Raw genomic sequence first — 57,671 nt, forward strand, 5'->3', positions numbered from 1 at the left:
GGTCAAGCGGAAACTGTGCTGCTTGGCATCGAAACACCTGATATTAGTAATGATGAGCCATTGTTCATTTTTAACATTGACACCTTTCGTTATAATTTTACTAAGCCCGACTTTCTCAATGACTGTGCTGGATATTTGGAAGTGTTTCGCGGTGAAGGCGAGCATTGGTCATTTATCGAAGTTGATGCTCAGGATAACGTGATTCGTACCACTGAAAAGCAGCGTATCTCAGACTTATGTAGTGACGGTCTGTATTATTTTGCCAGTAAAGGTCTCTATATCTCCTTACTCACAGATGCTAAAACCCAAAATCTAAAGGTGAATAATGAGCTATACATTGCCCCTATTTATAATCTACTTATCCAACAAGGAAAATCAGTACGTTATCACTGTATCACAGATGATGAGATTGACTTTTGTGGTACACCCGACGAATATAGTGCTTTACTTAAAAAAGGTATTAAACCGCATTATTTAAAATAATCTAGCCTAAAAAATCGAATAATGAATACCAAAAACCATTAGAAATTATAAGAATTAATTTAAAAAAGCAGCCTATTTATAAGCTGCTTTTTTATTAAAATACTATTTACAATGCTTCAATACAGGATTTAAATCTAGGTTCTAAGGATAAATACGGCTCATTGTTAATTGATCTGCAGCAACCCTATCAGCACTCTCCCTTTTTAATGTCTGTCGTTGGTCAGCAGCATTTAATAACGCTTGATTTGGCGAGTTAATACGCCAATGATCATTAAATAAGCGATACCAATCTTCATGATTGACACAGTTAAGTGCCATAAAGTCATCATTTTTTACCCAATCATATTTCGGGAAACTCAGACCAAATTGTGCAAGGTCTAAAACGATAAAATGTTCTGCTAAAAAGCGCTGATGACCCTCTAAAATATCCTTATCGATGTCATTATATTGACTTGGCACAGGATAGCCGCGCGCTTTAGCATACTTAATGGCAATGTGTTGCTCAACAGCAAGACGCGTGCGGAACTGGTTATCTGAAAAAACAGCGTCATCATTTTGATCATGATTTTCAAAATAAGTAGCATTTTTTTTACGCATTGATTTGACAGACCAATATTCTTGCAACGTTTTTCGACGACCGAACTGTACCCAGTCGCTGATATGATATGCCATGTGCTCATAAACGCTGGGATCAATGGTAAAAAAGCTCGTCACCGCAATGGGCGCGTACTTTTTATTTCTTTTACCTGATTGATTATTGTTGACTGGTTGGTTACTAGAAGAGGTTAATAATTTTGATGTCTTTGTTGAAGATTTTGAAGGCTTCTTTAAAGATTCTGAAAGTTTATCTTTATTTTTACCACTTAAAGTTTCGCTTTCTGACTGCGGCGCACCGCGCTGAACTGCCTGAAGATACTCGTCATAAAGACGCAATAAATTTGCACTGGTCAAGAAGCTGTCTGTCCGAAGTTTTAGGGCGTATTTAGTGTTAACCAATGCCATGCCAGCAGACGTTGAAGCAATTTGTCTATTAACATTATTGGCGGTATCATAACCAAACTTGATGTTAGGCAGCCCACCTGGATCTGGATTCAAGATAAGCTTATCAACACCAAGTTTGGCAGCCGTATTATATTCAGGTGGAAATTCAAAGCTATTCCAAGTAGATAAAACGATTTTGGCTTTTGGCAACGCGGCTTTGGTTTGCGCCAGATTATAACAAAAATCTGTGCCATCGGTGGCACCTGAGCCAAGTTTATCAGGGTCAATATATCCTTGAAATACCACGGTTATTTTCTTACTCTTAATCATGATTGTCCTTAAAATTTTTGATGACCAGCCTAATATGTTATCAAAAACAATGTGAACATTTGTAGCAAATTACCGTTGATTAGTCGACAATAACAAGCTTTAAGTTACCTAGTATTTAATAGATTTTAAGGTGTTTTACTTTTAATTTAATCATGAAAAATCATAATATGTTGAGGGTTTAGAAGCATAACGAGTAGCATTGAATAGGTAATGTCTAGTCAATTATTTAGCCGATTGTATGCTACTGTCCAGCTTGTTATACTGCCTACCCTATTTAACCTTCTTCACTATCTGCCCTTATTCATTGGCTAGGCTGTTATTTAAAATCACCGTTGAATAACGTTTATTTTTTCTTTTTATCTTCTTTATCGTCATCACTATCGCCCGGAATAATGGCTTTAGTTACGGCAACGGTGCCTTTAACCACGCCTTTGGTGGTTTTATAAGCCACTTTGACGGGTACAGTAACGAGTTTGTGCACGCACGCTTGTAGTAAAAACATACTGGCAAGTATGGCGATAATAGATAGTTTTTTCATAATAATCCTAGAAGCTTTAAGAGGTGTTGATGACAGTCATCAGTTAGGTGTCATCATAAACCAATAACCGTTACCTATAAAGCCATCCTTATTATTAATCTTATATTCATCTAACCCTACGAGTTTATTTATGAGTTCTATACCGCTTTGTTTACCAAGCTCAATCACGCCTGAGCAATTTTTAAGCGAATATTGGCAAAAAAAGCCATTGCTGATTAAGCAAGGCTTACCACAGTTAATCGGTATGTTTGAACCAGAAGATATTTTAGGTTTGGCAATAGATGAAGATGCTACTGCAAGACTGCTAACTCAAGCTACGAGCAAGCAAGACGGTCAACCGCAATGGCAGCTTAAAAAAAGCCCACTTACTGAAGCAGATTTTGATAACTTACCTGAGCAATGGTCAGTATTAGTACAGAATCTTGAGCAGTGGTCGCCAGAACTTGGCGCGTTATGGCAAGCGCTTGATTTTATCCCGCAATGGCAGCGCGATGATATTATGGTCTCTTACGCGCCAAAAGGTGGCTCAGTTGGCAAGCATTATGACGATTATGATGTGTTTTTAGCGCAAGGTTTTGGCTCTAGACGCTGGCAATTGGGCAAGTTTTGTGATGAGCAAACCGAATTTGTCGCTGACGAACCGATACGTTTGTTTGATGATATGGGCGAGATTATTTTTGATGAAATCTTGGAAGCTGGTGATGTGCTGTATTTACCACCAAAGTTAGCGCATTTTGGTGTGGCGCAAGACGATTGCTTGACCTTCTCATTTGGCTGTCGCCGTCCAAATTTAATGCAAATCATCGATAGCTTAACGGATGTGGCGACCAATGACAGCGCTTTATTTATACCCATGTTATTGCCACAAGCTGTGCAAGCGTCAGGTGAATTAAAGACTGACAGCATTGAAGCAATTAAAGCGCAGTTATTGCAATTGCTGCAATCTGAGCGCGGTGACACGATTATCCGTCAAGCCGTGTCCGAGGTAGTCAGCAAACGCCAATATGATGTACTTGTGCCAGAAGATACGACAACGACTGATGAGATGATATCTGCATTGGCAACTGGCGCGACGCTACAAGCCGATTATAGCAATCGCTTGTTATACACTCAAACTCCTGATGGCATTACCCTATATGCCAATGGTCAGCGTTTAGATGATTTGCATGAAACATCGATAGCACTACTCGTACGCTTAGCTAATGGCGAGCATTTGACCCTTGATGATTTAGAAGGGATTGATCCTGATGAGGTAATGGAGTGGTTAGAGAATGGTTGGATATGGGTTAATTATCCTGAGTAAATTCTAATAACTTTAGCTTTATCTAACATTCATTAAAAAACCGATTGTTGAACATGTTCAACAATCGGTTTTTTGTACGGTATTCTTAGCCAATACAAGCTCACTGCTAATAGACTAAAGCGAATATCACTTTTAAAACACTTAAATTAAGAAGAAATAAGCCCACAGTCCCACAATAACGGTAGCGATAATATTAAGAATGACCCCAACCCGTATCATCTCTGTTTGCTTAATCAGACCTGTACCAAACACAATCGCATTAGGCGGCGTAGCAACTGGCAACATAAAGGCACATGACGCACCAATACCAATAATTAACACGAGCACCTCATGCGGTAAGCCCATTTGCTCAGCAATCGCAGCAAAAACTGGTACGAGTAGCGCGGCTGATGCCGTATTAGAAGCAAATTCCGTTAAGAAAATAATAAATGCCGATACTGCTATCATAACTAAAATAAGCGGTGCAGTAGCTAACGCATTGGCTACTGTTTGACCCAATACTAATGAGGCACCTGATACCTTTAGAATCGTTGACAGCGCAATACCACCGCCAAACAACATAAGAACACCCCAGTCAGTATTATCAGATACTTGCTTCCAAGAAACCAACCCTAAGCTCACCACTGCAGCGGCTGCCGATAACGCCACAATGGCATCGGTATCGGCAATATCCAGCGCTGTACCGATTTTTTTGGAAAATATCCAGCTTAGTGCGGTAACGATAAATACTGTAATGGTCACTACACGCGGCTTATTCCAAGGAATAGGCGCTTCTTCATTAAAGACCACGATACGATTCAGATTGGGCTTCAAAAATAGATACATAGCGCCCAATAATAATGGCAATAACACCAGCATCATCGGTACCCCAAACTTCATCCAATCAACGAAGGTAATATTCAAAGCTTTAGCCGCAATCGCATTTGGCGGTGAGCCGACAATCGTACCTAATCCGCCAAGACTTGCAGAATAAGCGATTCCCAATAAGACAAACACAAAAGTACCGCGATCATTTTTACGGTCTACCTGCGTTAAAATACCGAGCGCTAATGGCAGCATCATCGCTGCGGTTGCCGTGTTCGATATCCACATTGACAAAAATGCCGTGACCCCAAAGATTAAAAATACCGCCGTACTCAGCTTACCCCCTGATAACGACAATATTTTAATAGCAATCTTTCTATCTAGCTGCTGCACATGTAAGGCAGCAGCCAAAGCAAAACCACCAAAAAACAAATAAATAGTCGGATTGGCAAAGCTTTGCAAGCCTACTTCGGCATTAAATTCTGGTATACCAATGAGCGTACCAACCACTACCACCAGTAGCGCAGTAATGGTGACATGCACCGCTTCAGTGAGCCACAGTACCCCAATAAAAAACAGCATCGCCAACCCTTTATTGGCATTGATATCAAATGGCAATACATTGTAGATAATCATACTGATAACCGCAGCGATAGCCACCACTATCAGACCCTTGCCCGTACCCTTTGGAAAGGTATCGGTAAATAAATACTCATTACCATCTTTTGGCAGATGGCTGTCTAATTGCTCTGACATAAAACCCCCTTTGTATCCAAAAATAAAATCAAACTGCCCTAATCATTAAGAGACATCAATCATTAAAATATATCAATCATTAAGATACATCTTAATACAAGCCGGCAATTGTTACGTAATTAATAGTTACGTGATTCTACTCCATTAATAATACAAATTGAATTGTTTTACTAGGTAAAAAGTAATTAGTTATATAAAATAATAGATAGGCAGTTACACATCAATACTAAATGCACTGTATATGTCTCTGTACAAGCAAAAATATTTCTCTCATACTCTAAAGGTTAACTGATTGTTATTGAAAAAACTTTCATGAAATTCTGATAATAAGTAGGAGCACATTATGCCAAACTCTAATAAAACTGATGAAACCACTAAAATGGCACCGAAAGATATCAATCAAGATGGATTGCCCAAAAAAGACCAACAGCGTACCGATGAGTGCGCTCTTGATATGATGAAAGGCTTGCATGACCATGAAAATCATGATGAAGAAGATGAGAAGTAAGGAATTCCTACTTTTTTAATAACTTATATAAAGTTTTCTAAATAAAGAATATCTGAGATAAAAAAGCGCTTATCATTTTGGTAAGCGCTTTTTTCTGGGTTGGCGTCGTTCTGGTAGACTGCCTGATGCGTGGTTATATAAGAATGCCGCTATTAATACAATGGTAATGGGTACAAACAAAGCACCATAACCAACTCTGGCATATAAAAAAGCACCAACAACCCCGCCAGCGCAAAAACAATACCAAATAATGGCTTGAAAGCCGAGTGTGGGCTTACTAATAGGGCGTCCTGCCAGCCAATTGCCAATGGTTGCGCCCATATCTGAGGTCAATCCGGTCAAATGCGTGGTACGAATGACCGCGCCGCTATACGTTGCCACCATTGCATTTTGCAATCCACAAGCCATTGCGGCAGTTAATTGCCCAAGATAGTCATGCTCTTTATATAAAAAATAGCTGATAAGTAACAGCGCTGCTTCAATATAAAGCGCACGACCATAACGCCTACCCAGCTTGAGCGACTTTTGCCCAATAATAAAGCCACTTAAGATTGCACCCAGCAAAAATGATAATAACGATGCACCAATATAAAGTATGCTGTGTCCGTCAAAATGTGCCACAGCAGCGGCAAATAAGCTTACGTTACCCGTGACATGCGACACGGATAAATTAGTAAAGCCCATTAATGCTGCCGTATTCACACAGCCTGCGCTAAATGCCAATATTGCACCGCCCCAAAATATCCATTTGGGAAGTTTGGTAATCATAGTCGCTGCCTATGCCATTAAAACCTTTATTATTAAGAACGTTAAAAAACAGAATTTCTAAAACTGAAAACGCTATTATACGCTGATGCAGCTCATAACTGGCAGCAAAAAAAAGGCAGCCCAAAGGCTACCTTTTTATAATGAATAACGCACTGCTATCGACATGTTGCTATTAATACACAGTTTCTGTCAGTTAGCACCATATCCTAATTAAGTACTACTTCTGCTTAGGCGTTTCTACATCCATCATCATCAACTGCTCGCTAATAGCAACGGTATTAAACCCAGCATCAACAAACATAATCTCACCTGTAATACCAGATGCCCATGGTGACAATAAGAAGAGTGCCGCATTACCGACTTCCATTTGAGTAATATTACGCTGTAGTGGAGAGATTTTTTCACTGATATCCAGCATTTTGCGGAATGACTTAATACCACTTGCCGCTAATGTACGAATAGGACCGGCTGAGATAGCGTTCACACGAATTCCCTCACCGCCCATCGACGTCGCTAAATAACGGACACTTGCCTCTAAGCTGGCTTTTGCCATACCCATCACATTATAGTTTGGTAAGACCGAAATACTGCCTTCATAAGTCAAGGTCAACATAGAACCGTGACGCATGGCTAATAATTCGCGCGCTTCTTTAGCAAGGGCAACAAAGCTATAGCTTGAGATATCATGAGCAATCTGGCTGCCTTCACGGGTGATCGCTGAAGTAAAGTCGCCATCTAACTGATCCATCGGTGCAAAGCCAATAGCATGTACCACACCATCAATACCGTCGCCCCAATGCGCCGTCACTTGCTCAAAACAGGCTTTGATGGACTCATCCGATGCCACATCACACTCAAGTACCAAGTCAGCTTCAAAATGCTCTGCTGCCATATCTACCCGTTTTTTAATTTTATCATTAGGATAGGTTAATATTAATGAGGCACCTTCGCGATGCAAAGCTTCAGCAATTGCCCAAGCAATAGAGAGTTTACTGGCGATGCCGGTCACGACAAAGCGTTGTCCTTGAAGTAGCATAATATTTCCTTGTGAGAAGTTTAAAGCAGGTATTTATGGTGAATAACAGCAGTCTACTATGAATAAAATCTATCTACTACTGACATAATCTGAGCCTAAAAAGCTGTCTCATTATACACGAAACAAATTAAGTAAACACTCGTAAACTATTATCGCTTATTAATAGATAGCGACATTAGATGAGGGATAAAACCCAAGGTATTAGGGATAGCAGTGTTAAGTTGCCCCTTTTTCAAGTATAATCTTACCCCTTCCAAGCTTGCACGGTTTTATATAAATCCTTTACAACCGTTGTTTGTAAACAAGGATTTAGCGTTAAGCGATACCCACATTTTGGATGGCTGCCAAACTTATGAGTAACACCCCAATCATAGCAACAGATTATCAAGAAAGCATAGAGTCTTATCGCCAATTAATCGGCTCAACCGGTGAAGATTTAGAGCGCGCTGGTCTTATAGATACCCCAACACGTGCGGCTAAAGCTTTTGCCCATTTGACGCGCGGTTATTGCCAAGATTTAGACGAAGTGGTGAACGATGCCCTGTTTCCATCGACCAATCGTGAGTTGGTGTTGGTACAAAACATCGAATTTTACTCGTTATGTGAGCATCATTTACTACCATTTCATGGCGTTGCCCACATTGGTTATTTGCCAAACGGGCAAGTTTTAGGCTTATCTAAATTTGCGCGTATCGTAAATATGTTTGCCTGTCGTTTGCAAGTGCAAGAAAACTTAAGCGAACAAGTGGCGCAAACAATTATGGATGTAACAGGCTGCCGCGGCGTTGCGGTGGTCATGGATGCCGCGCATATGTGTATGATGATGCGCGGTATTAACAAGCAACATTCAACCACGCGTACGACCGCAATGCTTGGTGAATATGTCCATGATAACCAAGCGCGTAATGAGTTTTTGAGTGCCATTCCGAAGCGTCAACCTGCATTTTAATATTTAACACGCACTTACTAGTTATCAGTGTAGAAATTTAGATTCAAAAAAGGACGCAGCAGCGTCCTTTTTTATGTTAAGTATTTATAAATTAATAAATTTTATAGCATATGAACACTATTGTTATTTTCACTCGTGTTTAAAACAGTAAGGTAACACAAAGTCCTGAAGGCTGTTGATTGGGGGCTGCTGTTAAAGTAGACACACTCATAAAGACATCAATATTTGCCTGCTGACAAATGGTCTTAACAATAGATAGCCCTAGCCCTGTCCCTTCTATTTCACTACTTTCATCTATGCTACTTTCTTTTGCTGTCCTATTATCTGTATCTGTGACAGTAATTTTTGCCTCATCATCTTTTGCTAAGCTGGATTTTGCAACGCTGTCTGAGCGCGCGGTATCAGTCGATCTTTCCGTTATACTATCTGCATTTGATACTATTTGACTTAACCGAACAAAGGGCTCAAAGACGCTGTCATAATCAGTAGCAGCAATACCCGCCCCCGAATCCATGATTTGTAATACTAGCCTGCTAGCACCTTCACCCGTTAATTTATCAGACTTTCCTGAGTGAATAACCTGCGTACCAAAGTTCGCATAAGGGTTTAATGCAGTAGTTTCTAACGCATCGATAGGCTTAGGAAGATAAAATAATCTAATAGCCACTTGTCCGTTATTTGGGGTATACACAATGGCATTTTGAACAAGATTTTTAATAAGCATTAATAACACAGTTTCTTCTATAGCCACCTTGCCATCGCCAAATTGCGCATCAGTCTCTAACTGTACGCTCAGTGCTATGTTTTTATGATCAGCAATAGGAATCAATAATCCAATGACCTGCTCTATGACTTCATTGACGGCAACTGACGTATGCTCAGCTTGATTAATCATGGTCATATTGCCAGCACGGGCAAGCGTCAGTAGCTGCTCGACCAGTTGCTGATTACGCTTTAGGCGAATAGCAAGCTTTGTTAATCCTTCCGCCATCACCTCATCTTTATTAATGCGTTGCAAGCGTTGCAGTTGTAAGGAAACGGCAGTCAATGGCGAGCGCAACTCATGCGCGGCATCAGCAATAAAACGCTGCTGACGCTCGATACTAATTTTTACTAAGGCTAATAGACGGTTTAACGACTCTGCTAATGGTAAGAGCTCTGTCGGCAAATTGTTGATAGATAAAGGACTGAGATCACTTTCTTGACGGTTATTAATCTCGCTATGCAGCTGGCGTACAGGTTTGAGCATCCGCCACATGATAAAGGGTAGCAACAGCATCAAAAACGCCATGGCAATAAGTAATGGTAAAAAGGCTTGCATAGCATTGGCTTCAGCCAAATCTTCTTGAAACTCAGTACGCTGACGTACGATGATGACACGACTCTCATGGTCACTGCGATAAACGCGCCATTTTTTATCATCTATCGTTTGGGTACTGATACCTGCTGGTATTAACGCAAGATTTTTTAAACTAATATCATCAGAGCTGATATTGTTAACATCGATATTGGTGTTTTTAAGAGTGCCATTATCGGGCTCTTTATTGCGCTTTGTCTTATTCTTTTGCGGTGATTTATCTGTTTTTGCTGATGTCCATGCCTTGTTAAGTACATCGACGGTGATACTGCCTTCATCCTCATCGGTTTCAAAATGGATTTTCTTCTTCTTTTGAAGCGGACTAGCGTCAGAGTCTTTAATATCAATTGTTTGTTCAAGTAAGGCTGACATACTTTTAAGATTATCGTCTTGAAAGTCATTAAAATCCTCATAACTGTACCAAAACCCATAGCCACCGGCGACTATTGCTAACAATAATAGCGTTAGCACTGACCAAAAAATCAGCTGAAACTGCATGGATTTAAAGGGTTGGCGGACAGGCAGCATGGCAGGACTCTTTAAAAATAAATAATAGCAAGCAACTTCAATAAATAGGAAAAGCGTACTAAACGTTGCTATTACTAATATACCAACCCAGCCCGCGGACATTTTTAATTCTTTGTTGTCCGATTTTTTTTCTAAGACTGTGAATTAAAAACTCAACGGCATTACTTTCAACCTCGCCGCCCCAGCCATAAAGAGAGTCTTCCAGCTCGGTTTTGGACATGACCTTTTCAGGCGAGAGCATAAAAACGGTAAGCAACATATATTCTTTAGCCGTCAAATCAACAGGACTATCATCCATAAGTACGCGCTTGTGCGTGGTATCAAGTTGTACATTACCGACAATAAGCACATTGTCCGCCTGCCCCTGCGCACGGCGAATCAGCACTCGCATCCGCGCGAACACTTCCCCCAGCTCAAAAGGCTTGACCACATAATCATCTGCGCCCGAATCTAGCCCTGCTATTCTATCTTTGACCTCATCACGGGCAGTAATAATCAAGACAGGCGTTTTAATATGCGCATGGCGAATAGCATTTAATACGCCCATGCCATCAATCTCAGGCAAGCCTAAATCCAGTAAAATAATATCGTAAGGCTGTACTTTGAGGGTCAAAATAGCTTGGCGACCATCTTTGACCCAGTCGACAATATATGCCTCATCTTGTAATGCATCACTCAGACTCTCGCCAATCATCTCATCATCTTCGACCAGTAACACTCGCATCAGACAGCCTTATTGTTATCGCCTATTATTATAGATAGGATACGTCCAGCAAGTATACCGCTTCCCACGTTACGTATTAACAATTATATATATCAAAATCTAGATAAAATTTTATGCGCGTTATCATTACTATTTGAAGATTAGTTAATATTAAGCTGCCTTATCAGTGACCTTTATAGGATTAGTGATCAGCGCGCCAGTTAAACTGTCAACCACCATCTTATGTAATCGCGCGTCTTGAACCACTTTAACCTTATAAACAGATTTACCATTGTCACCATCAAACTCTGCTTCGACAACAGTCCCACTAATGGTTTGTTTTGCCTGCTCAAGCGCCTGTGTAAGACTTACGTTCGCCTGTTTCATGGCACTATATTCTGCTGAACCTTTAGTCTTTAAAGCTTTTTGCTTAATGGTTATTACATTACCGGTATTGGCGTCGATGTTAACTTCATGCGCGATACCTTGTGCAATAATACTAATTTCATATTTACCATTAGCCCGCTCATTACTGGGCTCAAACTCAGCCTCAATCACATCGCCTTTAACCCTATTGTTAGCAACTACCAAGGCTTGTTCAAGCGTAATTTTCTCTTTTGTCGTGACTATGGTGGCGGCTGGTAAGGTAGCGATGGGCGTCGTTTGCCCGATGGTACTAGCCGTATTACCAATACCGGCAGCGTGAAGGACTATAAGGAATAAGTGGCTGAGCATGGTTAGAGTGGACATAAGTAACACTATCTCTTTTTTGTTTTTTGGTCACAGCGCTCATCAATTATGAATCGCTGGGGTGATGATTCCATCATACAAAACTAGACATAGGAGAAACTTAGCGTGGCGCTAAGTTTATATGCGCGAGGAAAATTTAATATAAACACTGAACACTTGATATCAGTATTTAGTAAGTTTAGTTAAATTAAACTGACTTAAAATAATTTAGAACGAGCTAAAAAGTCAATCTATATCATGCCTGCTTGCAATAAGCGCTGTGCATAAGGATGCTGAGGCTGATTGAAAACATCCTCAGTAGCGCCCGATTCAATACAGATGCCGTCTTTAAGTATCATAATGTGCTGACATAATGCACGGACGACTTTTAAATCATGGCTGATAAATACATAGCTGATGTTTAATTTTTGTTGAATTTCACGGAGTAAATTAACCACTGTCACTTGTGTAGTGCTGTCAAGCGCCGAGGTTGGCTCATCTAAAATTAGCAAGCGCGGCTGCATGACGAGGGCGCGCGCCAGTGCTACGCGCTGACGTTGACCACCAGATAATTCATGTGGATAACGCTCTATAAAATCGGCAGGAAGGTGTACGGTCTGTAAGCTATCCAATACGGCTTGAGTGCGCGTTGCCTTATCGACCCCTTGTACCAACAAACCTTCTTCGATAATTTGCATCACGGTCATGCGCGGATTGATACTGGCAAACGGGTCTTGAAAGACCATCTGAATTTGCGCGCGGAATTGACGCAGTGCTGTTTTAGACAGTTTGGTAATGTCCTGACCATTTACCAGTACTTGCCCGCTAATACGTGCTTGATTGGTCAAAAGCTGGCTCAGTGCCAGCGCAATCGTTGTCTTACCGGAGCCTGATTCGCCAATAATGCCCAATGCTTGACCCGTGTATAGACGCATATCAATATCGGTTACCGCATCAAACCAGCGCTTGGTCGTACCAAACAGGCTTTTTTCTATAGGCAATTGTACTTGTAGATTGCTTACGGCTAATACAGGCGCTTGCTGTTTGGATGTAACATCTTCTTTACTCAGCGCCTGCCCAAAGTCTTGATTCATCAGCGTGCGGGTATATTCTGCTTGCGGACGATTAAAAACTTCTGACGTCGCGCCTTGCTCAATGGTCTGCCCTTGACGCAATACGATAATCGTATCGCTATAGCGCTTGACGAGATTTAAGTCGTGGCTGATGAGCATCATTGCCATATTGCGTTCACGCTTGAGGCTATCAAGCAGCGCCAAAATCTCATGCTGTAAAGTCACATCGAGCGCGGTAGTTGGTTCATCAGCGATTAAAATATCCGGCTGCTGCGCCAATGCCATGGCAATCATCACACGCTGACGTTGACCGCCCGACAGCTCATGTGGATAACGGGATAATTTATCTTCTGCATTACTAATATTAACGTCATTTAATAGCGCGATTGTTTGCGCGCGCCACTGTTTTTTTGGGATTCCATGTAGACGTAGAGATTCGGCAATTTGCTTTTCGACAGTGTGAAGCGGATTAAGCGCGGTCATCGGCTCTTGAAAGACCATGCCAATACGTTGCCCACGAATCATACGCAGCGAGCGATTACGAGCGCTACTATTTGTAATCGGTAAATTACCAACACCTGCAAGCGTTACTTCGCCATTAATCGTCAAATTATCCGGCAACAGTCCTAATAAGGCTAAGCTAGCAATGGATTTTCCTGAGCCGGACTCACCCACTACCGCCAGCGTCTGCCCCTGTTTTAGCTCATAGGATAAATTATCCACCAATACCGCACCTGCTTGCGTGGTAATACTCAGATTAGCTACCGTCAATATCGGGTCTGTATTCAATGTTTTATCAACAGCATTATTTACGGACTTATCAGTCTCTATATTATTAAGTTTTGACGTGATCATATTAAGAGCGCCTCGGGTCAAATGCATCGCGTAGCGCTTCGCCAATAAAAATAAGCAGTGATAATACTAAGGTTAAACTAAAGAATCCGGATAACGCCAGCCACGGTGCGTCGAGATTGTTTTTACCTTGTACCATCAGCTCCCCTAAAGATGGCGAGCCGGGCGGCAAACCATACCCTAAAAAATCAAGCGATGTTAGGGCAATAATATTGGCGGTAAGAATAAAAGGCAGCTGCGATAAGCTTGATGCTAAAGCATTGGGTAAAATATGGCGTAACATAATCTGACTATCCGATACGCCCAAATTGCGCGCCGCACGGACATAATCAAAATTACGCGCTCGTAAAAACTCTGCTCGCACCAATCCCACCAAGCCCATCCAACCAAACAATAACATCATGGCAAACAATACCGTAATGCTGGGGCTAAATAGACTGACCAAAATGATAATCATAAACAGCTGCGGCATTCCGCCCCACACTTCCATAAACCGCTGTCCGGCTAAATCCACCCAGCCCCCATAATAGCCTTGAATCGCACCGGCAATAATACCAATCAGCGCCCCAGCTATCGTCAATGCTAAGCCAAATAATAACGATACCCGCAGCCCGTACAAAATACGCGCCATCACATCACGCCCCATATCATCGGTGCCCAGCCAGTTTTGGCGATTGGGTGCAGCGGGATACGGCAGACCTAGCTCAACGTTAGGCGTTTGATCGGCAAAGGGAATGGGCGGCATCACATAATAGCCCTGCGTATTGATAAGTTGTTGCACGGCAGGGTCTTTATAGTTGGCTTCGGTCTCAAAAATACCGCCAAACACCGTTTCTGGATAAGCCTTTAGCACTGGGAAATAATAATCACCGTCATACTGCACCAGCAACGGCTTGTCATTAGCAATCACATTCGCTGCCATACACACCGCAAAAACCAGTGCAAAAACAATCAGCGAGATTACACCCAAGCGATTGTGCCGAAAACGCTTTAAGCGTGCTTGCCATATCGGATTTAATCGGCTCTTTTTAGCGGTCGTTAGCATTGATTTTGGAGGTTGGTTTAGTGGATACGTTGGCTGAGTATTTGACATTAGCGACCCTCAAAATCAATACGTGGATCAATCAGGTGATAAGTTAAATCACTAATCAGCTGTAACAATAAACCAAGTAACGTAAAAATAAACAACGTGCCAAATATCACCGGATAATCGCGCTGCTGAATTGCCTCAAAGCCTAATAAGCCAAGCCCATCGAGTTTAAAAATAATCTCAATAAGGAAGTTACCGGCAAAAAATATACCAATAATCGCCGCAGGAATACCAGCAATAATAATCAACATCGCATTACGGAACACATGACCATATAACACTTGGCGCTCATTCAACCCTTTAGCGCGCGCCGTCAGTACATACTGCTTACCGAGTTCTTCTAAAAAGCTAAACTTGGTTAAATAAGTCAAACCCGCAAAGCCGCCCACGGTACTTGCCAACAGTGGTAGCGCCAAATGCCAAAAATAATCTTTAATCTTACCAAACACTGATAATTGGTCAAAATTCTCAGAGGTCAGTCCTTGTAGCGGAAACAGATGCCAATAGCTACCACCCGCAAAAAACACCAGTAAGATTACCGCAAAGACAAAGACTGGAATCGCATGCCCAACCGCTAACAGCATCGCCGTAGCTTTGTCCATTGCTGAGCCATGATGCATTGCCTTATAAATGCCTAGTGGTATGGCAATTAGGTAAATAAGCAAGGTACTCCACAGCCCTAGTGAGATAGACACCGGTAGTTTTTCGATGATTAAATCGGTTACCGACTGCCCTTTAAAAAACGACTCACCAAAATCTAGGCGCACATAATTTTTTAGCATCAGCCAAAAGCGTTCAGGCGCAGATTTATCAAAGCCATATTGCTTATTGATTGCCGCAACCATCTCATCAGACAAGCCGCGTGTCCCTTGATACGTACTATTACCACCGGCGCTGCCCGCCCCAACGCCAACATTAACGGCATCGTATTTTGCACTTTGTTCAATCATTGCCAATTGCTGCTCAACAGGACCACCGGGCGCGGCCTGCACAATGACAAAATTTGCAAGCAGGATTAAAAATAGTGTCGGCAATATCAGTAATAACCTTTTTAAGATATAACGACCCATAATGGCAGCTTCCTAGCAAGCAAAAATAAAAAAATTAATATAAAAGCTATGACTTAAAAATCATTTTTAAGCGAGCGTAGAGCGGTAAATACGGTTAACGGCTTATCATCGGCAAGTGCCAATTGCGCCTTAACGCCACTAATAACACTGAGCATATCTGTCCGTAAAAACACGTTAACACTACGCTCATGCTCAAGCGTTACGGGCAACGTGGGGATACCTGCTTCTGTTTTTTCAGTCGCTTGTTGCAGCGCTTGCGCCATAACAGTATTGTCAGGCTCAATCGATAGCCCAAAACGCATATTACTGGCAGTGTACTCATGCGCCGGATACAGTAGCGTCTCTAGAGGTAAGCCGTTTAAACGCTTAAAGCTGTCATATAACTGCTCAATCGTGCCAGTAAATACTCGACCGCAGCCACCACTAAATAAGGTATCGCCACAAAAACAATGCTTGCGCCCGTCGATATCTAAAATATATGCGACGTGACTTGCCGTATGACCCGGAATATCCCAGACTTGTGCATTGCAACCCCAAGCACTCACCTTGCTGCCGTCTTTAATCGTTTGGTCTTGCTCCACATTATGCTCACTATGCGCCACCACATGAGTCATCGGAAAATACTCTTGCAGCTCAGCGACACCGCCAATATGGTCATGATGATGATGCGTCGTCCAAATCGCGGTTAGCTCCAACCCTTCTGCTTCTAGATAGGCAATCACTGGTGCTGCTTGACCCGGATCAATCACAATGGCTTGTTTATTATTCTCATTAATCAGGGTCCAAATGTAATTGTCTGTAAAGGCTTTAATCGGCTGGATATGAATACTCATATTAAATCCTTAGCTTAAGGTAGCTTTTTTGGTTTTGTTAAATCGTTTGGTTAGTTCTTCAACGTCGTTAATAAAAAATAAAATGGATGTTTAATTACAATAAGTGCTTAATTAAAATAGGTACTTAATAAGAAATGATAAATAATCGTCTTATTTACTGACGCAAATATTTATTAACATGGGCTTCTGCCGCCTTATCCACCCACCAATAATCAATCCCGACCGCATTGGTAGGCAAATTCTTAGCATGGCGATATTGATTCCAATAAGCAACTCTAGTGGCTGACTTTCCGTACAGCGGCACCAGATAATGTCCAGCGCGCAGCAAACGGTCAAGAACATGAGTGTATAGCACAATCTCGTCTCGACTTTTAGCGTCACTAAGTTTAGTAATAACGCTATCAATGGCGGCATTTTTAATCCCAATACTATTATTGTTGCCCGGCTCATTAGCGGCACTACTGCCCCAAAATGCCGCTTGCTCCGTCCCTGGAGATAAGCTTTGCGCGAACACATCAACCGTCATATCATAATCAAAACTGCGCATCCGTTCATAATACTGCGGTCCATCGACTTCGCGTAATACAGGATCAAAGCCTAAACGTTTCAAATTACGAGCATAAGCTAATAAGACCCGATCGAAAATATCGCTATTTATTAATATCTCGATTTTGGCACGCGTACCATCCGGCTGATACAATTTCATATCTTGATAATAAAATCCGGCAGCCAATAACAACTGCCGTGCTTGAAGTAACCCTTCACGGTTAAAGCCACCACCATCCGTAACCGGCAGTTGCCATTCATCTAGCACCGCTTGGCGCTGTAGCGGTTCAAGCTTCGGCAATAAAGGCGTGATTATCTGCATCTCAGCAGCCGATGGCGTACCTATTGCTGCAAGCTCCGAGCCATGGAAAAAGCTTTGCAAACGCTCATACTGACCATGAAAAAGGGTTTTATTCATCCATTCAAAATCATAAGCCGCGGTTAAAGCTTGGCGAACGCGAATATCTTGAAAAATCGGTCGGCGCATATTCATGACCAACCCTTGCATGGGCACAGGATTTTTACTGGCTATCGACTCTTTCTTAACCAGCCCAGCTTTTACCGCAGGGAAATTATAAGCCGTTGCCCAATTTGAGGCTTTATTTTCGGGGCGAAAGCGATACTGTCCGGATTTAAAACCCTCAAAAGCAATCTCATCGCTTTGATAATAGACATATTTAATCTTATCGAAATTATAACGTCCTCGATTGACCATGAGCTCACGTCCCCAATAATTGGGATCGCGCACATAGGTGACCGAGCGTCCAACATCAACACGCCCAAGCTGATAAGGACCACTGCCCATCAACGGCGTCAGGCTTATTTTTTCAAAATTAGCATCAATAGAAGTCTTAGCAAAAATAGGAAACTGACCGACCGTCAGCAGTATTTCTTTATTATCACTTGAGGCAAAGATAAATTTTACCCGCTGCTTATCAAGGGTGTTAACCGCTTTAATGTCGCTCAAATAGCTGCGGATAAACATAGGTCCCTTGGTTAATAACGCCTCATAAGTTGCCTTAACATCAGCGCTTGTGACTGGCGACCCATCCCAAAAACGCGCGGCAGGATTGATATGATAGACAATCCAGCTGGTATCTTCAGGGTCATAAGTGACACGCGTTGCCAGCTGCGGATACATGGTAAAGGCTTCATTTAACGAGCCGGTCATCAAGGTATCATATAGATAATCGGTGCCAATCATCGCCACGCCCGTGGTCATCCATTTATTGGCGGCATTAAAAGTACCGCGCGCATCAAGCGATAACGTGCCACCTGCTGGCGCTTGCGGATTGGCATAAGGCATAAAAGGCGCGTTCACATACTCAGCGTTACTGTTATGACCAAGCGCACGAGTAGTAATGGGTGCTGCCACAGCAATAGATGCCCAGCCAAACGCTAGACTGAGAACTACGGCAGTTGCTAAAGTGTTTTTTATGGGCATTGTGGTGATAACTGACCTGTCGTTAACAATGAGAATAAAATCATAAAGACAATATACAAAAATTTATCATACCAAACTTCGCTTTTTTAACCTAATGCTTTACCTAAATCAGGTTCTGTTGACGATTTTTGATGAAAAAAAACGCCACTACTTTGGCGGCGTTTTTACTGTAGTCTCTGTTATAAGCAATCAAGTAAGACTCTGTTCACTGCCTTACAATTGGTTCATTAATGTACTGCATTTATTAATGCCTTGTTAACTAATTACTTAGGGGTGTTTGGCACCATCAATACTTGACCTACCTGTAGAGGAAGGTAATGCTTAATATTACTTAAATTGGCAATGGTCATAAAGTCGGTTTTATATTTGGTTGCGATACCTATTAACGTGTCACCCGCTTTTACCGTATATTTGATTGGCGCTACTGTTTTTAAGGGTGCGCTTTTCTCAGAAGTGCTACTCACTGCTGCTTTTTTCGTTGCTGAATTATCGGCTGGCAGCAGCATTAAAGAGCGACCAAAATATAAAGTATCCGTCACTTTCATATCGTTGGCTTGCGCTAATTGATTCACATCCAGCTGATACAATTCAGCGATTTTTGTTAACGTTTCACCATATTTTACGATATGACTTTTAATATTTTTATTAATGTCTTTTTTATTATCTGTATTGGTACTGGCTGTATTGGTACTCGCTTTCTTGCTATCAGTCATGACTGAGCTGGCGGCAGCTAGGCTTGTTTTCGGTGGTGATTTCACGGTGGCACTTACAGGCATAAGGGTTGGTTTAGATATGACTGGTACAGCAGTGGTTATAGATGTGGCGGCTGAGGCGGCTGAGATAGGCACCGTGACAGCAATGTTGCTGCTACCCTCAAGACTGCGCAAAGAGGGCGCTGACTCAGCTTCTTCTGACGTTTTAATTTCTGTAGCTGGTATAACTGCAATGGCTTTTTTGCTAGGAATGATCAACGTACTGCCAATGAGCAATCCTGATTGCGGGGTCAGCTTGTTAACACGAGCCAACTCAACCAAGTCTACATTGTATTTTTTGGACAAGCCGGTTAAAGAGTCCCCTATTTCCACTTTATGTAGGTTATGAGCGCTCTCTTTGCTCGGTATTTGCAATAACTGACCAGCCATTATGTCAGTTACTTTCAAACCATTTGTATCAATAAGCGCAGTTTGTGAGACATTATAATGAATCGCAATACTACTTAATGTTTCACCTGATTCTACAAGATGCTGAGTTGCTGCATTAGCTGGACTGAAGATTAAGGCTCCCATTAATAACGCCGCACCTCCCAAAGCTGAATTTTTCTTAAAACTAAAGGTGGCAATTGCACATTGCATAACATTTGTCGCTGACTTTTTCACAGCTATCCCCTTAACATTAATATCTAATTAAATAAATTTAACAAAAAAAACGTTAGCAGAGCGTTAAAAAAGACGATGTCAGCAGATGACTAATATCAACATATTAGTCATCCTTTAGTGCGTGCAAACAACAAGCTTACGTGTATAAGCGTAGCATACAAGAATCTGTATTTTTTACCCGTGTCGTTGCTCAAAGCCTTTCATAAAGTCTACCAATAGCTGCACCCACTCAATGGGCACAGCATTGTAAATACTCGCACGCATACCGCCAACATCGCGGTGACCTTTTAGATTCAGTAATCCCGCCTGTTCTGACTCCTCCAAGAACACCTTATCAAGACTGCTATCCGCTAGAGTAAACGGCACATTCATGATAGAGCGATGTTTAGGAGCAACAGGATTGTTATAAAATGCACTATTATCAATGGTATCGTACAATAGTGCTGCTTTTTGCTGATTGATTTTACCAATTGCAGCAATACCGCCCTGCTCCTCTAACCAATCAAAAACCAAGCCCGCCAAATACCAAGAATACGTCGCTGGCGTGTTGGACATCGACTCTTTATCTACTTGATGTTCATAATTAAGCAGCATGGGGCACCAGTCATTAGCACGTCCTAATAAATCCTCACGAATAATGACAATCACCAAGCCTGCAGGACCAATATTCTTTTGTGCACCCGCGTAAATCATACCGAATTTAGACACATCAATCGGCTGTGACAAAATACAGGACGACATATCGACAATGATAGGTGCATCGACTTGTGGTGGCTCAAATATTTGCAAACCATGAATGGTTTCATTGGCACAATAATGAAAATAAGCAGCATCGGCGCTGATATTCCACTCACTTTGCACAGGCACATCCGTAAAGTTGGACTCTTTTCCCGTTGCAACCACGTTAATCTCACCCAAACCGAGTGCAGCATAACGTTGTGCTTCTTTTACAGCTTTGCCCGACCATGCCCCTGTGGTTAAATAATCTGCATGCCCACCATTTAATAAATTCAGCGGAATAGCAGAAAACTGCAAGCTTGCGCCCCCTTGCAAAAACAGAACTTTATAGTTATCAGGTATTTCCATCAATGCGCGCAGTTTGGTTTCAGCTTTTTGGGTAACTTCCACATAATCTGTACTACGGTGGCTCATCTCCATGATTGATAAGCCGCGACCTTCCCAATCCAGCAACTCTTGTTGGGCACGCTCTAGTACAGGGGTCGGAATAGTGGCGGGACCTGCACAGAAATTTGGTAAGCGACGGGACAATATTTTATTTGACATCGTTATAATCCTAAAGACGGGTTAATATAAATCACAGCATCTTAAGGAGCAGAAAATAACAACCTTAAGTTACCATAATTTGAATAAAAGATAAATTTATTTATAAACAAATGTTAATAAATATATATATTTTACTTTAAAAATATTTAAAATGACTTTATAGAGCTTACTTTAATCGTTTATTATTACTCTAGCAAACTTTTGATTGATCACTTTTTGATTGAGCGCGCAGTTTCAGCTTTATTCGCACATAAGCGTTTATTACTCATGCAACTGTAACCACAAACTGCGTTTTAAACTGGCATCGCGCAGCATCGCATCCAATTTAGGCACGCTGATGAAATTAGGATGACTCAGCCCACTGGATAAGTCAGTCAGCACAGCGACGTGTATATCTTCTTGTCTACCAAGTTTAAAAATATACCCTGCAAGGCTAGCATTGGCAAGCTCAGTCGTCTCCATGCCAGCGCAAATAGGGAATGAGCTGGTCTCACAAGAGAGCGATAACGCTTGGGTAATATTCTGCCATAATTTTTGGCTGTCACGGGTTAAGGCTTGGATATCGACCAATAATACCCAGTTGCCATAACATCCACCTTGCAAATCAAACGGCGCAACGGTTGCTTGATCGTCACATGCTTTTTGGTTATCAACTGCATCTACTGACTGCTTTGCTATTGATGAGCTGTGAGACAGCGTGTCAATATTGTACGTTTTTTCTACCGGTTCATAAGGCTGTATCTCATCTTTAAGAGCAACCGGACTTTGGGACGAAGTGGGTACGGAACTCTCTAAAATCGCTTCATTAGAAGACAAAACAGGTGCGTTATATAAAGGTGCTGAAAGCTCAGTGGCTGCTAATTCAACACTTAAACCATGAATATCTGTCTCTAGGTTATGACTGACCGTAGATTCTGGCAGCGCAATATCTGCCATATTTAGCGTTGGCGAGTCTGTCTGCACCCAGAGCGGTATACCCATCATCGCCAATATTTGGCGTTGTTGAATTTGCCGCTGTTGTAGCATTATATTGTCTTGAACATCACTCATCGGGGTACATTATCCTACTGATTTATTACATCTTGATTCACGCAGCTTGATTCACGCAGCTTAATTCACGCAGCTTAATTCACGCAGCTTAATTCATGCAGCTTAATTCATGCAGCTTAAGTGATACAATTTTATCATGCGTAACATAAAAACTTTACATTTCTATAGCAATCTATATGGTCAGTCAAATAACTGACGGACACCCAGCCAATGCGCGGCTAATAAGCTTAAACAATCATATTCATTTTGACTAATAATGGTGTCATGTAACATGACTGTGTGCAAAGTGCTTAACCACAATCGATAATCATTATAAGCTATCTGATTGCTACTTAATGGTCTGTTATTTGAACTGCAACGAATAGATACTGCTGTTAGCGGGCTCTGCTTTGGATTAACGGTTTGCGGTAGTATCTCATTAATAAGTGCAAGCAGCTGAATACTGTTAAGACGTTGACTGGTAAATAACAGCCATTGTAAGTTGGCATCGCTTACTGTTGATACATCAGCATTAATCAAGCGGGCATGACGCCTTAGGCTTTTAATATGCATAAACTGCTCTATAAAAAAAGGCTCATCTAAATGTCTTCTGGGCTGATGCTCAACGCTTGTATCTTTTGCAAGCCGATAGGAAAATACAACCAACATGGTGCGTTTATTAGTCGTTAATCCTGAAAAAATACTCCCAGATGGGTCAAGCTGAGCCATAATATCTGACCACCCCTTTTGCAAAACAGCAGCATAGCAACCATCATTTATAGGCTTACTATCATTTTTCTTATCAGCACCTTCATGATTTTCAATATAGTTTTCAATACAATTTTCAGCACTTAATATTTGCGATAATAAGGGCAGTAACTGTTGCAGATGTAGCGCCTGCCACAGGGATAGTATAGGCAACGTCTGATTATTCTTTGCCTCCACCTTTGCCTGTATAGCGGTCATGCTATGTTGATGACAAGTTAAGTCAGCAATTAATTGATGGTTGAACAATTGAATAAGCCCTTGCTGATAACGCAATAGCATCGTACGACATTTTTTTTGTTGCTGATAATGCTGTTTATCTTGAAAGCTGTGACTAATCAGGCTTTTCTGCTGTAGTCGTTCTATTCTCAGCTGTGATAAATCTTGTTTGCGTAACTGATTCAGGGCGATAGCAATTAACCCACTATCCAAACGTCTATCTAAAGTGGCGACTATTTCTAGCAACTTAGCGTCGATGATATGCGGTAATATTGATGGGTTACGTTTACCCTCCGTATTATTACCTGCATTCTCTGCTGCGTTACCTGATGTGGTCAACCCACACCAAATACCAGTAAGACCATAAGTAACAGCTGTCGATAAGGCATGACCTTGGTGACATAATAGTACGGCTTCAATGAGCGCCAATGCGCCTAGTGGATGATGGCTGTGATTAAGCAAATACTGCGGTAAAGTCACGTTCTGCATATCTGCCAGTTCTACAAGCTTATCAGCGGATAACTCATTATCAGGCAATGCTTGCCACGGTTTTAACAATTCCTGAGCAAACATACCCTCATCAGCGGCAACATCAACTTGCAAACGCCCATTCATAATCACATCAACTTCTTGTGTAAACAATAGCCCTTCTTCGTTCTGTTCTGAGTTTTGTTCTAAGTTCTGTTCTGGCTGCTTTAAACTAACGATTTTACTATTTTTAACGGAATCCTTATTATCAATACTGATATGAGCATCCCGTTCACCCCAATCACCACGTCGACGCTGCTCATATATTTCTGTTACTTTTTGCTGATTTAGCCGTTTGCGCCGCGCTATTTGTAACGCAAAGTTTTGATAAGCACTGGTATTAATCGCGCTCATACGTTCAGCCAAGCTCGGATGAGTGGCAAACCATGATACATCGCCTAAATCTGCACCACTACTGGCAAAAAAGAAATGACTAAGCCCATTAATATCGGCAGTCTCTGAGAGACGTGAACCCTGCGGATCTTGATGAATGGCTTTTAGCGTTTCCAAAATAGCCGGAGAGCGCGTGAGCTGTATACTGGTTGCATCCGCCAATAGTTCGCGCTCACGATTAAAGCTGTGCTTAATCAACTGCGCACTCGCCATACTCGAAAAGCTCAGACCGTGTACGATTAACGTCCAAATATTACGATGAGCGTGCGTAGAGCCACTCCTAGAGGTTAACAGGGATAAAGAATGGGTTGATAAAGCTCGATGCTGTATTTGGAATTGCGACTGAGACTGAGACTGAGACTGAGACTGCCAATAATCGACCCATTCGCTATGCGTGGTAAAATTCGCTGTCTGTGCCTCTCTACTGCGGGCTTTAGCATCAATCTCTCTTTGGGATAACGGTGTATTTCGACTAATCGCAGCATTAAAATAGCGGCTATTCCGTGAAGTGCTTTGAGCAGAAAGACTGTTGATAGAGTCGCTCCAATCATATAATAACTGCAGACCTGCCAGCAGCACCATTAGCTGCAAATTGAACGTCGCATCGCCATGCAAAATATGTCCATACTCATGCCCAATAAGACCATATAACGCCTCATCAGACAACTTATCGAGCGCCCCTTGGGTGACGACCATCACCATATCACTGCTGTGCCGACCTGCCACAAAGCCATTAATGCCTTGCTCATTTGGCAACACATACAATATCGGCATGCTCAATCCCGAAGCAATGGCTAATTGCTCAGCAAACTCATAATAGCGTCGATACACTTTTGGAAAGTCACGCTCATGACGCACAGCAATATGCTGCGAGGTATAACGTACAGGCATGACAGGTTCATGCCGATGCGCTATGCCCTGACTATGCTCCCAAGCATCCTGACTATTATCAATAAATAAGCGAATCGCTCCGACCCGCTGTGCAATGGCGCGTCCGCCTGCCTCTAGGCGGCGATACTCTAAAAAGCTACCACTAATAAAGCTAAATAGCGTCCAAACAATAACCAATACCAAAGCCCAATGGTAAATGCCACCAGTAAAAACGGTTAATAATAACGCCATAATACCTAGCGCTACTGCCATATGCGCCAAGACAATGAGCAAAAACAATCCATAGAGCAATAGACTGCGCCGCGTACGGGTGCGCTGTTCAGCAAAAAAATCTATGCGTTCATCTTGCTCAAACCCAGCCAACATTCACTCCAAAGCTTATCAGTCATTTTATTAAAAAAGCGGGTTGATATTACTGATTAAAATTACTGGTTAAAATTAACCTTAGGCGCTTGGCTAATCACTTCTTTATCGGCAAATACTAATGGACTTAGCGGACGAAAACCAAAGGTCGTACTCACTAAATTATTCGGGAATACCTCGCGACTATTATTATAAAACATCACACTGTCATTATAATGCTGACGCGCAAAGCCGATGCGATTCTCAGTATTGGTCAGCTCATCCATCAGCTCTTTAATCAGCGTATCCGCTTTTAATTCAGGATATGCCTCTACAACTGCATAAAACTGCCCCAATGCTTTAGACAGCATACTCTCTGCCTGCGCAAATAATGCCATATGTTCCAACGACTCAGGCTCATGCTTGTTAGAATCTTGTAAACTTTGGGCACGATTACGGGCGCTGATAACCCGCGTGAGCGTCTCCTCTTCATGCACCAAATAGCGTTTTGCGGTTTCGACCAAATTAGGTATCAAGTCATGACGCCGCTTTAACTGCACGTCGATTTGCGCAAAGCCATTCTTCGCCTGATTACGTCCACGTACCAGCTTATTAAATATCGTCACCCCAACCACAATCACTAACATCGTCACTGCAATAAATAACCAAACAAATATTTTCATAATAACGTCTCAAAGCGGGCAATATTGATTATTGTTAAAGGTTAATACAGTATACGTCACCTAAAATCAAATAAAGATGCTTAAACAGCAAATGAGGGCTCACACCAAAATTTGAACAAAAAAAAGCCCTTACAAATGAAGGACATTGATATAAAAATAAGCATTTAATTTTGACAGTATTATATGTAGCCAAATTTTAGGCAAAAAAAAGCGACTCCATCAGCACATCCTCGGCACACATTATAATTATTACCGTTGCTACCTTCCGGTCCTGGCGGGGTTCATAATTCAATGTTGCGAGGCTACCAATGGAGCCACCAGTTGCAAATTATACAAGGTTTTCTCATCATTGCAACCCCTAAAGTAAAATTGTTGTCTTAAAGGCTCGTAGAATCCAGCAATATACTGACAAAAATATCACAGCATCCTATTTAAAATTTGCTATTTTAGCCAGATAATCAACAAAAAACGATTTTACTGCTGTATTTATCAAGGAGTCTATTATGAAAAACGCTCTATTAAACAAAGCACTTATGGCATCTAGTGCCGCCTGCCTTCTAACCTTTGCCATGACAGGGGCACAAGCTGCTCCAACCGGTTATGACCAGCTCAGCTTTCAGACGGAAGTAAAAGAAGAAGTCGCAAATGACGAAGTGCGTGCCAGCCTCTATAAAAAAGCGCAAGCAACTGATGCCAAAACCCTGGCAACACAACTTAATACCACCGTCAATAAAGCCCTAGCGATTGCCAAACGCTATCCGAGTGTAACGGTCAGTACCGGACAACAAAGCACCTATCCGCGCTACGATAAAAATGACAAAATTATCGGCTGGACAGGACAAGCCAACATCGACATAAAAAGTACTGACTTTGCCGCGACCAGCCAGCTGATTGCCGCGCTGCAAGAGACGCTAGTGATGGACAATCTTAACTTTGGGGTTTCAGATACCAAGAAAAGCGCGATTGAACAAAAGCTAATGACGGATGCCTCACGCGCCTTTCAAAACCAAGCAAAAAATCTAACCCGCGCTTGGGACGCACGTAGCTATCGCGTGGTAACGGTAAACCTTAATACCAACAATAACAACTATCCACGCCCAATGTATAATATGAAAATGGCATCGGAAGTGGCTGACGCGTCCGTACCTCGTCAAAGCTTTGAATCTGGTAACAGTACTATTTCGGTGACGGCTGGCGGTACGATTGAATTGACTAAATAAGCGCTCATCAATCCTTTTTAAAAAGTGAAATATTAATAAAGGCAATGACTGATATCAGTCACTGCCTTTATTTTATTTAGATAGCCTTTGCTCTGATTACAGTTTAACTGGCAGCAATTAGTGACTATATTTTTCATATAGCATTATTTATTACAATCTATTTAACTACTTAACTACTGGTTGCTCAAGCGTCATCGGTGTATCCGCTGTTGGCTTAGATGGCGGATTCAATTGTATATTGTCTTGACGCAGTTTGAGCAGAATTTTTTGATGCCAAGGCAATTGCTCATACGCCAAAAGCTGTTGAGCAATTTTCTTATTATTTTGTAAGATTGCCGTATTTTGAATCACGTAGACGGTACGCGATACTTGCGCCAAACTTTGCCCTTTTTCATTGCTTATCATTACTTTGATAATATGCGCGCCAGGCAAGAGATCTACCGTAGCGATTGATGCGCTTAGCCCTTGCGCAACTTGATTGCCATCTAAATAAATAGTGATGATATCACCTGCTTGTAAGGCAGGTTTGAGCTGTACTTGCACATCAATGCTTTGAGCAGGACGACGATATGCACGCTCTGTACTGGGTTCAATAAGCGTTAACTGATACCTTACGTTTGGCGATATGGTTGATGGTTGAGCGGGCGCTGTACTACTATTAGTAGATACAGAAGTAGATGAATTTGTAGCTGAATTGGCTTGCGTTTGAGACGAGCTAGTATTGTTATTAGCATTGGCTGAACTATTATTATGTACAGGCGCAACAATAGTCATTTGGCTGATTTTTTTACCAGCTTGCTTTTCATACTTCTGTGGATTGTCGGTAAAGGTAACGCGCCCCGTTTGTTCATCGACAATTTTATAAACAGCAGCATTTGACAAAGGCGCATAAAATAACGTGACCCCCATGAATAAACTCGTTAATAAATGTTTTTTGCATTTTGCCTTGTGCCGCTCAGCGACCATTGCTTTACCCTGAATTAATCTTTTTGATAATCGTGTCATGGTCAGTTCACCCCTGCCTTTATAATTCATTATAGTTGTCAGCTTATTTTTAGAAGATGACAGCTTACCCATAACTTTACAAGCCTATTGATACCTTAATAACTTTAAAATCGTGAAAATTTATTCACAAAAAAACCAGCCAAGTGAGCCTTAGCTGGTTTTTTAATACTAATTTAAAGATTTAATGACAAATTAGCAGCTGTAATACAAGTCAAATTCAACAGGGTGTACTGTGATGTTCACGCGCTGCACTTCTTCTTCTTTCAGCGCGATATAGGCTTCTAACATCTCTTTAGTGAACACATCGCCCTTTAATAAGAACTCATGGTCTTCTCTTAATGCTTGCAGTGCCACTTCTAAGTTTTCAGCAACCGTTGGGATTAACGCTTCTTCTTCTGGTGGCAAGTCATACAAGTTTTTATCAGCGGCTTCGCCCGGATGAATCTTGTTTTGAATACCATCAAGACCTGCCATCAATAACGCAGCAAAGGCTAGATATGGATTAGCAGCTGGATCAGGGAAGCGAGCCTCAACACGGACGGCTTTTGGGCTGCTCACGTGTGGAATACGAATCGACGCTGAGCGATTCGATGCTGAGTAAGCCAATTTAATTGGCGCTTCATAATGCGGTACTAGGCGCTTATAGCTGTTGGTTGAAGGGTTAGTAATCGCATTTAGCGCGCGAGCATGCTTAATGATACCACCGATAAAGTACAGTGCTGACTCAGACAGACCGGCATATTCATCACCAGAGAAGGTATTGACACCATCTTTTGAGATAGAAATATGTACATGCATCCCAGAACCATTATCACCAACGATAGGCTTTGGCATAAAGGTTGCGGTCTTACCAAACTGATGCGCAACGTTATGCACCGCATATTTTAATTGTTGTACTTCATCAGCTTTACGCACGAGTGTATTAAAGGCGACACCAATCTCTAACTGGCAAGGCGCAACTTCGTGGTGATGGACTTCAATACAGCCTTCACCGACGATATCTTCGATACGGTCACACATCACGGCACGCATATCTTGTGAGCTGTCGACTGGTGGTACTGGAACGTAAGCGCCTTTGACACGTGGACGGTGCCCCATGTTGCCCCATTCGTAGTCTTTATTGGTTGACCATGCTGCTTCTTCAGCCACAATCTCATGGCTTACGCCTGCCATGTCAATTGACCATTTTACTTCGTCAAATACGAAAAATTCAGGTTCGGGACCGAAATAGGCAGTATCACCAATACCGGTTGATTTTAAGTATTCTTCAGCACGGCGCGCGATAGAACGTGGATCACGCTCATACCCTTGCAAAGTCGATGGTTCGATAATGTCGCAAGTTACAACCACGGTCACGGCATCAAAAAACGGGTCGATAAACGCAGTCTCAGGATCTGGACGCAAGATCATATCTGACGCTTCAATGCCTTTCCAGCCAGCAATTGATGACCCATCAAACATCTTGCCATCTTCCATCACTTCTTCGTCGATGGTATGAGAGGGAAAGCTCATATGATGCTCTTTGCCTCGGGTATCGGTAAAGCGAAAGTCAACCCATTTGGCATTAGATGACTTGATAAGATCTAGTAATTTATTCGACATAAAAAATTTCCCTCGTGATTATCGTGGTATTGCGATTTAAGATCGTAGCTAACATTACGGATGATGTTAATGGGTTTGCAAAGGCTATTTAACTCTGCTCTGTAGGCATGGCACTATTAAACATAATGTATCGTGTAAACATAGTGTATCGTGCCTTCGCCCAAACTTTTGCAAACTTGCTCAACGCTGGCGCTATTTTAGCAATATCTGACCAATAATGCTGAACTGTTATGCACCCTTTCACACGCCGTTTGTCATTTTCGGGGTTAAGATTCTCATTATTCAGGGTTTTTGTATAGCTTTATATGAATAATATTTTTAAGCAGCATGCATCTGCAGTTGACATTTAATAGAACATAAAATAATGGTAAGATAACGGACGCAATAGAAATGCGACTGATAAAACAAGCATTATTTAGGAGTCGCGTCGTATGCACTCTTTTGCGCAATATTATCTACAGTAATATGTACAGCAACAAGCCTGTCTTTATAAAACAAAAATACATCTATAGGTTGAAGCCATAATGATTCTAATGATCGATAATTACGACAGCTTTACGTACAATATTGTACAGTACTTCGGTGAGTTGCAGCAGGACATCACCGTTTGGCGTAATGATCAGATCACTTTAAAGGATATTAAAACGCTGGCACCGGATATCATTGTGATTGGTCCGGGTCCTTGCGATCCTGACCGCGCGGGTATCTCACTAGATATTATTGATACCTTTAAAGGTGTTATTCCGATTTTAGGCATTTGCTTGGGTCATCAAGCTATCGGGCAAGCGTTTGGCGGTCAAGTGGTCAAAGCTGGTGAAGTCATGCATGGTCGCTTATCTGCCGTGTATCATAATAATCAAGGCGTATTTGCAGAGTTACCTAATCCTACTCAAGCCACGCGTTACCATTCGCTTGTAGTCGATAAAAACAGCTTGCCGGAATGCTTAGAAGTGACAGCATGGACGCAAAACACTGACGGTAGTATTGAAGAAATTATGGGCTTTCGTCATAAAGAGTTTGCCATTGAAAGCGTGCAATTTCATCCAGAATCTATCTTAAGTGAAGCGGGATATCAGCTGCTGAATAACTTTTTAAAAACTCATAACTTAGCAAAACTAAGTACTGATGAGTTACCACAAGTTGGCTAGTTTTAGGCTAACGTCTTATTTGAGCTGCGCTAGATAAAATCACATTGCTTTAACACAGTGCTTTAAATAGCTTTTACCATTGATATAAAATAATAATAGAAAGTGAGACCATTATAATGACTGCTGATACGTTGGTTACGAACAACCAAGCTGTAAACCCCACCCTTTTAACCTCAATGAGCCGCGCTGAAGAGATTGCCAAACTTTCAGATGAAGAAGTTCATAGTTTACTGGCTAGCGCTTTAGACCGTATTTTTCAACATATTGATTTGACCTTTGATGAGATGCATGAGGTCATGCTGATTATCATGCAAGGCAGATGTAGCAATGCCATGATGGGCGCTATTTTGACCGGTCTGCGGATGAAGGGGGAATCTATTGATGAGATTACCGCTGCTGCTAGTGCCATGCGCGCGTTGGCAGAGAATATCGCCCCTCAAGGCTGCGAGCATATGGTCGATATCGTCGGTACAGGTGGTGACGGTGCCAATATCTTTAACGTCTCTACGGCATCAGCCTTAGTAGCGGCGGCGGCTGGCGCACAAGTTGCTAAGCACGGTAATCGCGGTGTCTCTACCAAATCTGGTAGTTCAGACTTGCTTGAGCAAGCAGGAATAAGCTTGGCACTAACGCCGATGCAAACGCTGGATTGTATTGAAAAGCAAGGGATTGGCTTTTTATTTGCACCCAATCACCATAGTGCCATGCGTCATGCCAATCCGGTACGTCGTGAGTTAAAATCACGAACGATTTTTAATATTTTAGGTCCATTAACCAATCCTGCTGGCGTACCTAATTTGGTAATTGGTGTCTTTACCGCGCATTTATGTGAGCCTATGGCAAAGGTCATGAGAAATCTTGGCGCACGGCATGTGATGGTTGTTGGGTCAAAAGATGGTCTAGATGAGATTAGCCTTGCGACCTCCACCACCGTCGCTGAGCTTAAAGACGGTAAAATCTCTGTCTACGATATTATGCCAGAAGATGCCGGAATCGAATCACAGACCTTGATTGGACTGGATGTCAATTCACCAGCAGAAAGCCTTGCCTTGATTCGTGCTGCTTTATCGGGCAATGACACTACTGAACGCGCTGTTTTAAAAGCGCGTGATATGATTGCTCTCAATGCTGGCGCTGCTATTTATACCGCCGGACTTGCCAGCAACTATGCCAATGGCGTGCATCAAGCGCAAGCAGTCATTCAGAATGGCTCAGCATTAATCAAGCTACAAGCTCTGGCTGAGCATACCCAGCAGTTGACGAATACTTAATATCAATAATTATTTTATCGCACCTCATAACCTTTATAAGCATACGGATATCACCATGACTGCCACTTCAGATTCTGCCATACCCTCAGTATTACAACGTATCGTCGCTACTAAATATGAAGAAATACGCGCCGCTAGTAAAGAGGTAACACTTGCTGAGCTGCAAGCTCAAGTTGCTGCTGATACGCGTCCTCGTCGCGGTTTTGCTAATGCTTTACGAGCAGCAACTACGTACGCAGGCATGGGTACGGACATCAGCACAGGTATCGGTATTATCGCTGAAATCAAACAAGCTTCGCCCTCTAAAGGCATTATCAATCATAACTTTATGCCAAGTGAGTTTGCCGCACAATATGAGCAAGCCGCTGCCAGCTGCTTATCCGTATTAACCGATCGTGATTATTTTAAGGGTGACGACAGCTATCTGGTGCAAGCGCGAGCCGCCTGTCAGCTGCCTGTCTTACGCAAAGATTTTATGATTGATGCCTATCAAATTTATCAATCCTATTTACTGGGCGCGGATTGTATCTTACTGATTATGGCATGTCTTGATGATGCGCAAGTGCACGAGTTACATGCGCTGAGTATTAAACTGGGAATGGATGTATTGATTGAAGTGCATACTGCGGAAGAATTGGCACGCGCACTAAAACTACCGCGCTCAAACCACAATATCTATGGCATTAATAATCGCAATCTCAATACTTTTGAAGTGGACTTACAAACCACCTTAGATTTAAAAAATATCTTACTGCAAGCATTAGCGACTGATGATGCTAATAATGGCAATGTTAATAAAGACATTGCCGATAATAAAAAACCTTTATTAAAGCCACTCATTGTCACCGAAAGTGGTATTCATAGCGCAGACGATATTGAATTGATGCTGCGCCATGATATCCAGCACTTTTTGATTGGTGAGCAGTTTATGAAGACAGAGCACCCAGGACAGGCGTTACAATCCTTACTTGCGAGCGTCTCGTTGAGCGCGTAAAGTAGCCTAGATAATGTCACCATCCTTTTATTACTGGCGGTGTGACTGGCTATAGCACGAATTATTTTATCCTCCATTCATTACATAGACGCGTTAATTATTATGTCAAATTCTCTTTTTTCAAAAGAAATGCAAGATCAGCTTAAAGAACTTAAAGGTCAACTGAGCAAAGGTCGCGACACCACATCACCTGATGGCGATAACGGCAAGCCGACAGAGCCGGTGTCTTTGCTAACTCAAAAACAAGTGAAGAAAACCGTCAAGCAAATGGACTCTGAGCATATTGACGATGACAAAGTATTGTTTATGCAAGCCATGCACGGTGTTAATCAGCTGGATGATAAAAATGTCCGCTCGCCTGCTAGCGCTAAAAAAGGTGGCAAGCCTGATGCAGCCACTTTATCAAAGCGTGCAGCAGCACAAGGCAGTGACGCTGCTGACTTAGGTGCTGGGCTGTCAGACATGCAAGCACTACTTAATCCAGTGGCGGGCGAAGCTTATTTGTCTTATAAAAACCCAACCCTGCAAAACAAAATTTTTACCCAGTTAAAGCAAGGTAAATTGCGCTGGTACGATGCTGTTGATATTCATGGTTGCACCATTGAAGAAGCGCGTGTGGCAATGACTCAGCTACTCAGCCAAGCTAAAAAGAACAATGAAACCTCGGTAAAAATCGTTCATGGTAAAGGTAGTGAAGCTATCCTCAAGACCTGCGTTAATGGCTGGTTACGTCAACTACCAGAAGTACTGGCATTTTGCTCAGCCCCACCAAAAGATGGCGGCAATGGCGCAGTATTGGTCTTGTTAAAAAAGAACAAACCTGATGCTGAATAAAGTAAATTTACGTTAATTCTTTCATAAAAAAGGACTGCCTAGATGCAGTCCTTTTTTTATATTCATTCTATATTTTAATGAGCTTTAGGTTTTTTCATTTTAGAAAAGCGGAAGCCTTGCTTGATATGCTTAAACTGAGGACGTGCTAGTGATTTTTTATGCTTAGGCTTGTCATATTTATCACTATCTTCAGTACTGATTGGGGTTTCGTCAACATTTTCAGATAACTTGCTTAGGTTAATTTTGCTCGAATCAATATCGCTATCCTGACTACCAAGCTCTTTCTCTATTTTACTCTCTTCTATTTCGTCATCTACTTCTACCTTTTCAACCACACTTTTTGTATCATCATGCTCAGGTTGTTCCATGATAAGCTGCTGCATCGGCAAGGCATGCTCAACATTATACTTTTTGACCAGTGATAACATATCAACCAATAAGGTATCTTGTTTTCCATAGAACTCAGTGGCATCTACAGCATTGACATAAGCGCGCAATTGTATGACATAACAATCTTGACGCAGCTCTGAAATATTTGCCTGATTCCACTCTTGATTGGTCAATTCATGGGTGTCTAAGAAGGTATTTAATTCTTCAACCATTTTAAATACCACATCAATATCAGCACTGCGCTTGATATACAAATGATGCAAAAAGTGGAACATATCACGCGAGGTAAAGTTCTCAATTTGCATGGATGAAAAGTCGCCATTGGGTACTGTAACTATCGTTCGGTTCAAGGTACGCACGCGCGATGAGCGAATGCCAATATCGACTACTGTACCTTCATAGGTGCCAAATTTACAGTAATCGCCTATTCGTACTGGGGAGTCGGCAACCACAACCACACTACCGACCAAGTTTTCGATGGTCTTTTGCGCACCCAATGCCAACGCTAAACCACCAACCCCTAATGCGGCAATACCCGTGGTTAAGTCAAAGCCTAAATTGCCAAAAATAACAATAATGGCAAATATCAACAGTAGCGCTTTAACAATTTTGCGCAGCAGCCCTAAGATGGATACGCGCTCAGTATAGTTCTTTTTATAACTGAGATTTACTGCGCGGGTAAATATTGCGTCAATTACCCGTAACAGCAGCCACGTCAATGCCAACCACGAGGCAATTTCAGTAAAGCGATTGACCGGTTCACGCAGCGTGACTGATACCCCAAAATACACCATAATCTCGGACAACATCAGCGCCATAATGACCACAGCAAGCGGTAAAATGACCTTGTCCGGAAAGCCGAGCGGCTCTCCACGCAAGCGTGGATAAATGATATTCAATAAGTGATACCATATCCATACTAAAATATAGGTCAGTACAAAACTACCAATGGTAATAGCAACGGCAGCGACCAAATCGGTAATCTGATAACCAAACAGTTTTTTATCTTCAAGTCCATCTATGGTATAACGTGATATTAAAGTGGGCTGAGTATCTTCAATAACTTCTGGAATCGCACTGAGTGTGTCGCTAGAGAACTGCCAATATTGCTCGCCATTTTTTGCCACCACACGCTCTAGCAATAGTGGTACATCTTTTTCGCCAATTTTGATACTGCCAACATTTTCTTGGCTTGGCGGCAGCTGATCAGTTAAATTGCCCTCTAGCGTATTATTAATCTGCAAATCTGACTGAAAGCGCCCCCCAGCATCCAATGCTTGTTTAAATTGGCGCACTTCTGTAGTTGGGTTATCCGCTTTCGATAAATTTAAATAATTACTCGCCAGCAGATAATCATTATCACCCAAAGCACTGATAAAGCCCTGTACCGTATGACGCGGAGAATCACGCCCGAATGCATCGGGCAAAGGTTCACTTACCGTCTCCTCGCTACTACTGCCACCAATGCCCAGCACACTTGCCTCAACCGCTAATACAGGCTTTGGTAGAATCAGCAGCAATACGGTTAGAAGTAGCGCCATGATAAATTTTGGTAATACGCTTGATAGCGAGCGTAAAGCTAGAAACCATGAACTGAGACTGGGCGAACTGGGGTGACGCTCAATAGACAAAACAAACCTCTTCGTATTGGAGAAAATAAATCGCACAAATTAATAGCTATGGTAAAGCATTATGCAATGAATAAAAACGTCCCTATTGTTCGCAATATGCTACTTGATGCTGACTCAAAAAAGACGTTATCTACTGCCTTCCATATTATGTTAGCCATGACTATATAACATGAAGTCAATTCAGCTTATGCTGAATAAACATTAGGTTAAAAAGGTTTATAAAGGCATTATTTTTATAGATAATAAGCGCGTGTAATTTATTTATAGTTTTTTGTAACTTTTAGCTATTTAAAAATTTGCTCTTGTAACTTTTGCTTTTCGCTTTTTGACTTTGGAATTAAATATGGTTTTATCACGTGCCTCCTCGACCACTTATCTTCGGTTGTGTATTTTAACGGCTTTTGGCGCATTTGCTGTTGGTGCAACTGCTGCTACGACTGAAGCAACAGCGATTGGCGATAATGAGTTACCGCAAGTTGAGCTGGATAAAATCGTGGTGACTGCCACGCGTACGCCGACTAAAACCAGCAATGTGATTGCACAAACTCGCGTCGTTGACAAAGAAGAGCTACAGCGTTATCAAGGTCAGACGGTGATGGAAGTCTTAAGACGTCAGCCAGGCTTTAGCATTAAGCAAGATGGTGGCATGGGAACAAACGGTAATTTTTATCTGCGGGGATATGATAGTAAGCGTGTATTATTATTAATAGACGGTATTCGTTATGGCTCAATGTCAACTGGACAACCTGCTCTAGGATTGCTGCCAGCTGATCAGATTGACCGTATCGAGATTTTATACGGTGCCTCTGGCTCTAGTATTTATGGTGCAGATGCAATGGGTGGCGTTATTCAAATCTTCACTAAAGGTAATAGTGTTGAACAAACGAACTTCTCAGTTACTGCAGGTGTTGGCTCACATGACCACTATGTATACGGTGCAGCAGCACAGTTTGCAAATACTGAAGGCGCAAAACTTAGCCTTTCTGCTAGTCGCAATCAAACCAAAGGTATCAGCGCTCTTGAAAACCGATCAGGCAATGATAAAGATGACGATGGCTTTAAAAGTAATAACTTTGCTCTAAATGCAAGCATGCCTTTAACTCAAAATATCAGCATTGGTGCAACTGGGCTTTTTGCTAAGTCGAATACTGAGTTTGATAACTTTAGTTTTGGACCAGGACCAAACGCAGAGGTTGATCAAGAAAATGGTGCAGTATCAGCATTTTCACAATACGAAAATGACAAATTAACAGTACGTTTATCAGCAGGTAAAAGCTTAGATAAACTTGATAATAAAGTTGGCGATGCGTTTGAGACCAAACAGAAACAAGCGAATCTGATAAGCACTTATAAATTACCTGTAGGACAATTTCAAGCAGGTGCCGAATGGTTACAGCAGAAAGTAGACCTTATAGATAACACTCCTAGTGCCAGCGGTAAAGATAATTATAAAATAAATGACCGTGATATTAAGAGTGGCTTTGCTGGTTATCAAGTGAATGAAGATGCTTACGATTTTCAAGCCAATGTTCGTCTTGATGATAACTCACAATTTGGTAACGAAACCACATTTGGGCTTGGCTACGCTGTAAAGCTAGCGCCCAGCCTACGTCTAGGTACTGGCTTCGCTACTGGTTATAGAGCGCCTACTCTAAATGATTTATATATTGAAAGCTTTTACTATGTTCCAAATGAAAATTTGAAAGTTGAAAAGAGTAAAAATTTAGAAGTGTTTATTGAGTCTAATACCGCCATACAAAATACACGTCTGACTGCTTTTAATAGTGATGTCGATAATCTTATTGATAACAGATACGATGATAGTATTAAAAAATATCAAGCACTTAACATTGATGAAGCAAGCTTATCGGGTTATAGCTTTACTTCAGACTGGCAGCTAAGTCATATTTTATTTGGCGGTCAATATGCTCGTACTAATGCCGAAGAGAAGTCAGGAACTAATAAAGGCAAACAACTAGTATATCGCCCTGAAAATACTGGCTTAGTATATGTGGGTTACCGAGCTGCAGACTTTGATATTCGTACTGAAGCAGAATATGTGGGTAAAACCTATAACGTTGCAGATAACAGTACTTTTATAGATGACTATACATTGTTCAACATTAGTGGTAATTATTATCTGAGCCCGAATCTGACATGGACAAGTCGTATTAACAACTTAACCAACGTAGATTATTCAACTAATGAAAGTTTTGGAGAATATCCTTCGCGTTATAACCAAGACGGCACTAACTTCTTTACCTCACTTACCTATAACTGGTTCTAGCATTCAGCTAAGCTTATCAAACTTTAAATAAATAAAAAGGTCATCTATCGGTGACCTTTTTTATGCCTATTCATTTGCTTTTAGGCACAAAGAGATATCATTTAGCGCTTGATTACCTAGCCTTTTTATTAGCCAATAGGTGACAAATTAACCATCATACTTTACAATAACGACCTCCGAGAGGTGTTGCACCATAAATAATAGTTTGGTTTATAGCTAAACCTTACTATTTATTGTTTATGTTAGGCTCGGTAACTGTTGAATAATCACCCTATGCATTGGCGCTGATTATTGACAGGGCAAACAACGGCACCTGCGCTATTATTCTTTTTATCATACATTTACCACTGATAGGAGCATATTATGGACGCAGTGTCTAAAGCCCCCTCTGCCCATACAATCAATCCCGCTTTCACAGATTATAAAGTTGCTGACATTAGCTTAGCTGATTATGGTCGCCGTGAAATTACTCTTGCTGAAGCTGAAATGCCTGCCCTAATGGGCTTGCGTCGTCGCTATGAAGCCGCGCAACCATTAAAAGGCGCAAAAATCGTCGGCTGTATTCATATGACGATTCAAACTGCCGTACTTATCGAGACTTTAGTCGCGCTTGGTGCTGAAGTACGCTGGACGTCATGTAATATTTTCTCAACTCAAGACCATGCGGCGGCTGCGATTGCTGCTGCTGGTATTCCAGTATTTGCTTGGAAAGGCGAAACGGACGCAGAGTACGAATGGTGCTTACGTCAACAAATCCACGTTGGCGGTGAAGAATCAGGTCAGCTTTGGGATGCCAACTTAATCTTGGATGATGGTGGTGACTTAACCGCATTGATTCATAATGATTATGCACATTTACTTGATAACATGCATGGTATCTCAGAAGAGACGACTACCGGCGTGCATCGCTTGATTGAAATGTTGAATAAAGGCACGTTAAAAGTCCCTGCTATCAACGTCAATGACGCGGTAACGAAGTCTAAAAATGATAATAAATACGGCTGCCGTCATAGCTTAAATGATGCTATCAAACGTGGAACGGATATGTTCCTTGCTGGTCGTCGCGCCCTTGTTATCGGTTATGGCGATGTGGGTAAAGGCTCAGCACAAAGCTTGCGCCAAGAAGGCATGATTGTACGCGTATCAGAAGTTGACCCGATTTGTGCCATGCAAGCGTGTATGGACGGTTACGAAGTATTGTCACCATACATCGATGGCGACAACACTGGCGGCGCAGAAGGCATCAATACTCGTCTGTTAGAAGATACTGACATGATTGTGACCACTACTGGTAACTACCATGTGTGTGACAAAAACATGCTAGCCGCGCTGAAAAAAGGCGCTGTGGTATGTAATATCGGTCACTTTGATACCGAAATTGACACTCAGTTTATGCGTGATAACTGGCGCTGGGAAGAAGTAAAGCCACAAGTGCATCAAATTTTCCGCTCAGACGACGTGAATGATTACCTCATTTTGTTAGCTGAAGGTCGTTTGGTAAACTTGGGTAATGCAACTGGTCACCCATCACGCGTGATGGACGGCTCATTTGCTAACCAAGTATTGGCGCAAATGTATCTGTTTGAAGAAAAATTCGCAGACTTGCCAGCCGATAAGCGTACTGAAAACTTATACGTTAAAGTATTACCGAAAAAACTAGACGAAGAAGTAGCAGCGGCAATGGTTGCTGGCTTTAACGGTACGTTAACCAAGCTAACTCCAAAGCAAGCGGAATATTTAGGTGTACCTGTTGAAGGTCCATTTAAACCTGATGCTTATAAATATTAATAAGAGTACCGAGGAGCACGACGATGAGTAAGCCTGCTTTCTCTTTTGAGTTTTTTCCTGCCAATACGGATAAAGGGCATGAAAAACTGCTCAGTACTTATGATGAGCTGAACAAGCTGTCGCCGTCCTACTTTTCGGTAACGTATGGCGCTGGTGGTTCAACGCGTAGCCGAACTCTAGATATTGTGCAAGCCTTATGCGCACGCGGTGATACTGATATTGCACCGCATATGTCTTGTATTGGTGATAATAAAGCGCAAATCGCTGAATTGCTTGAGCTTTATAAAAGTTTAGGTATCAAGCGCTTGGTCGCGCTACGTGGTGACTTACCGTCAGGTCAGGTCGGTATGGGTGAGCTGCCCTTTGCTTTGGACTTGGTAAAGTTTATCCGTGAGCATTCAGGTGATCATTTCCATATCGAAGTCGCCGCCTACCCCGAGATGCATCCGCAAGCGCGTAGCTTTGAGCTTGATGTTGACAACTTGGTTAATAAATACCAAGCGGGCGCCAATGCGTCAATTACCCAGTTTTTCTACAATGCGGATAGTTATCTTTATTTGCGTGAGAGCTTAGAGAAACGCGGGATTGATACAGTTGCTCAGCCTTTGGTTGCTGGCATTATGCCGATTACCAACTCTAGCAATCTGATGCGCTTTGCTGACAGTTGTGGCGCTGATATCCCGCGTTATGTGCGTAAGCAATTGGCTGATTTTGGTGATGATGGTAAGGCTATTCGCGAGTTTGGCTTTGAGGTGGTCTATCGTCTGTGCGAGCGTTTAATGAGTGAGGGCGTACCTGCCATGCATTTTTATAGCATGAATAAGGTTGAGCCAAATAAGCGTTTAGTAGAAGCATTGGGGCTTATTACCTAGTTTTATAACAATAAGTGATTTTTTAACTGGCGTTCTTAGGAACGCCAGTTTTTTATTACTTGTTTGTCTGAATTATTATACCCTCTATCATCCTTCTATTTTATCGCGCCCGTATATTTGTTATAGTGAACTTTATTTTGGTTTTATACCATTATTTATTATATATACCTACAAAACGGCTCAACTAAATTTTATTTTCATACATGATTACTGGTTATTTTCAAGAGGAAAAACCGCGTGCGCCGATTTTTTTATGTTATCAATAATGAAGCAACAGACGACCTTGCTAACAATAAAACTATTTATTTACCAACATTAAGTACACTGGCTATCGGTAGCGAGATTCCACTGTCTGATGCTATTGTCCATCATTGGTGCCGCGTACTACGTGCCTCTGTCGGCGACGAAGGTATTTTATTCGACGGCTTCGGCGGTGAATATCATGTGCGCTTACAAAGTATAAGTAAAAAACAGGCAACAGTAACCTTATTAGCTGCGAGCGCTGACGACTGTGCCGCACCGATTATCAGTAAAATCGGCTTAGTAATGAGTCGCGGCGAACGTATGGATTATGCCATTCAAAAGGCAACCGAACTTGGCGTGACTGCGATTCAACTGCTCAGCAGCCAGCATGGTGAGGTCAATTTAAAACCGGCACAAGTAGAGAAAAAATTACTCCAGTGGCAACAGGTGGCTATCGCGGCTTGTGAGCAATGCGGCTTGAATCGCCCACCGCTTATCTTAGCACCTCAGCCGCTTAACGGATGGCTCAAGCCAAAAGAGGTTAACCAACTCGATGTTGCTATGGTTAGCCCAATCGTAGCAGCGCTGAGTCGAGACCCCTACTATCGAGTTTTAAGTCGTTCAGCTGACCTGCGTTTAATATTAAGCGTGCCTGCCGCTGAGCAGCCTTTAATGCCAGCTACATTATTACCAGTATTGGCACAAAAGCATCCTTATATTGAGCTATTGATTGGCGCTGAGGGTGGATTAAGTAGCGAGGAGTGTGCACAAGCTGAAGCAGTAGGTTTCGCGCCATGGCAAATTGGAAATCGCGTCCTGCGTACAGAAACAGCGCCAGTAGTTGCCTTGGCTACGTTACATGCGTTGTTAAGCTAGCCGTTACGACACTGATATCTATCACTATAAAAAGTATAAATTTTCTTTTACGCCAGTTTTTTTGGTTTTGTAACATTTGTTTTATTCGCCTTGAGGCATCTTATGACTGTTTTTAGCACGATTACCGAACGTATCAAGCAGCAATTATTGACCCAATTATGCGAGCGCCTTGAAGATGGTGTGTTCATATTGGATGCAGAGTTACGTTATATATCAGTGAATGCGGCTTATGAGGTCATGGTTGGCTATCAAGAGGCATTTTTGCTTGGACGTCCGCTAGGCGTTTATGCTGCCGAGTTTCTACCAGAGGCTGAGCGAGATATTTTTAAAAGTGTGGCTCATGCTCTTACTAACCACGGCTTTTATGAAAATAATTTTGCCATAGCAACCCGTTACGGACAAACTCTAAATTGCCATATGACGCTTCGAAAAATGACAGTAGACTCAGGTGTTTATTATATTGGTATGGGTCGTGATATCTCCGAGGTGACTAGGGACAAAGAAGAGCTGCTGCATTTATTAAATTTTGATCAAGACACAAACCTGCCTAACCGTAAAGTGTTTTTAAGCGAGACCAGTGAGCTGTTATTAGAAAGCTATCAAGAAGTGGTGGTGGTACGCTTTAATATTGACCGCTATCGGATGCTCGCCAGCACTTTAGGGGCAGATAAAGTGACGGCTTTGTTAAATCTTTTTGTGCAACAAGTTAATAAACTTAAGCTGCCTCATTTACGCTGCTTCTCGCATTTCGGTGGCGATGATTTTGCGCTTTTATTTGAGCTTAATGATGCTCATATGGTGCGTCATCAGCTCAATAGTTTGATGCAAATATGTGAACGCCCGTTCTATCTCGATAATAATGTGATTTATCTGCGCATCTCCGCTGGCGTCAGCTATTTTCCTGAGCATGGCTCACAGCTGTCAATGATACTGTCCAAAGCGGAAAAAGCGCTTAACTATATCAAGCAACATGGTGGTGATGATGTAGGCTGGTATCGCGAAGAGCTTGACGACGCTTGTAGAGACAGCTTGCAATTAGAAGCTGAATTACGTACTGCTATTGATGAATGTCAATTTATCCCTTATTACCAACCAAAAATTACACTGGCAACGGGCGAAATTACTGGATTTGAAGCCTTGGTACGCTGGCAGCATCCGACGCGCGGTTTACTAAAACCCGTTGATTTTATTGATGCCATTATCACTCATAAACTGTCTTTTGAGTTATTTTGCCAAATGGCAACCCAAATTGCTCAACAGTTATCAAAATGGCAGGCGCTTGGATTCACACAACATATCTGCATTAATGCTGATGCCGCTGAATTCAGTCATCCTGAATTTTTCAGCTTTATCACCACTTTATTTACGCAGCATTGTATACATCCGCATCAATTACATATCGAAATCACTGAATCATCGTTAATGCTCAATCATTTTACCGTCAAGCAACAACTTACCGCATTAAAAGCATTAGGGGTTTGCTTAGCATTGGACGATTTTGGTACGGGATATGCCTCCTTAAGCTATCTGCAAGAGTATCCTTTTGACTTTATCAAAATTGACAAAAGCTTTATCTCCAAAATCGTTGACGACCATATTCAGTTTGCCATTGTAAAAGCCATATTAGAGCTAGCAAATGCTTTAGATATGCAGGTAGTTGCTGAAGGTATTGAGACGGACGAACAGCGGCAATTATTGTTGGATATTGGCTGCGCCTATGGGCAAGGGTATTTATTTAGTCGCCCTGTGACCGCTGATGCTGCCACTGTCATGTTAGAAAACCACAGTTAACACCCTACACTATTTTTAGCATAGACCGTAATAGCTAAAACCCTACGCTATAAATATGCGTCTCATTCTTTAAGAATACGTTATTAATATTCGATGCTATCACTTTTCTTAGCTAAGTTTTATTTAACTAAACGCTTCATAATTCAGTATTTTTTCTAGTTTTTGCACCCTAATCATTCGCCTGTTACTCTTGAATGCTAATAGGATGCAAGACAGGTTGATGACTTATCAGTATCAGTGCCGAACTTGTATATTCTTCTGTGAACGCCTATCTTTTATGCATAAATATGACCTGAATATTTTATAAAAATTATTTATATATTCTGTTATAGCTTACATTATCATCAAAAATAGGACAGGATGTTATGCAATATAAAGCACCTCTACGCGATATCAGATTTGTCATGCATGAACTGCTTGATAGCGAAAGTCATTATAAAACCATCCCCGAATTTGAAGACACTGACCGTGAATTAATGGATAGTCTCTTTGAGATGGCAGCAAGCTTTGCAGAAAATGAGCTGTCACCGCTCAATCAAAGTGGCGATGCTGAAGGCTGTCATTTTAATAATGGTGAAGTGACCACGCCAAAAGGTTTTAAAGAAGCCTATAAAGCCTTTTGTGAACTTGGCTTTCCTGCATTATCGGCTGAAGAAGCCTTTGGCGGGCAAAATATGCCGTTCTCATTATCAACAGTGATTAATGAGATGGTGGGCACAGCGAACTGGTCATTTTCTATGTATCCCGGTCTGTCGCACGGCGCCATTCAAACCATCGAACATCATGGTACAGATGCTCAAAAAGACACCTATTTAGAAAAAATGGTCACGGGCGAATGGTCAGGCACCATGTGTCTGACTGAAGCACATGCTGGTTCTGACTTGGGTATTATCCGTACTAAAGCTGAGCCAAATGACGATGGCAGTTATAATATCACAGGGCAAAAGATTTTTATCTCAGCAGGCGAACATGACTTAACCGACAATATTATTCATATTGTATTAGCACGTTTACCGGGCGCGCCAGCTGGCACCAAAGGCATCTCACTATTTATCGTGCCTAAAGTGATGGTCAATGAAGATGGCAGCTTGGGTGGCAGAAATAAAGTCGTTTGCGGCTCTATCGAGCATAAAATGGGTATTAAAGCCTCGTCGACTTGTGTCATGAATTTTGATGGCGCAGTAGGCTATCTGATTGGTCCGGAAAATCGCGGTCTGCAATGTATGTTCACCTTTATGAATGTGGCGCGTATTGGTACGGCAGTGCAAGGCGTAACGGCTGCTGAATATGCGTTCCAAGGCTCACTTGCCTATGCGAAAGACCGTCTTGCCATGCGCGCGCTATCGGGTATTAAAGCGCCTGATAAAGTTGCCGACCCAATCATTGTGCATCCTGCCGTCCGTAATATGTTATTAACGGAAAAAGCCTTTGCTGAAGGCGGTCGTGCCTTGATGTATTACTTGTCCCATTTCGTTGATACCGTAGCCAAAGGCGATGGTGCTGAGCGTGAATTTGCCGATCAAATGTTGTCATTACTGACACCAATTGCCAAAGCATTCTTAACCGAAACTGGGTTAGAGGCGGCAAATCATGGCGTACAAGTCTATGGTGGTCATGGTTTTATCAGTGAATGGGGCATGGAGCAAAATGTCCGCGACACTCGTATTGCTTGTCTTTATGAAGGAACGACTGAGATTCAAGCGTTAGATTTGCTCGGTCGTAAAGTGCTTGGCTCACAAGGCAAGTTGCTGGCCAACTTTGTGCAAGTCATTCAGCAGTTCTGTGAAGATAACCAAGACAATGTTGAGATGGGACAGTTTGTTCGCCCACTTGCCAAGCATCTCAAAGAATGGGGCGAACTGACTTCACGTATTGGCATGCAGGCAACTGAAAACCCAGAGGCGGTTGGCGGTGCAGCGGTTGATTATCTGTATTTTAGCGGTTACGTTACCCTCGCCTATTTATGGGCGCGTATGGCACTGGTAGCGCAAACGGCAATTGCTAACGGCACGACTGAGTCGGCGTTTTATGATGCAAAAATTAAAACAGCGCAATTCTACTATGCAAAACTCTTACCGCGTACCACTACTTATGTGCAACGTATCAGCACTGGCGTTGAGCCGTATATGAGTATGGATGTTGAGCAGTTTGCTTTTTAATGAGCACCATTAATAACGCATTATAAAACTTATTGAGTTTAAATTAATTTGGATGCAACTCAATTTTAATCCCAATGAATCGGCAACATCTTTGAGATGTTGCCGTTTTTACTGGCTACTTTTTAGTTCTTAAGCTCTATTTTTATTATTAAAAATTTATTTGATGCAAGACAATGACTCAATTTTTTGGTGTACGCGCAATTCACGAAGCGATACAAAAGCGCAGCAGCTAATTTGCTACACTTTGATCATCGATTTGAGTTATTCATAATGACTATACGTAATAGCGATTACTAATAGTTATTTCTTAAAAATCATATTAAATCAAAATACTGCTCCCTCTTACTCTCATTTATTATAATCAAAGGAATGTTTATGTCAGTCTATAATGCTCCCCTTAACGATATGCGTTTTATCTTAACAGACGTGTTTAAAGCTCCTGAGTTTTGGCAAAATAATGACAATCTCTCTCATGTTGACATGGAAACGGTCGATATGATTTTAGAAGAAATGGCAAAACTATCTAAAAACGTGCTGCTTCCTATCAATCAAAGTGGTGATGAAGAAGGCGCGACCTTTCAAGGCAATGGCGTAGTCACAACCCCAACAGGATTTAAAGAAGCGTACCAACAATATGCAGAAGCTGGCTGGGTCGGTTTGGGCGGTAATCCTGAATATGGCGGACAAGGCTTCCCAAAAATGGTCACCATGCTGACTGAAGAGATGCTATTTACCACCAATCAATCTTTTACTTTATATCCAAATCTAACCGTTGGCGCAACGTTATGCCTGAATGATGCCGGCAGCGAAGAACAAAAACAAACTTATTTAGAAAAAATGTACGCTGGCGTTTGGTCAGGAACCATGTGCTTAACAGAGCCGCATGCAGGCACGGATTTGGGTATTATCAAAACCAAAGCCACTCCTAATGACGATGGCAGCTATCAGATTTCTGGCACTAAAATCTTTATTACTGGTGGTGAGCACGATTTAACCGAAAACATCATTCATCTGGTATTGGCAAAAACGCCTAATGCCCCTGAAGGCTCAAAAGGCATCTCTTTATTTGTCGTGCCAAAATTCTTGGTGAATGTTGACGGTAGTTTAGGCGCGCGTAACACGTTAGCCGCAGGCTCTATTGAGCATAAAATGGGCATTAAAGCTTCCGCGACTTGCGTGATGAATTTCGACAATGCCAAAGGCTGGATGGTTGGTGCTGAAAATACCGGCTTGTCATCGATGTTTATTATGATGAATTATGAGCGCGTGACCATGGGGCTACAAGGGCTTGGCGGTACAGAGCTTGCTTATCAGAACGCGGCACTATATGCGCTGGAGCGTGGTCAAGGTCGTAGCGATACCCAAATTCAAAGCCCAGAAAAGCCGGCAGATGCCATCATTTATCATGCCGATGTGCGCCGTATGCTGTTAAATGCTAAGGCTAATTCTGAAGCTTCACGCTGCTTTGCCATGTATGTTGCCAAGCAACTTGATACCGAAAAATTCAGCACTGATTCTGAAGCAGCGCAAGCGGCGGCGGCACGTGTGGCTTTATTGACGCCGATTGCAAAGGCTTTTTTAACCGATAAAGCGTTGGAAGCTACGGTTGATTGCCAGCAAGTCTTTGGTGGTCATGGTTATATTAAAGAATGGGGTATGGAGCAAATCGTCCGTGATACGCGTATTGCCCAGATTTATGAAGGCGCAAACGGTATTCAAGCACTTGATTTACTCAGTCGTAAAGTTGCGCGTAATAATGGCAAATATATAACTAACTTCTTGGGCGAGATTCGTGATTATGTTGCTTCTATGACAGCAGAGCATGGCATCAAACAAGCGACATTAACGGCAGCAGATACGATTGAAGCGTTAACCACAACAGTGCTTGCCAATATCAGTACTCGTAAGAGTGAGATTAACGGCTGTGCGGTGGATTATATGCATGCCGTCGGCTATCTGTGCTACGCCTATATGTTTGCTATGATGGTAGAAGCCGCTAATGGTAAAGCAGGCGATTTTTATACCAATAAAGCCAAGCTTGCGGATTACTTTGTCGGACGCATTCTGCCACGCCTTGATGCGCACGCGCAGATGGTACAAGCTGGAAGTGACCCTATCATGAGCTTTGATCTTGATTATTTTAACGTCTCTGCCAGCTAAATAGTGTTGGCACGTTTATTGTTTTAAGTTAAAAATTATTCTAAGTTAACAAGTATGTTAACCAAAAAAAGGCAGTCTGGTTACTGCCTTTTTTCATGCTCTATTAATTGCTAACAAAATAATTGCCCATCTACTCATCGTTCAGTTTAGAATAACTGGCAATGGTCATCAGTAACAACCACGAAATATCGAGTATCAAGCGTTCACAAATAAGTATTAAATAATTAACAATACTTTGTATAATCCTATTTTCCCCTAGCGCAACAACCTACTTCATGTAATATTATCGGGTTTATCGCGCTCATGTTTACTACGATCTCATTATATTTTTATACCAAATACTTTTGAAGCACCCTATTTTAGGCGGAAATCAAAATAAGATAATTCTAGACCAAAAGTAATATCCATTACAATCATAGCAATAATAATAAAGGGTACCTTGTGTCAGAAATTAAACGCATTTTGCAGCAGATTACTGCCTTAAGCGACGTGCCCGACGTGTCGGTGCTTAAACGCTTGATTGATGAGCTTCGGGTCAATGAAAAAAATCCCGCGCTTGCTAATAGAAAAATTCAATCTTTGATTGAAATTATGCAATTGCATCCAGAATATGGTGATGGACTTGCCAGCTTTGTCTTAAAGCTTATCATTCAATACCGCCAAATTGCCCTATATACCGATACCGGAATTATGTCAGATGAGGGCTTTTTTAGCAGTCTACGCCGCTTAATAGGTCATCGATTTTTGCCATTATTACCGCAAGATGATTCTGTTGTTGAATTGGTAGGCTACTTATTTGATCAGCGTCAAGACGAGCATTGGCTTGCTAGTATTGATAAAGATAAATGGGACGTATTGGTTGATTTACTTAAAGTTAAAAAAGAGCATTTGGACTTAGTTGCCACTGCCAAAAATAATATCTTGAATGCCATTGTTATTTTGTCTTATCGCGTTAGTGGCATTGGGCTACATCCCGATTTAATGGAATCTTATCCGCAAATATTAAACTACTCAGCATCTTTTGTCGCGCAAAACCAAGAAGCGGTACTCTTTGTCAATCAATATCGACAGGCGCATGAGCTGGATAATCTAACTGATATTACCCCTGAACAAGCGGTAAGCGCTGACCCATTATTGGTAATGGTTGAGCAGTGCGAGGATATTGTTGCGACCGTACGTAAGCGCATTTATAAAACCGGTATCTCTATTCGTTTGACCAATATGATGCTGCGCCTTGACCAAAGCTTACAACGTATACGTATCTTAACCAAGTTGGTATCGATTGATGGACTTAAGCGCGATCGCGCCATTATTGAGCTGATTCAAACGTTGGTCGTGACAGCAAATCGGCGCTATAGTATTGGCTATCTGATTGATAATAATACTAAGTTGCTATCGCGGAAAGTCACGGAAAACGCCAGCCGTGTCGGTGAGCACTATATCAGTACCGATAAGTCTGGCTATCAAAAAATGTTTAAAAAAGCCTCGATTGGCGGTTTTATTATTGCCTTTATGGCAACCACTAAAATCGTTACTTATCAGTTGGCAATTGCTCCGATGGGTCGCGCTTTTTTGAACAGTATGATTTATGGTCTCGGCTTTGTGTTTATTCATATTGTGCATGGCACGGTCGCGACCAAGCAGCCAGCGATGACAGCAGCGGCCATTGCCTCCACCATCTCTGACAGTTCCGGGAAAAAATCTCATCAGTTAACCAAGCTATCAGAGCTGGTGGTCGATATTATGCGTACCCAGTTTATTGCTATTATGGGTAATATAATGATGGCAATTCCAGTTGCTTTGACCATCTCTTATGTGTGGTTGCATTTGTCGGGCGCACCGATGATTAATACGGACAAAGCCGGACATCTCTTACATGAGCTTGACCCTTTTACCTCGTTAGCTTTGCCACATGCTGCGATTGCTGGGGTGTATCTGTTTTTATCAGGATTGATTGCTGGTTATTACGATAATTTAGCCGTTTATAATAATATTGGCGCGCGTATTCGTCGCCATCGCTTTTTGCAAAAATTATTACCGGCAACTTGGCTTGAGCGCTTCAGCACCTTTATAGAAGCCAATCTTGGCGCTATTATGGGTAACTTTATTTTTGGTATCTTCTTGGGCAGCACTGCAACCATTGGGTTCTTATTTGGTTTGCCCATTGATATTCGCCACATTGCCTTTGCTTCAGCCAATCTAGCTCACGGTCTATTTAACTTGGCACCCGATCAGATGAGTTGGCAAATCGTCCTACTATCCGCTATGGGCGTGTTAATGATTGGTATGGTCAACTTAATGGTCAGCTTCTCGCTGGCGTTATTTGTAGCATTACGCTCAAAAGAAGTACAGTTTTTGGAATGGAGTCGCCTGACTAAACAGTTATTCAGTCATATGATGACCCATCCGTCTGACTTTTTTTGGCCGCGTGACAAACCGATGAAATATGCGCGGATTGATAGCCAAGGGCATATGATATTTGACGATAGCGCCATACAAAATAGTGGCAAGCCCTTACCCCGTAATTATGTTGTACGGCGTTTATCTGAGGTAAAAATACTGTCTAAATCCAAGCTGGCTGCTAATATAGAAACGGATATTCATTATGAAAACCAACCTCAGACTAATGATGGTAATACCGAACAAGAAGCGCAAATCACTCAAACCACTTTGTCTAATGCCTCACTTAAACAGGTTATTGATCTAGATGACGGTCTGGTCGATGAAGAGCTGAACAGCACGCCTTATACTGATGATATCCAGTATGACAAGGCAACCAAAACTTTGGGTGCGCATGGTGATTATGACCATCTTGGCGTAAGCGATAGTGGTACTAATAGCACTAATAACAACAGCCCTGATAGTAAAGCCGCTGGCGATGCCAAAACGCCGTTACCAAAACCCAAAAAGCCACCAAATTTACCCAGCTAGTGACGACTTGCAGCAATGGCATGGCTGTTTAAATCCTAACTTAGACCTTAATAATATTGATAATTTATTCATTGAAATTTTAGGGATTAGGCTTGCAGGTGGTTAAAAGGATAAGCGTTTGATAATTTAAGATGTCGGATTAACAAATGACACGCTCATGCAAAATTTGTTACCATCCATTTTAACATACTGAAAGTACCGTATTTAAAATTTATAGCTCATTATTTAGGTGATTGGATTATGACCAAAAATGCCCTTCAGGCGCAATTATTAAAAGCTGGACTAGTAGACAATAAAAAAGCCAAGCAAATAAGCAAACAGTCGCAGCATGCTAAGCGTACTGGCGATGCAGAAAATGTCGCTGCCAAAAAAGCATTGGCTGAAGCACAAGCGCAAAAAATTGCCAAGGATCAGCAGCTTAATCAAGAAAGACAGCAACAACTAGAGCAAAAAATGCTCTATGCCAATATCATACAAATGATTAAGCAGCACCAGATTACCGATACGGTAGGCGAAATTAGCTACCAGTTTGTCGATCAATCTAAAGTTAAAAAACTCTATATTACCCAAAAGCTGTATGATCAAATTGTCGCAGGTCACGTGGTCATTGCGCGATTAGAAGAAAATAATGGATTGGATTATGCGTTATTGCCTCGTCCTTTAGCCGATCGTATCAACGCTAAGCTTGAAGGCTTTATTGTTGTTTCAAACGATCAGTCCGAGACCGAGCTGGAAACAGATGACCCTTATGCCGCTTACGTGATTCCTGATGATTTAATGTGGTAGTATGCCGTTCCTGTTAAACAGTACAGATAACAAAAAACCCTCCATAGCTGACTGTTTGCTATGGAGGGTTTTTTCATACCCAACTTATCAATTGCATTAATAAACCAACATTGTTCTACAGCTAAGGCATCGGACATTTCGCACTTGAGGTGAAAACCTTGCCATCACTTAAGCGATAAGCCATCAAATGATTACCCCAAACGCAGCCACCATCAAGCGCGCGTGCATGAGGTAAGTCAATTTTGCCTTTTAAAGCTGCCCAATGCCCGAACAATATCTTGCGCTCACGTGGTACTTGCCATTCAAACCATGGGGCAAAATCATCCGGCATGGCATCGTCAAGGCTAGAGGTAAAGCTAAACTCCAATGTGCCATCCTGTTTGCATAAACGCATACGGGTAAAGTAATTGGCAATGGCACGCATTTTGGTAAAACCATTAATATCATCATGCCAGTCGTCCGCAGTATTGCTATATAAATGCGGCAACATTCTATCAAGCTGATATAAACTGCCTTGCAACTGTGCCTCCAGCTGCTTAGCATATAATTCTGCTTCATCCAACGTCCAATGCGGTGGAATACCCGCGTGAACCATCACGGTATGCTCGTCAGGATACGCTAAAAGTGGCTGTTGACGTAACCACTGCAACAACTCGTCTTTATCTTTAGCCGCAAAAATCGGCGCAGTCTTGTCTTTTTTACGGATTTTGGTCGCACCGCGCCATACAGCAAGTAGATTCAAATCATGATTGCCAAGCACTGTGGCTGCCGCGCCTTGCTCGCATAAGGCTTTGACATCGCGCAAGGTGTTCAATGAATCTTCACCGCGCGCGACCAAATCGCCCGTAAACCATAACTTATCTTGCTTAGGATCAAAATTTAGCTTTTTTAAAAAATGCTCAAAGGCAGCATGGCAACCTTGCAGGTCACCGATGACATATTGATGGCGAAAACTCATATTACCTCAATTACAATAACTGATAACGATTATCAACACATCTGGTTAATAATCGTTTTTATGAATGGCTGCTATTGGTACGAATAGAAATAGCTCTACTTAATGTATATTATTTTATCGCGACTCTTGCCGTATTAGGCTTTTAATGGCTTAAGTTTTTAACGATTCAAGTTGCTAACGACTTAAACTTCTAACAACTTTGCCTGATTACTCAGTGCCACAAAATCACTAACGCTCAGCGTTTCCGGTCGTGCCTGCGGATCAATACCACAAGCCGCAAAATCATCTTCACTTAATGTGGGTAGCAAGGTTGAGTTTTTAAAGATAGCACGGAGGGTTTTACGGCGGTGATTGAACGTTTCGCGTACTACAAGTGCAAAATACTGCTCATTTTCTGCAACAATGGGCTTATTAACATAAGGCGTCAAACGAAAAACCGCGCTGGTCACCTTTGGCGGTGGATTAAATGCGCCACGCGGTACAGTGAGCAGATAATCTGTATTGCAGTGATACTGCATGATGACGGATAGACGACCATATATTTTGCTGCCCACCTCGGCAGTGATGCGCTCAACAACTTCCTTTTGCAGCATAAAATGCATGTCTTGAATCACATCGGCATAACTGAGCAGATGAAACAATATCGGTGTCGAGATATTATAAGGCAAGTTTCCAACTACCCGCAGTTTGCCACGCTCTGCACTATACAGCGCACGATAGTCGACATTCATGGCATTGTCTTTAATAATCGTAAAGTTCGGATGGCTATTAGCTCCGATACGAATACGTAAGCTATCTGCCAAATCACGATCCAACTCAATCACTGTCATTGCATCTACTTCAGCAAGTAGCGGCTCAGTCAGTGCTCCCATACCGGGACCAATTTCTATTAAATTATCATCGCGCTCTAAGCGAATACTTTCAACAATCTCACGAATCACACTACGATCATGTAAGAAGTTTTGCCCAAAGCGTTTTCGAGGTTGGTGTTTTGTAGCGCGTAAACTATCAGACAAAGTTTTGGCGTCAAATGAAGGTTTAGACATAAAGTGTTCTTAATTAAAAAGTAAAATAGTCACTGCCATTGAATCAGGCAATAAATGAGGCGTTTATAATATTGAAATTATATCACAGCTCATTATCAGACTGTATTTTGCATTCGCTTCCGCTGTGACAAATCGACCAGTTACTCTGCCAATACTTTATTCGCCATCTCATCTGCCATCACTAATGCTTGGTATAAGCTTGTAGCACTAGCACCGCCACGCCCTGCCAAATCAAGCGCCGTACCGTGATCGACTGAAGTGCGAATATAAGGCAAGCCCAATGTTAAATTAACGGTATCACCAAAACCATGCGATTTAAGCACCGGCAAGCCTTGGTCATGAAACATGGCAATCACGGCATCGCAATTTTCTAAATGTCTTGAGGTAAATAAGGTATCGGCTGGCATAGCTTCTGAAATATCAGCCCCTTTTGCGATAAACTCTTGCAACACCGGATTGATAATCTCAATCTCCTCCATTCCCAAATGCCCGCCCTCACCTGCATGTGGATTCAGCCCACACACTAAAATACGCGGATTTTTAAGACCGAATTTTTCTCGCATATCATCAAGCACGATTTGTACCGTTTGGCGTACATTTTCTTTAGTAATTGCCGCAGGAACATCTCTTAATGCCAAATGAGTAGTGACAAGCGCGACTTTCATCGCTTGATTGGCAAGCATCATCACTACTTTATCACAGCCACTTTGCTGCATAAAAAACTCGGTGTGTCCGCTAAACATAGTGCCATCTAACAATTTGATATCAGCGTCAATCAACGCGGACTTTTGCAAGGGACCGGTGACAATAGCAGCGACTTGGTGAGTGACAGCAAGTTGATGGGCAATCTCCAACTGCTGAGCGACCATAATCGCGTTATTAATGTCAATTTGTCCGGCAATCACAGGTGCACCGCATGGCACATCGAGCAAGATAAAATCATTGGCAACCGCATCATTGCTAGCCAGCTGTGCTACTGCCTTAACAAAATCCGTTGCTTCTGCTTGCGCATCTACGATTTGCCACGAAGGACAACTCTGTAGCACGCCCGCAGCAACAAGTTGTTCTGCGCGTGCCTGCATTGCTTCGGCATCAGCAGTCACCCAAATAGGACGCCCGAAACCTTGCAATTTATTTTCTTGTGCCAAGATTAGTACCACATCCATACCAATTCCGGCAGGCTCACCCGTTGTTAGCAGTAAAGGTTGTTTTTGCATCAAAATATCCTTATGAATGATTTAGCTATCAGTTTTTATTGTGTTTTTTAAATAGGTACGAGCGTTATAAACGCCTAGTCTAGAAACGAGTTCATAAATATTAATCCATGGGAATAATTATGAAAAATTGTCATACTAGAACTTAGTACCGTTGTAATGTGATAGACTTTCGCCCTTGATTGTAACATCAATTACCATGGCATTAGCGCGCGTTTTAGTACCGCTATTGTTGGTATTTAATGCGTTTTTTGATGCTATCGCTTACGATGATAGTCGCTTTTAATGGCACTAATCACAGCGTGCGCGACTTTACAATTTCAAACTCTACCCCTTTGAACTTTTATATACTGATAAATCATTAGGCACTCATGGCAGACACCGATAAAACTGACGACTTACTCAATCAGACACCGCCGCATAATATTGATATTGAAAAGGCGCTACTGGCTTCTTTAATGAGTATTGAGGAGGCGTATGACAAGATTGCCGATATCGTCTCTAAAGACGACTTTTATGCTGGACGTCATCAACATATTTTTGATGCGATTGCCCATTTGGCAGCGGTAAATGAGCCTTATGATACGGTTATGGTGCATGATTGGTTAGAGGCGCAAAAGCTGTTAAAAAACGCAGGTGGTGACAGTTATCTTGCCGATATTTTAAGCCAAAGCCCAGCGACGTTATTTAACTTGACTGCCTATGCGCAGCGTGTCCGCGAGCTATCAACGCTGCGCCAATTGATTACCACTGGCAATGAAATGCTAACCTTAGCATATAACCCTAAAGACAGAACGGTTAGTGATATTTTAGACAGTGTTGAAGCGACTATTTTCAGTATTAATGAGCAGCATAATAAGCGCGCTGAGCAACGCGGACCCGTTGGTATTACGGCGGTTTTAACCAATGTTATTGATAAAATTCAAGAGCTAAAATCCAATCCTGATGGCATGATTGGACTGCAAACGCCCTTTGTGGAATTAAACAATAAAACTCAAGGCTTGCAAGCGGGCGATTTGGTCATTGTTGCAGCGCGTCCTTCAATGGGTAAAACGACCTTTGCTATGAATTTAGCAGAAGGAATTTTATTTAATGAAGATTTGCCCGTCGTCGTATTTTCAATGGAGATGCCGGCAGAATCTATCGTGATGCGTCTGTTGTCGTCGTGGGGAGCAATTAACCAAACCCATTTGCGTTCAGGACAAATGAATGAGGATGAGTGGGCAAAAATGATGAATGCGATTCAGCATTTGCAATCCAAGCATTTATATATTGATGACAGTACCGCCCTACCGCCCTCCGAGCTACGCTCTCGCTGCCGCCGTATTGCCAAAAACCATGACGGTAAACTAGGTGCTATCATTGTCGATTATCTACAATTAATGAAAGTGCCTAGTCTTGATGGCAACCGTGTTGGCGAGATTTCGGAGATTTCACGGAGTCTAAAGGCATTAGCACGCGAGCTTGAATGTCCAGTTATCGCGCTATCGCAGTTGAATCGTAGCTTGGAAAATCGTCCGAATAAGCGCCCAATCATGTCAGATTTGCGCGAATCTGGCGCGATTGAGCAGGATGCCGATTTGATTATGTTTATTTATCGTGATGAGGTTTATAATGAGAATTCAGACCACAAAGGCGTGGCTGAAATTATTATTGGTAAGCAGCGTAATGGTCCTATTGGTACGTTACGCTTGGCGTTTGAAGGGCAATTCACCCGCTTTACCAATCTGACCCCTGAGTATTATCAAGGCAGGAGCTTTGATGATGACGAGTAACAATTAAGTGTTTGCTCATTATCATTTAATTCATTTTTTATCCATTTCTTCATCCCATTCTGCTACGGATAGTAAATCGCTATTCATAAAAAGAGCTTTGACTAATCTGTAGCTTTGCTTTACCACTTTGCTAATAAAGAAGCCGATTATGCGCACCATCACGATTAAGCCTCAAGCACTTACCCACAACTTAAACCAAGTCAAAAAACGCGCCCCCACGGCTAAAATATTAGCCATGGTAAAAGCCAATGCATATGGACATGGGGTTAAAGCAGTACTACCCGCGCTGCAACAGGCAGATGGTATTGGCGTGGCAACGCTGTTAGAGGCAATAGAGGCGCGTGATTTGGGTTGGAATAAAACGATCGGCTTAATCGAAGGGGTATTAACTCAAAGTGAATGGCAGCAGGCGATTGATAATGATTTAAGCTGTGTGATTCACCATAACCCGCAGCTTGAATGGGCGTTAGACAATGTCCCTGTAATAGACAGCCCAACG

At 42.0% G+C, this 57,671-nt stretch carries 44 protein-coding genes and 1 other RNA gene (2 of these 45 running past the window's edge); 20 read left to right on the forward strand and 25 right to left on the reverse strand.

Annotation, left to right across the window (positions count from 1 at the left end):
- Positions 1-483, forward strand: partial view of a glycosyltransferase family 2 protein gene (locus AAEY78_RS03910; RefSeq protein ID WP_352337487.1) — the 3' portion only. 255 nt of this gene lie to the left of the window's left edge; the window shows 483 of its 738 coding nt (coding positions 256-738); the start codon falls outside the window, past its left edge; its stop codon occupies positions 481-483.
- A gap of 141 nt (positions 484-624) precedes the next feature.
- Here AAEY78_RS03910 and AAEY78_RS03915 read toward each other — a convergent pair whose 3' ends face one another.
- Together AAEY78_RS03915 and AAEY78_RS03920 are read right to left on the reverse strand one after the other, a co-directional pair.
- A complete protein-coding gene (locus AAEY78_RS03915) occupies positions 625-1,794 on the reverse strand; it encodes a WavE lipopolysaccharide synthesis family protein (RefSeq protein ID WP_352337489.1) in 1,170 nt (389 codons plus the stop codon).
- A gap of 343 nt (positions 1,795-2,137) precedes the next feature.
- Complete coding sequence (locus AAEY78_RS03920) at positions 2,138-2,332, reverse strand: NF038104 family lipoprotein (protein ID WP_352337491.1); 195 nt, start codon at positions 2,330-2,332, stop codon at positions 2,138-2,140.
- 130 nt (positions 2,333-2,462) lie between these two features.
- Here AAEY78_RS03920 and AAEY78_RS03925 point away from each other — a divergent pair, with 130 nt between their 5' ends.
- A complete protein-coding gene (locus AAEY78_RS03925) occupies positions 2,463-3,635 on the forward strand; it encodes a JmjC domain-containing protein (protein WP_352337493.1) in 1,173 nt (390 codons plus the stop codon).
- A gap of 141 nt (positions 3,636-3,776) precedes the next feature.
- Here AAEY78_RS03925 and AAEY78_RS03930 read toward each other — a convergent pair whose 3' ends face one another.
- A complete protein-coding gene (locus tag AAEY78_RS03930) occupies positions 3,777-5,195 on the reverse strand; it encodes an SLC13 family permease (protein WP_352337494.1) in 1,419 nt (472 codons plus the stop codon).
- A 343-nt stretch (positions 5,196-5,538) separates the two neighbouring features.
- On the opposite strand from AAEY78_RS03930, the gene AAEY78_RS03935 reads away from it, so the two are divergent.
- A complete protein-coding gene (locus AAEY78_RS03935; RefSeq protein WP_352337496.1) occupies positions 5,539-5,703 on the forward strand; it encodes a hypothetical protein in 165 nt (54 codons plus the stop codon).
- Between the two features lie 72 nt (positions 5,704-5,775).
- Here AAEY78_RS03935 and AAEY78_RS03940 read toward each other — a convergent pair whose 3' ends face one another.
- The gene (locus AAEY78_RS03940) at positions 5,776-6,471 is read right to left on the reverse strand and encodes a YoaK family protein (RefSeq protein ID WP_352337497.1); all 696 of its coding nucleotides are present in this window, start codon (positions 6,469-6,471) and stop codon (positions 5,776-5,778) included.
- 217 nt (positions 6,472-6,688) lie between these two features.
- Positions 6,689-7,507: an enoyl-ACP reductase FabI gene (locus AAEY78_RS03945; protein ID WP_352337499.1), complete on the reverse strand. Its 819-nt coding sequence runs from the start codon at positions 7,505-7,507 to the stop codon at positions 6,689-6,691.
- A 352-nt stretch (positions 7,508-7,859) separates the two neighbouring features.
- Between AAEY78_RS03945 and folE the strand changes: the two genes are divergently transcribed.
- Complete coding sequence (gene folE, locus AAEY78_RS03950) at positions 7,860-8,456, forward strand: GTP cyclohydrolase I FolE (protein ID WP_259365095.1); 597 nt, start codon at positions 7,860-7,862, stop codon at positions 8,454-8,456.
- 139 nt (positions 8,457-8,595) lie between these two features.
- On the opposite strand, the gene AAEY78_RS03955 is transcribed toward folE, so the two are convergent.
- The 14 genes from AAEY78_RS03955 to ffs all read right to left on the reverse strand — a co-directional run bounded on the left by AAEY78_RS03955 (position 8,596) and on the right by ffs (position 26,502).
- A complete protein-coding gene (locus AAEY78_RS03955; RefSeq protein ID WP_352337501.1) occupies positions 8,596-10,341 on the reverse strand; it encodes a histidine kinase dimerization/phospho-acceptor domain-containing protein in 1,746 nt (581 codons plus the stop codon).
- A gap of 58 nt (positions 10,342-10,399) precedes the next feature.
- Positions 10,400-11,065, reverse strand: a complete 666-nt coding sequence (locus AAEY78_RS03960) for a response regulator (RefSeq protein ID WP_352337503.1) — start codon at positions 11,063-11,065, stop codon at positions 10,400-10,402.
- A gap of 150 nt (positions 11,066-11,215) precedes the next feature.
- Positions 11,216-11,794 carry a PepSY domain-containing protein gene (locus tag AAEY78_RS03965; RefSeq protein ID WP_352337505.1) on the reverse strand — a complete coding sequence of 193 codons (579 nt, stop codon included), beginning with the start codon at positions 11,792-11,794 and terminating at the stop codon, positions 11,216-11,218.
- 230 nt (positions 11,795-12,024) lie between these two features.
- Positions 12,025-13,701 carry an ABC transporter ATP-binding protein gene (locus tag AAEY78_RS03970; protein ID WP_352337506.1) on the reverse strand — a complete coding sequence of 559 codons (1,677 nt, stop codon included), beginning with the start codon at positions 13,699-13,701 and terminating at the stop codon, positions 12,025-12,027.
- Position 13,702: 1 nt separating this feature from the next.
- Positions 13,703-14,743: an ABC transporter permease gene (locus AAEY78_RS03975; protein WP_352337717.1), complete on the reverse strand. Its 1,041-nt coding sequence runs from the start codon at positions 14,741-14,743 to the stop codon at positions 13,703-13,705.
- A gap of 47 nt (positions 14,744-14,790) precedes the next feature.
- The gene (gene yejB / locus AAEY78_RS03980; protein ID WP_352337507.1) at positions 14,791-15,858 is read right to left on the reverse strand and encodes a microcin C ABC transporter permease YejB; all 1,068 of its coding nucleotides are present in this window, start codon (positions 15,856-15,858) and stop codon (positions 14,791-14,793) included.
- 53 nt (positions 15,859-15,911) lie between these two features.
- Complete coding sequence (gene gloB, locus AAEY78_RS03985) at positions 15,912-16,691, reverse strand: hydroxyacylglutathione hydrolase (protein ID WP_352337508.1); 780 nt, start codon at positions 16,689-16,691, stop codon at positions 15,912-15,914.
- A gap of 154 nt (positions 16,692-16,845) precedes the next feature.
- Positions 16,846-18,681 (reverse strand): extracellular solute-binding protein, encoded by a 1,836-nt coding sequence (locus AAEY78_RS03990; RefSeq protein WP_352337510.1) that lies wholly within the window; start codon positions 18,679-18,681, stop codon positions 16,846-16,848.
- A 263-nt stretch (positions 18,682-18,944) separates the two neighbouring features.
- Positions 18,945-20,057, reverse strand: a complete 1,113-nt coding sequence (locus AAEY78_RS03995; RefSeq protein WP_352337511.1) for a muramidase family protein — start codon at positions 20,055-20,057, stop codon at positions 18,945-18,947.
- 174 nt (positions 20,058-20,231) lie between these two features.
- On the reverse strand, positions 20,232-21,341 hold the full coding sequence (gene serC / locus AAEY78_RS04000) for a 3-phosphoserine/phosphohydroxythreonine transaminase (RefSeq protein WP_352337512.1): 1,110 nt from the start codon (positions 21,339-21,341) through the stop codon (positions 20,232-20,234).
- Between the two features lie 261 nt (positions 21,342-21,602).
- Positions 21,603-22,391, reverse strand: coding sequence for a hypothetical protein (locus tag AAEY78_RS04005; protein ID WP_352337514.1), 789 nt, complete (start codon positions 22,389-22,391; stop codon positions 21,603-21,605).
- A gap of 180 nt (positions 22,392-22,571) precedes the next feature.
- The gene (locus tag AAEY78_RS04010; RefSeq protein WP_352337516.1) at positions 22,572-25,532 is read right to left on the reverse strand and encodes a M48 family metalloprotease; all 2,961 of its coding nucleotides are present in this window, start codon (positions 25,530-25,532) and stop codon (positions 22,572-22,574) included.
- A 59-nt stretch (positions 25,533-25,591) separates the two neighbouring features.
- Positions 25,592-26,191, reverse strand: a complete 600-nt coding sequence (locus AAEY78_RS04015; RefSeq protein ID WP_352337518.1) for a LemA family protein — start codon at positions 26,189-26,191, stop codon at positions 25,592-25,594.
- A gap of 214 nt (positions 26,192-26,405) precedes the next feature.
- An RNA gene (ffs, locus tag AAEY78_RS04020) (signal recognition particle sRNA small type) lies at positions 26,406-26,502 on the reverse strand.
- Between the two features lie 192 nt (positions 26,503-26,694).
- Here ffs and AAEY78_RS04025 point away from each other — a divergent pair.
- A complete protein-coding gene (locus AAEY78_RS04025; protein WP_352337520.1) occupies positions 26,695-27,411 on the forward strand; it encodes an SIMPL domain-containing protein in 717 nt (238 codons plus the stop codon).
- A gap of 165 nt (positions 27,412-27,576) precedes the next feature.
- Here the strand turns inward: AAEY78_RS04025 and AAEY78_RS04030 are convergent, their stop codons facing one another.
- Positions 27,577-28,320, reverse strand: coding sequence for a DUF4124 domain-containing protein (locus tag AAEY78_RS04030; RefSeq protein ID WP_352337522.1), 744 nt, complete (start codon positions 28,318-28,320; stop codon positions 27,577-27,579).
- 288 nt (positions 28,321-28,608) lie between these two features.
- Complete coding sequence (gene glnA, locus AAEY78_RS04035; RefSeq protein ID WP_352337524.1) at positions 28,609-30,018, reverse strand: type I glutamate--ammonia ligase; 1,410 nt, start codon at positions 30,016-30,018, stop codon at positions 28,609-28,611.
- Positions 30,019-30,542: 524 nt separating this feature from the next.
- Between glnA and AAEY78_RS04040 the strand changes: the two genes are divergently transcribed.
- The 4 genes from AAEY78_RS04040 to AAEY78_RS04055 all read left to right on the forward strand — a co-directional run bounded on the left by AAEY78_RS04040 (position 30,543) and on the right by AAEY78_RS04055 (position 34,265).
- Positions 30,543-31,166, forward strand: coding sequence for an anthranilate synthase component II (locus tag AAEY78_RS04040; RefSeq protein WP_352337526.1), 624 nt, complete (start codon positions 30,543-30,545; stop codon positions 31,164-31,166).
- 176 nt (positions 31,167-31,342) lie between these two features.
- Positions 31,343-32,437: an anthranilate phosphoribosyltransferase gene (gene trpD / locus AAEY78_RS04045; RefSeq protein ID WP_352337718.1), complete on the forward strand. Its 1,095-nt coding sequence runs from the start codon at positions 31,343-31,345 to the stop codon at positions 32,435-32,437.
- A gap of 55 nt (positions 32,438-32,492) precedes the next feature.
- A complete protein-coding gene (gene trpC, locus AAEY78_RS04050) occupies positions 32,493-33,431 on the forward strand; it encodes an indole-3-glycerol phosphate synthase TrpC (protein WP_352337528.1) in 939 nt (312 codons plus the stop codon).
- Between the two features lie 102 nt (positions 33,432-33,533).
- On the forward strand, positions 33,534-34,265 hold the full coding sequence (locus AAEY78_RS04055) for a Smr/MutS family protein (RefSeq protein ID WP_352337530.1): 732 nt from the start codon (positions 33,534-33,536) through the stop codon (positions 34,263-34,265).
- Positions 34,266-34,339: 74 nt separating this feature from the next.
- Here AAEY78_RS04055 and AAEY78_RS04060 read toward each other — a convergent pair whose 3' ends face one another.
- Entirely contained in the window at positions 34,340-36,286 is a 1,947-nt protein-coding gene (locus AAEY78_RS04060) for a mechanosensitive ion channel family protein (RefSeq protein ID WP_502943646.1), read from the reverse strand.
- A 343-nt stretch (positions 36,287-36,629) separates the two neighbouring features.
- On the opposite strand from AAEY78_RS04060, the gene AAEY78_RS04065 reads away from it, so the two are divergent.
- The 9 genes from AAEY78_RS04065 to AAEY78_RS04105 all read left to right on the forward strand — a co-directional run bounded on the left by AAEY78_RS04065 (position 36,630) and on the right by AAEY78_RS04105 (position 52,179).
- Positions 36,630-38,573, forward strand: a complete 1,944-nt coding sequence (locus tag AAEY78_RS04065; RefSeq protein WP_352337532.1) for a TonB-dependent receptor domain-containing protein — start codon at positions 36,630-36,632, stop codon at positions 38,571-38,573.
- A 363-nt stretch (positions 38,574-38,936) separates the two neighbouring features.
- On the forward strand, positions 38,937-40,361 hold the full coding sequence (gene ahcY / locus AAEY78_RS04070; protein WP_352337534.1) for an adenosylhomocysteinase: 1,425 nt from the start codon (positions 38,937-38,939) through the stop codon (positions 40,359-40,361).
- Between the two features lie 23 nt (positions 40,362-40,384).
- A complete protein-coding gene (locus AAEY78_RS04075) occupies positions 40,385-41,233 on the forward strand; it encodes a methylenetetrahydrofolate reductase (protein WP_352337535.1) in 849 nt (282 codons plus the stop codon).
- 237 nt (positions 41,234-41,470) lie between these two features.
- Positions 41,471-42,352, forward strand: a complete 882-nt coding sequence (locus tag AAEY78_RS04080) for a 16S rRNA (uracil(1498)-N(3))-methyltransferase (RefSeq protein WP_352337537.1) — start codon at positions 41,471-41,473, stop codon at positions 42,350-42,352.
- 102 nt (positions 42,353-42,454) lie between these two features.
- Positions 42,455-44,143: a putative bifunctional diguanylate cyclase/phosphodiesterase gene (locus AAEY78_RS04085; protein WP_352337539.1), complete on the forward strand. Its 1,689-nt coding sequence runs from the start codon at positions 42,455-42,457 to the stop codon at positions 44,141-44,143.
- 365 nt (positions 44,144-44,508) lie between these two features.
- Positions 44,509-46,302, forward strand: coding sequence for an acyl-CoA dehydrogenase C-terminal domain-containing protein (locus AAEY78_RS04090; RefSeq protein ID WP_352337541.1), 1,794 nt, complete (start codon positions 44,509-44,511; stop codon positions 46,300-46,302).
- A 375-nt stretch (positions 46,303-46,677) separates the two neighbouring features.
- Entirely contained in the window at positions 46,678-48,462 is a 1,785-nt protein-coding gene (locus AAEY78_RS04095; protein ID WP_352337542.1) for an acyl-CoA dehydrogenase C-terminal domain-containing protein, read from the forward strand.
- A 441-nt stretch (positions 48,463-48,903) separates the two neighbouring features.
- Entirely contained in the window at positions 48,904-51,393 is a 2,490-nt protein-coding gene (locus tag AAEY78_RS04100) for a site-specific recombinase (protein WP_352337543.1), read from the forward strand.
- Positions 51,394-51,633: 240 nt separating this feature from the next.
- Positions 51,634-52,179 carry a DUF2058 domain-containing protein gene (locus AAEY78_RS04105; protein WP_352337545.1) on the forward strand — a complete coding sequence of 182 codons (546 nt, stop codon included), beginning with the start codon at positions 51,634-51,636 and terminating at the stop codon, positions 52,177-52,179.
- Between the two features lie 121 nt (positions 52,180-52,300).
- Here the strand turns inward: AAEY78_RS04105 and AAEY78_RS04110 are convergent, their stop codons facing one another.
- From AAEY78_RS04110 to pdxA, 3 genes are all read right to left on the reverse strand, one after another.
- Positions 52,301-53,137 (reverse strand): symmetrical bis(5'-nucleosyl)-tetraphosphatase, encoded by an 837-nt coding sequence (locus AAEY78_RS04110; protein ID WP_352337546.1) that lies wholly within the window; start codon positions 53,135-53,137, stop codon positions 52,301-52,303.
- Between the two features lie 182 nt (positions 53,138-53,319).
- Positions 53,320-54,183 carry a 16S rRNA (adenine(1518)-N(6)/adenine(1519)-N(6))-dimethyltransferase RsmA gene (gene rsmA / locus AAEY78_RS04115; RefSeq protein ID WP_352337548.1) on the reverse strand — a complete coding sequence of 288 codons (864 nt, stop codon included), beginning with the start codon at positions 54,181-54,183 and terminating at the stop codon, positions 53,320-53,322.
- A 140-nt stretch (positions 54,184-54,323) separates the two neighbouring features.
- Positions 54,324-55,400, reverse strand: a complete 1,077-nt coding sequence (gene pdxA / locus AAEY78_RS04120) for a 4-hydroxythreonine-4-phosphate dehydrogenase PdxA (protein WP_352337550.1) — start codon at positions 55,398-55,400, stop codon at positions 54,324-54,326.
- A 368-nt stretch (positions 55,401-55,768) separates the two neighbouring features.
- Here pdxA and dnaB point away from each other — a divergent pair, with 368 nt between their 5' ends.
- Positions 55,769-57,172: a replicative DNA helicase gene (gene dnaB / locus AAEY78_RS04125; RefSeq protein WP_352337552.1), complete on the forward strand. Its 1,404-nt coding sequence runs from the start codon at positions 55,769-55,771 to the stop codon at positions 57,170-57,172.
- A 148-nt stretch (positions 57,173-57,320) separates the two neighbouring features.
- Positions 57,321-57,671, forward strand: partial view of an alanine racemase gene (gene alr / locus AAEY78_RS04130; RefSeq protein ID WP_352337554.1) — the 5' end (the start) only. It continues 756 nt past the right edge of the window; only the first 351 of its 1,107 coding nucleotides appear in the window; the start codon lies at positions 57,321-57,323; the stop codon falls past the right edge of the window.

Source organism: Psychrobacter sp. 16-MNA-CIBAN-0192, assembly GCF_040309565.1.
Lineage (GTDB): Bacteria > Pseudomonadota > Gammaproteobacteria > Pseudomonadales > Moraxellaceae > Psychrobacter.

Coding starts and splice junctions, on each gene's coding strand:
- AAEY78_RS04025 (WP_352337520.1), top strand. CDS start 26,695: ATGAAAAACGCTCTATTAAACAAAGCACTTATGGCATCTAGTGCCGCC.
- dnaB (WP_352337552.1), top strand. CDS start 55,769: ATGGCAGACACCGATAAAACTGACGACTTACTCAATCAGACACCGCCG.
- AAEY78_RS03965 (WP_352337505.1), bottom strand. CDS start 11,794: ATGTCCACTCTAACCATGCTCAGCCACTTATTCCTTATAGTCCTTCAC.
- AAEY78_RS04085 (WP_352337539.1), top strand. CDS start 42,455: ATGACTGTTTTTAGCACGATTACCGAACGTATCAAGCAGCAATTATTG.
- AAEY78_RS04095 (WP_352337542.1), top strand. CDS start 46,678: ATGTCAGTCTATAATGCTCCCCTTAACGATATGCGTTTTATCTTAACA.
- serC (WP_352337512.1), bottom strand. CDS start 21,341: ATGTCAAATAAAATATTGTCCCGTCGCTTACCAAATTTCTGTGCAGGT.
- glnA (WP_352337524.1), bottom strand. CDS start 30,018: ATGTCGAATAAATTACTAGATCTTATCAAGTCATCTAATGCCAAATGG.
- AAEY78_RS03930 (WP_352337494.1), bottom strand. CDS start 5,195: ATGTCAGAGCAATTAGACAGCCATCTGCCAAAAGATGGTAATGAGTAT.
- gloB (WP_352337508.1), bottom strand. CDS start 16,691: ATGAGTATTCATATCCAGCCGATTAAAGCCTTTACAGACAATTACATT.
- yejB (WP_352337507.1), bottom strand. CDS start 15,858: ATGGGTCGTTATATCTTAAAAAGGTTATTACTGATATTGCCGACACTA.
- trpD (WP_352337718.1), top strand. CDS start 31,343: ATGAGCCGCGCTGAAGAGATTGCCAAACTTTCAGATGAAGAAGTTCAT.
- AAEY78_RS04075 (WP_352337535.1), top strand. CDS start 40,385: ATGAGTAAGCCTGCTTTCTCTTTTGAGTTTTTTCCTGCCAATACGGAT.
- ahcY (WP_352337534.1), top strand. CDS start 38,937: ATGGACGCAGTGTCTAAAGCCCCCTCTGCCCATACAATCAATCCCGCT.
- trpC (WP_352337528.1), top strand. CDS start 32,493: ATGACTGCCACTTCAGATTCTGCCATACCCTCAGTATTACAACGTATC.
- AAEY78_RS03970 (WP_352337506.1), bottom strand. CDS start 13,701: ATGATCACGTCAAAACTTAATAATATAGAGACTGATAAGTCCGTAAAT.
- AAEY78_RS04005 (WP_352337514.1), bottom strand. CDS start 22,391: ATGAGTGATGTTCAAGACAATATAATGCTACAACAGCGGCAAATTCAA.
- AAEY78_RS03955 (WP_352337501.1), bottom strand. CDS start 10,341: ATGCTGCCTGTCCGCCAACCCTTTAAATCCATGCAGTTTCAGCTGATT.
- AAEY78_RS04030 (WP_352337522.1), bottom strand. CDS start 28,320: ATGGGGGTCACGTTATTTTATGCGCCTTTGTCAAATGCTGCTGTTTAT.
- AAEY78_RS03935 (WP_352337496.1), top strand. CDS start 5,539: ATGCCAAACTCTAATAAAACTGATGAAACCACTAAAATGGCACCGAAA.
- AAEY78_RS03960 (WP_352337503.1), bottom strand. CDS start 11,065: ATGCGAGTGTTACTGGTCGAAGATGATGAGATGATTGGCGAGAGTCTG.
- AAEY78_RS03990 (WP_352337510.1), bottom strand. CDS start 18,681: ATGCCCATAAAAAACACTTTAGCAACTGCCGTAGTTCTCAGTCTAGCG.
- AAEY78_RS03945 (WP_352337499.1), bottom strand. CDS start 7,507: ATGCTACTTCAAGGACAACGCTTTGTCGTGACCGGCATCGCCAGTAAA.
- AAEY78_RS03920 (WP_352337491.1), bottom strand. CDS start 2,332: ATGAAAAAACTATCTATTATCGCCATACTTGCCAGTATGTTTTTACTA.
- AAEY78_RS04065 (WP_352337532.1), top strand. CDS start 36,630: ATGGTTTTATCACGTGCCTCCTCGACCACTTATCTTCGGTTGTGTATT.
- AAEY78_RS03975 (WP_352337717.1), bottom strand. CDS start 14,743: ATGCTAACGACCGCTAAAAAGAGCCGATTAAATCCGATATGGCAAGCA.
- AAEY78_RS03915 (WP_352337489.1), bottom strand. CDS start 1,794: ATGATTAAGAGTAAGAAAATAACCGTGGTATTTCAAGGATATATTGAC.
- AAEY78_RS03925 (WP_352337493.1), top strand. CDS start 2,463: ATGAGTTCTATACCGCTTTGTTTACCAAGCTCAATCACGCCTGAGCAA.
- AAEY78_RS04090 (WP_352337541.1), top strand. CDS start 44,509: ATGCAATATAAAGCACCTCTACGCGATATCAGATTTGTCATGCATGAA.
- AAEY78_RS04055 (WP_352337530.1), top strand. CDS start 33,534: ATGTCAAATTCTCTTTTTTCAAAAGAAATGCAAGATCAGCTTAAAGAA.
- AAEY78_RS04015 (WP_352337518.1), bottom strand. CDS start 26,191: ATGAAAATATTTGTTTGGTTATTTATTGCAGTGACGATGTTAGTGATT.
- pdxA (WP_352337550.1), bottom strand. CDS start 55,400: ATGCAAAAACAACCTTTACTGCTAACAACGGGTGAGCCTGCCGGAATT.
- AAEY78_RS04010 (WP_352337516.1), bottom strand. CDS start 25,532: ATGTTGGCTGGGTTTGAGCAAGATGAACGCATAGATTTTTTTGCTGAA.
- AAEY78_RS04040 (WP_352337526.1), top strand. CDS start 30,543: ATGATTCTAATGATCGATAATTACGACAGCTTTACGTACAATATTGTA.
- AAEY78_RS04105 (WP_352337545.1), top strand. CDS start 51,634: ATGACCAAAAATGCCCTTCAGGCGCAATTATTAAAAGCTGGACTAGTA.
- AAEY78_RS04110 (WP_352337546.1), bottom strand. CDS start 53,137: ATGAGTTTTCGCCATCAATATGTCATCGGTGACCTGCAAGGTTGCCAT.
- AAEY78_RS03940 (WP_352337497.1), bottom strand. CDS start 6,471: ATGATTACCAAACTTCCCAAATGGATATTTTGGGGCGGTGCAATATTG.
- rsmA (WP_352337548.1), bottom strand. CDS start 54,183: ATGTCTAAACCTTCATTTGACGCCAAAACTTTGTCTGATAGTTTACGC.
- folE (WP_259365095.1), top strand. CDS start 7,860: ATGAGTAACACCCCAATCATAGCAACAGATTATCAAGAAAGCATAGAG.